49 protein-coding genes and 1 pseudogene (2 of these 50 running past the window's edge) are annotated in these 56147 nt (G+C 73.7%); 30 read left to right on the forward strand and 20 right to left on the reverse strand.

Going from position 1 to position 56147, the window contains the following annotated elements:
- From pheS to AC3EUJ_RS09000, 5 genes are all read left to right on the forward strand, one after another.
- Positions 1-436 carry the final stretch of a phenylalanine--tRNA ligase subunit alpha gene (pheS, locus tag AC3EUJ_RS08980; protein ID WP_431960499.1) on the forward strand. 698 nt of this gene lie to the left of the window's left edge, so only the last 436 of its 1134 coding nucleotides appear in the window; the start codon falls outside the window, past its left edge; the stop codon is at positions 434-436.
- Positions 436-2937, forward strand: coding sequence for a phenylalanine--tRNA ligase subunit beta (pheT, locus tag AC3EUJ_RS08985; RefSeq protein WP_431960500.1), 2502 nt, complete (start codon positions 436-438; stop codon positions 2935-2937). Before pheS ends, pheT begins: the two co-directional genes overlap by 1 nt.
- Positions 2938-3215: 278 nt before the next feature.
- Positions 3216-4331: a PP2C family protein-serine/threonine phosphatase gene (locus AC3EUJ_RS08990; protein ID WP_488180952.1), complete on the forward strand. Its 1116-nt coding sequence runs from the start codon at positions 3216-3218 to the stop codon at positions 4329-4331.
- Between the two features lie 88 nt (positions 4332-4419).
- Positions 4420-4719 carry a hypothetical protein gene (locus tag AC3EUJ_RS08995; RefSeq protein WP_431960503.1) on the forward strand — a complete coding sequence of 100 codons (300 nt, stop codon included), beginning with the start codon at positions 4420-4422 and terminating at the stop codon, positions 4717-4719.
- Between the two features lie 928 nt (positions 4720-5647).
- On the forward strand, positions 5648-8239 hold the full coding sequence (locus AC3EUJ_RS09000) for an AAA family ATPase (protein ID WP_431960504.1): 2592 nt from the start codon (positions 5648-5650) through the stop codon (positions 8237-8239).
- Here the strand turns inward: AC3EUJ_RS09000 and AC3EUJ_RS09005 are convergent.
- Entirely contained in the window at positions 8230-9093 is an 864-nt protein-coding gene (locus AC3EUJ_RS09005; RefSeq protein ID WP_431960505.1) for a 3-hydroxybutyryl-CoA dehydrogenase, read from the reverse strand. The genes AC3EUJ_RS09000 and AC3EUJ_RS09005 overlap by 10 nt on opposite strands.
- A 314-nt stretch (positions 9094-9407) precedes the next feature.
- On the opposite strand from AC3EUJ_RS09005, the gene AC3EUJ_RS09010 reads away from it, so the two are divergent.
- Positions 9408-10718, forward strand: coding sequence for a glycoside hydrolase family 10-like protein (locus AC3EUJ_RS09010; protein WP_431960506.1), 1311 nt, complete (start codon positions 9408-9410; stop codon positions 10716-10718).
- A gap of 70 nt (positions 10719-10788) precedes the next feature.
- On the opposite strand, the pseudogene AC3EUJ_RS09015 reads toward AC3EUJ_RS09010, so the two are convergent.
- The 5 genes and pseudogenes from AC3EUJ_RS09015 to AC3EUJ_RS09035 all read right to left on the reverse strand — a co-directional run.
- Positions 10789-10896, reverse strand: a pseudogene (locus AC3EUJ_RS09015) (DUF1918 domain-containing protein); the annotation flags it as partial.
- Positions 10897-11072: 176 nt separating this feature from the next.
- On the reverse strand, positions 11073-11276 hold the full coding sequence (locus tag AC3EUJ_RS09020; RefSeq protein ID WP_431960507.1) for a DUF1918 domain-containing protein: 204 nt from the start codon (positions 11274-11276) through the stop codon (positions 11073-11075).
- A 94-nt stretch (positions 11277-11370) separates the two neighbouring features.
- Positions 11371-12114 carry a nucleotidyltransferase domain-containing protein gene (locus AC3EUJ_RS09025; RefSeq protein ID WP_431960508.1) on the reverse strand — a complete coding sequence of 248 codons (744 nt, stop codon included), beginning with the start codon at positions 12112-12114 and terminating at the stop codon, positions 11371-11373.
- Positions 12115-12143: 29 nt separating this feature from the next.
- A complete protein-coding gene (locus tag AC3EUJ_RS09030) occupies positions 12144-13604 on the reverse strand; it encodes an aldehyde dehydrogenase family protein (RefSeq protein WP_431960509.1) in 1461 nt (486 codons plus the stop codon).
- A 288-nt stretch (positions 13605-13892) separates the two neighbouring features.
- Complete coding sequence (locus AC3EUJ_RS09035) at positions 13893-14288, reverse strand: DUF5997 family protein (protein WP_431960510.1); 396 nt, start codon at positions 14286-14288, stop codon at positions 13893-13895.
- Between the two features lie 59 nt (positions 14289-14347).
- On the opposite strand from AC3EUJ_RS09035, the gene AC3EUJ_RS09040 reads away from it, so the two are divergent.
- The 8 genes from AC3EUJ_RS09040 to AC3EUJ_RS09075 all read left to right on the forward strand — a co-directional run bounded on the left by AC3EUJ_RS09040 (position 14348) and on the right by AC3EUJ_RS09075 (position 20981).
- Positions 14348-15100 carry a LysR substrate-binding domain-containing protein gene (locus AC3EUJ_RS09040; protein WP_431960511.1) on the forward strand — a complete coding sequence of 251 codons (753 nt, stop codon included), beginning with the start codon at positions 14348-14350 and terminating at the stop codon, positions 15098-15100.
- Between the two features lie 256 nt (positions 15101-15356).
- Complete coding sequence (locus tag AC3EUJ_RS09045; RefSeq protein ID WP_431960512.1) at positions 15357-15734, forward strand: hypothetical protein; 378 nt, start codon at positions 15357-15359, stop codon at positions 15732-15734.
- A gap of 189 nt (positions 15735-15923) precedes the next feature.
- Positions 15924-16952: an N-acetyl-gamma-glutamyl-phosphate reductase gene (argC, locus tag AC3EUJ_RS09050; protein ID WP_431960513.1), complete on the forward strand. Its 1029-nt coding sequence runs from the start codon at positions 15924-15926 to the stop codon at positions 16950-16952.
- A complete protein-coding gene (locus AC3EUJ_RS09055) occupies positions 16949-17137 on the forward strand; it encodes a hypothetical protein (protein WP_431960514.1) in 189 nt (62 codons plus the stop codon). Before argC ends, AC3EUJ_RS09055 begins: the two co-directional genes overlap by 4 nt.
- Positions 17134-18285: a bifunctional glutamate N-acetyltransferase/amino-acid acetyltransferase ArgJ gene (argJ, locus tag AC3EUJ_RS09060; protein ID WP_431960516.1), complete on the forward strand. Its 1152-nt coding sequence runs from the start codon at positions 17134-17136 to the stop codon at positions 18283-18285. Before AC3EUJ_RS09055 ends, argJ begins: the two co-directional genes overlap by 4 nt.
- A complete protein-coding gene (argB, locus tag AC3EUJ_RS09065; RefSeq protein ID WP_431960517.1) occupies positions 18282-19214 on the forward strand; it encodes an acetylglutamate kinase in 933 nt (310 codons plus the stop codon). The genes argJ and argB overlap by 4 nt, the downstream gene beginning before the upstream one ends.
- Positions 19211-20431 (forward strand): acetylornithine transaminase, encoded by a 1221-nt coding sequence (locus tag AC3EUJ_RS09070; protein WP_431960518.1) that lies wholly within the window; start codon positions 19211-19213, stop codon positions 20429-20431. The genes argB and AC3EUJ_RS09070 overlap by 4 nt, the downstream gene beginning before the upstream one ends.
- A 7-nt stretch (positions 20432-20438) precedes the next feature.
- Entirely contained in the window at positions 20439-20981 is a 543-nt protein-coding gene (locus tag AC3EUJ_RS09075; RefSeq protein WP_431960519.1) for an arginine repressor, read from the forward strand.
- A gap of 6 nt (positions 20982-20987) precedes the next feature.
- On the opposite strand, the gene AC3EUJ_RS09080 is transcribed toward AC3EUJ_RS09075, so the two are convergent.
- From AC3EUJ_RS09080 to AC3EUJ_RS09095, 4 genes are read right to left on the reverse strand one after another with little or no spacing between them, the layout of a single operon-like run.
- Positions 20988-21767 (reverse strand): SDR family oxidoreductase, encoded by a 780-nt coding sequence (locus tag AC3EUJ_RS09080; RefSeq protein WP_431960520.1) that lies wholly within the window; start codon positions 21765-21767, stop codon positions 20988-20990.
- 34 nt (positions 21768-21801) lie between these two features.
- Complete coding sequence (locus AC3EUJ_RS09085) at positions 21802-22581, reverse strand: FAD:protein FMN transferase (protein ID WP_431960521.1); 780 nt, start codon at positions 22579-22581, stop codon at positions 21802-21804.
- Between the two features lie 2 nt (positions 22582-22583).
- Positions 22584-23114, reverse strand: a complete 531-nt coding sequence (locus AC3EUJ_RS09090; protein ID WP_431960522.1) for an FMN-binding protein — start codon at positions 23112-23114, stop codon at positions 22584-22586.
- A 7-nt stretch (positions 23115-23121) separates the two neighbouring features.
- Entirely contained in the window at positions 23122-24507 is a 1386-nt protein-coding gene (locus AC3EUJ_RS09095; RefSeq protein ID WP_431960523.1) for a ferredoxin reductase family protein, read from the reverse strand.
- 281 nt (positions 24508-24788) lie between these two features.
- Between AC3EUJ_RS09095 and AC3EUJ_RS09100 the strand changes: the two genes are divergently transcribed.
- Both AC3EUJ_RS09100 and argH read left to right on the forward strand, forming a co-directional pair.
- Complete coding sequence (locus AC3EUJ_RS09100) at positions 24789-25982, forward strand: argininosuccinate synthase (protein WP_431960524.1); 1194 nt, start codon at positions 24789-24791, stop codon at positions 25980-25982.
- Positions 25983-26069: 87 nt separating this feature from the next.
- Positions 26070-27497 (forward strand): argininosuccinate lyase, encoded by a 1428-nt coding sequence (gene argH, locus AC3EUJ_RS09105; RefSeq protein WP_431960525.1) that lies wholly within the window; start codon positions 26070-26072, stop codon positions 27495-27497.
- 424 nt (positions 27498-27921) lie between these two features.
- On the opposite strand, the gene AC3EUJ_RS09110 is transcribed toward argH, so the two are convergent.
- Positions 27922-28641: a hypothetical protein gene (locus tag AC3EUJ_RS09110; RefSeq protein WP_431960526.1), complete on the reverse strand. Its 720-nt coding sequence runs from the start codon at positions 28639-28641 to the stop codon at positions 27922-27924.
- 143 nt (positions 28642-28784) lie between these two features.
- On the opposite strand from AC3EUJ_RS09110, the gene AC3EUJ_RS09115 reads away from it, so the two are divergent.
- Positions 28785-33200 carry a tetratricopeptide repeat protein gene (locus tag AC3EUJ_RS09115; protein ID WP_431960527.1) on the forward strand — a complete coding sequence of 1472 codons (4416 nt, stop codon included), beginning with the start codon at positions 28785-28787 and terminating at the stop codon, positions 33198-33200.
- A 201-nt stretch (positions 33201-33401) separates the two neighbouring features.
- On the opposite strand, the gene AC3EUJ_RS09120 is transcribed toward AC3EUJ_RS09115, so the two are convergent.
- The gene (locus tag AC3EUJ_RS09120) at positions 33402-34058 is read right to left on the reverse strand and encodes a lysophospholipid acyltransferase family protein (RefSeq protein WP_431960637.1); all 657 of its coding nucleotides are present in this window, start codon (positions 34056-34058) and stop codon (positions 33402-33404) included.
- A gap of 301 nt (positions 34059-34359) precedes the next feature.
- Between AC3EUJ_RS09120 and AC3EUJ_RS09125 the strand changes: the two genes are divergently transcribed.
- The 3 genes from AC3EUJ_RS09125 (at position 34360) to AC3EUJ_RS09135 (ending at position 36789) form a co-directional block, all read left to right on the forward strand.
- Entirely contained in the window at positions 34360-35541 is a 1182-nt protein-coding gene (locus AC3EUJ_RS09125; RefSeq protein WP_431960528.1) for a glycerophosphodiester phosphodiesterase, read from the forward strand.
- A 90-nt stretch (positions 35542-35631) separates the two neighbouring features.
- Positions 35632-36156: a sigma-70 family RNA polymerase sigma factor gene (locus tag AC3EUJ_RS09130; RefSeq protein WP_431960529.1), complete on the forward strand. Its 525-nt coding sequence runs from the start codon at positions 35632-35634 to the stop codon at positions 36154-36156.
- Between the two features lie 123 nt (positions 36157-36279).
- Complete coding sequence (locus AC3EUJ_RS09135) at positions 36280-36789, forward strand: GNAT family N-acetyltransferase (protein WP_431960530.1); 510 nt, start codon at positions 36280-36282, stop codon at positions 36787-36789.
- 7 nt (positions 36790-36796) lie between these two features.
- Here AC3EUJ_RS09135 and AC3EUJ_RS09140 read toward each other — a convergent pair whose 3' ends face one another.
- Both AC3EUJ_RS09140 and AC3EUJ_RS09145 read right to left on the reverse strand, forming a co-directional pair.
- Positions 36797-37258: a hypothetical protein gene (locus AC3EUJ_RS09140; RefSeq protein WP_431960531.1), complete on the reverse strand. Its 462-nt coding sequence runs from the start codon at positions 37256-37258 to the stop codon at positions 36797-36799.
- Entirely contained in the window at positions 37251-37619 is a 369-nt protein-coding gene (locus AC3EUJ_RS09145; protein ID WP_431960532.1) for a hypothetical protein, read from the reverse strand. The genes AC3EUJ_RS09140 and AC3EUJ_RS09145 overlap by 8 nt, the downstream gene beginning before the upstream one ends.
- A 452-nt stretch (positions 37620-38071) precedes the next feature.
- Between AC3EUJ_RS09145 and AC3EUJ_RS09150 the strand changes: the two genes are divergently transcribed.
- Genes AC3EUJ_RS09150 through AC3EUJ_RS09160 form a run of 3 tightly spaced genes read left to right on the forward strand, consistent with a single transcriptional unit; the run spans position 38072 to position 40693 of the window.
- Positions 38072-39109, forward strand: coding sequence for a methionine ABC transporter ATP-binding protein (locus AC3EUJ_RS09150; protein WP_431960533.1), 1038 nt, complete (start codon positions 38072-38074; stop codon positions 39107-39109).
- Complete coding sequence (locus tag AC3EUJ_RS09155; protein WP_431960534.1) at positions 39106-39825, forward strand: methionine ABC transporter permease; 720 nt, start codon at positions 39106-39108, stop codon at positions 39823-39825. Before AC3EUJ_RS09150 ends, AC3EUJ_RS09155 begins: the two co-directional genes overlap by 4 nt.
- Before the next feature lie 37 nt (positions 39826-39862).
- Entirely contained in the window at positions 39863-40693 is an 831-nt protein-coding gene (locus AC3EUJ_RS09160; RefSeq protein WP_431960535.1) for a MetQ/NlpA family ABC transporter substrate-binding protein, read from the forward strand.
- Between the two features lie 37 nt (positions 40694-40730).
- Here AC3EUJ_RS09160 and AC3EUJ_RS09165 read toward each other — a convergent pair whose 3' ends face one another.
- Positions 40731-41117: an MmcQ/YjbR family DNA-binding protein gene (locus tag AC3EUJ_RS09165; protein WP_431960536.1), complete on the reverse strand. Its 387-nt coding sequence runs from the start codon at positions 41115-41117 to the stop codon at positions 40731-40733.
- 39 nt (positions 41118-41156) lie between these two features.
- Positions 41157-41924 carry a class I SAM-dependent methyltransferase gene (locus AC3EUJ_RS09170; RefSeq protein WP_431960537.1) on the reverse strand — a complete coding sequence of 256 codons (768 nt, stop codon included), beginning with the start codon at positions 41922-41924 and terminating at the stop codon, positions 41157-41159.
- A 212-nt stretch (positions 41925-42136) separates the two neighbouring features.
- Here AC3EUJ_RS09170 and AC3EUJ_RS09175 point away from each other — a divergent pair, with 212 nt between their 5' ends.
- From AC3EUJ_RS09175 to AC3EUJ_RS09195, 5 genes are all read left to right on the forward strand, one after another.
- Positions 42137-42781, forward strand: a complete 645-nt coding sequence (locus AC3EUJ_RS09175; protein WP_431960538.1) for a GNAT family N-acetyltransferase — start codon at positions 42137-42139, stop codon at positions 42779-42781.
- A gap of 101 nt (positions 42782-42882) precedes the next feature.
- Positions 42883-44103, forward strand: coding sequence for a precorrin-6y C5,15-methyltransferase (decarboxylating) subunit CbiE (gene cbiE / locus AC3EUJ_RS09180; protein ID WP_431960539.1), 1221 nt, complete (start codon positions 42883-42885; stop codon positions 44101-44103).
- Positions 44104-44353: 250 nt separating this feature from the next.
- The gene (gene cobT / locus AC3EUJ_RS09185) at positions 44354-47581 is read left to right on the forward strand and encodes a nicotinate-nucleotide--dimethylbenzimidazole phosphoribosyltransferase (protein ID WP_431960540.1); all 3228 of its coding nucleotides are present in this window, start codon (positions 44354-44356) and stop codon (positions 47579-47581) included.
- A gap of 536 nt (positions 47582-48117) precedes the next feature.
- On the forward strand, positions 48118-49362 hold the full coding sequence (cobA, locus tag AC3EUJ_RS09190; RefSeq protein WP_431960541.1) for a uroporphyrinogen-III C-methyltransferase: 1245 nt from the start codon (positions 48118-48120) through the stop codon (positions 49360-49362).
- A 45-nt stretch (positions 49363-49407) separates the two neighbouring features.
- Complete coding sequence (locus AC3EUJ_RS09195; protein ID WP_431960542.1) at positions 49408-50226, forward strand: TrmH family RNA methyltransferase; 819 nt, start codon at positions 49408-49410, stop codon at positions 50224-50226.
- Between the two features lies 1 nt (position 50227).
- Here AC3EUJ_RS09195 and AC3EUJ_RS09200 read toward each other — a convergent pair whose 3' ends face one another.
- Together AC3EUJ_RS09200 and AC3EUJ_RS09205 are read right to left on the reverse strand one after the other, a co-directional pair.
- The gene (locus AC3EUJ_RS09200; protein WP_431960544.1) at positions 50228-51352 is read right to left on the reverse strand and encodes an acyl-CoA dehydrogenase family protein; all 1125 of its coding nucleotides are present in this window, start codon (positions 51350-51352) and stop codon (positions 50228-50230) included.
- The gene (locus tag AC3EUJ_RS09205; RefSeq protein WP_431960545.1) at positions 51349-52533 is read right to left on the reverse strand and encodes an acyl-CoA dehydrogenase family protein; all 1185 of its coding nucleotides are present in this window, start codon (positions 52531-52533) and stop codon (positions 51349-51351) included. The genes AC3EUJ_RS09200 and AC3EUJ_RS09205 overlap by 4 nt, the downstream gene beginning before the upstream one ends.
- 337 nt (positions 52534-52870) lie before the next feature.
- On the opposite strand from AC3EUJ_RS09205, the gene AC3EUJ_RS09210 reads away from it, so the two are divergent.
- Both AC3EUJ_RS09210 and AC3EUJ_RS09215 read left to right on the forward strand, forming a co-directional pair.
- Complete coding sequence (locus AC3EUJ_RS09210) at positions 52871-53524, forward strand: RNA polymerase sigma factor (protein WP_431960546.1); 654 nt, start codon at positions 52871-52873, stop codon at positions 53522-53524.
- Positions 53521-54579 carry a CU044_5270 family protein gene (locus tag AC3EUJ_RS09215; protein WP_431960547.1) on the forward strand — a complete coding sequence of 353 codons (1059 nt, stop codon included), beginning with the start codon at positions 53521-53523 and terminating at the stop codon, positions 54577-54579. Before AC3EUJ_RS09210 ends, AC3EUJ_RS09215 begins: the two co-directional genes overlap by 4 nt.
- On the opposite strand, the gene AC3EUJ_RS09220 is transcribed toward AC3EUJ_RS09215, so the two are convergent.
- Both AC3EUJ_RS09220 and AC3EUJ_RS09225 read right to left on the reverse strand, forming a co-directional pair.
- Complete coding sequence (locus tag AC3EUJ_RS09220; protein WP_431960548.1) at positions 54504-55394, reverse strand: SDR family NAD(P)-dependent oxidoreductase; 891 nt, start codon at positions 55392-55394, stop codon at positions 54504-54506. The two genes, AC3EUJ_RS09215 and AC3EUJ_RS09220, sit on opposite strands and share 76 nt — an antisense overlap.
- A 99-nt stretch (positions 55395-55493) precedes the next feature.
- Positions 55494-56147: the 3' portion of a serine/threonine-protein kinase gene (locus AC3EUJ_RS09225; RefSeq protein ID WP_431960639.1), read on the reverse strand. Its footprint extends 582 nt past the window's final position; the window shows 654 of its 1236 coding nt (coding positions 583-1236); its start codon lies beyond the right edge, outside the window — the gene reads right to left on this strand; its stop codon occupies positions 55494-55496.

The raw sequence follows: 56147 nt of genomic DNA on the forward strand, positions 1-56147 counted from the left end.
GGTGTTCAACCAGGTCGAGCTGCTCGCCGTGGACGAGGGCCTGACCATGGCGGACCTCAAGGGCACCCTGGACCACATGGTCCAGTCGCTCTTCGGTGAGGACATCACGACCCGGCTGCGCCCCAACTACTTCCCCTTCACCGAGCCGTCCGCCGAGATGGACATGGTCTGCTACGTCTGCCGCGGCGAGTCCGTCGGCAACCCGGACCGTCCCTGCCGCACCTGCGGCAGCGAGGGCTGGATCGAGCTCGGCGGCTGCGGCATGGTCAACCCCCGGGTGCTCACCGCCTGCGGCGTCGACCCGGAGAAGTACAGCGGTTTCGCCTTCGGCTTCGGCATCGAGCGCATGCTGATGTTCCGTCACAACGTCGAGGACATGCGAGACATCGTCGAGGGTGACGTGCGCTTCACCCTTCCGTTCGGGATGGAGATCTGATGCGGGTCCCGCTTTCTTGGCTGCGGGAGTACGTCGACCTGCCCGCCGGCGAGTCCGGCCGCGACGTCCAGGCCAAGCTCATTTCCGCCGGCCTCGAGGTCGAGACCGTCGAGCAGCTCGGCGCCGGGCTCAAGGGCCCGCTGGTGGTGGGCAAGGTGCTCACCATCGAGGAGCTGACCGGGTTCAAGAAGCCGATCCGCTTCTGCACCGTCGACGTCGGCACCGCCAACGGCACCGGCGAGCCGCAGGAGATCGTCTGCGGCGCGACCAACTTCGCCGTCGGCGACAAGGTCGTCGTCATCCTCCCCGGTGGCGTCCTGCCCGGGAACTTCGAGATCTCCGCGCGCAAGACCTACGGCCGCAACTCGCACGGCATGATCTGCTCCGCCCGCGAGCTCGGCATGGGCGACGACCACGACGGCATCATCGTCCTGCCGCCGGAGCACGAGGCCGGCACCGACGCCGTCGAGCTGCTGGAGCTGGTCGACGAGGTGCTCGACATCGCGGTCACCCCGGACCGCGGCTACTGCCTGTCGATGCGGGGCGTCGCCCGCGAGGCCGCCATCGCCTACGGTCTGCCGCTGCGCGACCCGGCGCTGCTCGACGTGCCCGGCCCGAACTCCTACGGCTACGAGGTGAAGGTCGCCGACCCGGTCGGCTGCGACCGCTTCACCGCGCGCACCGTCACCGGACTGGACCCGGAGGCCGGCTCGCCGATCTGGCTGCAGCGCAGGCTGCAGAAGGCCGGCATGCGGCCGATCTCGCTCGCCGTGGACGTCACCAACTACGTGATGCTGGAGCTGGGCCAGCCCCTGCACGCGTACGACCGGCACCGCATCGAGGGCGCCATCGGCGTCCGCCGGGCCCAGCCGGGCGAGAAGCTGACCACGCTCGACGGCCAGGTCCGCGTCCTCGACCCGGAGGACCTGGTGATCACCGACAACCGCGGGCCGATCGGCCTGGCCGGGGTCATGGGCGGCGCCAACACCGAGATCGACGACACCGGCGCCTCGACGACCGACGTCGTCATCGAGGCCGCGCACTTCGACCCGGTCGCCATCGCCCGCACCGCGCGCCGGCACAAGCTGTCCTCCGAGGCGTCCAAGCGCTTCGAGCGCGGCGTGGACCCGCAGGCCGCGGCCGCCGCCGCGCAGCGCACCGTCGACCTGCTGGTGCTGCTCGCGGGCGGCACCGCCGAGGCCGGCGTCACCGAGGTCATCGCGCCCTCCGCGCCGCACACGATCACCATCCCCGCCGACCACCCGGACAAGGTGGCGGGCATGGCGTACGGCCGCGAGACCGTGGTGCGCCGGCTGCAGCAGGTCGGCTGCGACGTCTACGGCGCCGACGAGCTGATCGTCACCGTGCCGTCGTGGCGCCCCGACCTGCGCGACCCCAACGACCTCGCCGAGGAGGTCATCCGGCTGGAGGGCTATGAGAACCTGCCCTCCACCCTGCCGAAACTGCCCTCCGGCCGCGGTCTGACCGAGTCGCAGAAGCTGCGCCGCCGGGTCGGCCGGGCGCTCGCCGGGGCCGGCTACGTCGAGGTGCAGAACTACCCGTTCCTCGGCGAGGCCGTCTTCGACCAGCTCGGCCTCGACGCGGACGACCCGCGCCGCATCACCGTCAAGCTGGCCAACCCGCTGTCCGACGAGGAGCCCGCGCTCCGCACGACCATGCTGCCCGGCCTGCTCGCCGCCCTGCGCCGCAACGTCGGCCGCGGCGCGCACGACCTCGCGCTCTTCGAGACCGGCCTGGTCTTCCGCCCCAGCGGCGAGGAGCCCGCGCCGCCGCGGCTGCCGGTCGACCGGCGCCCGACCGACGCCGAGATCGCCGCGCTCGACGCATCCCTGCCGCGGCAGCCGCGGCGCGTCGCGGTCGTCCTGGCCGGCGGTCGTGAGCAGGCCGGCTGGTGGGGCCAGGGCCGTCCCGCGCAGTGGGCCGACGCGATCGAGGCCGGACGGGTCGTCGCCGGCGAGGCGGGCGTCGAGCTGATCGTCCGCCAGGACCAGCAGGCACCCTTCCACCCCGGGCGCTGCGCCGCGCTCCTCGCGGTCGTCGAGGGCGAGGAGGTGCTGGTCGGCAACGCCGGCGAGCTGCACCCCCGGGTGACCAAGGCGCTGCACCTGCCGGAGCGCACCTCCGCCATGGAGATCGACCTCGACCGCCTGGAGCGGGCCGCCGGCGGCCCGGTCGTCGCGCCCCGAGTGTCCACCTTCCCGGTGGCCACCCAGGACGTCGCCCTGGTCGTGGACGCCTCCGTACCGGCCGCCGAGGTCGAGGGCGCCCTGCGCTCCGGCGCCGGCGAACTGCTCGAATCGCTGCGGCTGTTCGACATCTTCACCGGTGAGCAGATCGGTGCGGGCAAGAAGTCGCTGGCGTACAGCCTGCGCTTCCGCGCCCCGGACCGCACGCTCACCGCGGAGGAGGCCTCCGCGGCCCGTGACGCGGCCGTCGCCGCCGCGGCCGAGCACACCGGAGCGGCCCTGCGCGGCGCCTGACGCCCGCGCGTCGCGTTCCTGTGGGGCGCCCCCGGTCCGCCGGGGGCGCCCCACAGGCGTTTCCCGCCGGTCACGTAGTCCGATCGGGTGAAGTGGCTCCACTGGGTATCCGGTTCGTCGCGCGCAGTCGCCACAATCGATCGCGGACCAGGGCCCACTCGACGCGGGGGCTGTGTCGTCGCCGGCCGCGTCAGCGGCTTCAGGGGGAGCCCCGAGGCATGATCCGACCCAGGGCAGTGAGCCGCCGGGGTACCGGCCGGGCACGGGGGTGGGCGCTTTTGTCGCTGCCGGGGCTGTGGGTGGCCGGGGTGCTGGGGCTGGTGTACGCGGTGCCCGGGGGTGTCCAGTGGGCGCCGGCCGCGGTCGCGGCCCCCGTGATCGCCTGCGTCGGGACGGGACGCCGCCGCTGCGTCCTGGCCGGCGGCGCGCTCGCCGTGGCGGCCGTCGCCGTCCCGGACACCGGAGCGCGGCTCGGCACCGAGGCCGCCGTCCTCGCCGTCCTGGCCGTCTGCTTCCTGCTCGTCCACCGCAGGGCCAGGCTCGCCGCCGAACTCGACCGCACCCGGGAGATCGCCGTCGCCACCCAGCAGGTGCTGCTGCCCCCGCTGCCAATGCGCGTCAACGAGTTCGCGGTGGCCGGCGACTACCTCTCGGCCAGCCGCGGCGCCCGCATCGGCGGCGATCTCTACGAGGTGCTCGCCACGCCCTTCGGGGTTCGCGCGGTCATCGGCGACGTACGCGGCCACGGCCTCGAGGCCATCGGCACCGTCGCCGCGCTGCTCGGCAGCTTCCGCGAGGCCGCGCACGACGAGCCTGAGCTCGGGGGCGTGCTCCGGCGCCTGGACCGGGCGCTCCACCGGCACCTGCGGGGACGTTCGCACGCCGCCGAGGAGTTCGTGACCCTGATGCTGCTCGAACTGGGCGAGGACTGCGAGGTCCAGGTCATCAACTGCGGCCATCCGCAGCCGTACCGGCTCTTCCCCGACCGCCCCGGGCGGCTGCGCGCCCGCCCGCTGGAGACCGGCGAACCGTTCCCGCCGCTCGGCCTGTTCGACCCCGGCCCGGACGCGAAGTCCGTCGCCTGCGGTGAACTCCTCCCCGGCCAGGCGCTGTTCCTGCACACCGACGGCGTGATGGACGCCCGGGACAGCGCCGGGGAGTTCTTCCCCCTGCTGCCGGTCCTGGAGGGCGCCGCCCAGTCGGCCGCCCGGGGCGGCTCGTTGTGCGCGCGGACGCTGGTCGACGCGGTGCGGGCCTCGTTCCTGCGGCACACGCGAGGGCGACTCACCGACGACATGGCGCTGCTCGTGCTCCACAGGGACGCGCCCCGGGTGCCCGCACAGGCGGCCGCCGTCCGCACCGCACCCGGGGTTCCCGGAGTGCCGCGCCCCTGATCCCGCCCAATCCTTGGTAAACCTGGGTCGATCCCCGAGTAAAACACTCATTGCTCGTATACCGGCCAGAACGAGGAGAGGGGCAGACATGGCAACCCCCACCCCCACCGCCACGGGAGCCGATCTGTCCACGCCCACGGGCGAACTGATCGCTGTGGTCGGCCCGCCGGGGCCGCAGCGGTCGGCACTGCAGCTCGCCCTCAACAGCGCGCCCTGGAGCCGGGGTCCCTCCGTCACGACGACCGTCATCAGCCGCGGCGCGTGGAGCGAGCTGCGGCGGGTGGCGGCCGCGGGGATCACGGTCGTCGCGGCGTGCGACAGTTCGCTGGCCGCGGACGCGGGGGCGCACCGTGTGGTGCTGTTGCCTCACCCCGACGGGGTCGCCTGACCCGGGGTGCGTCGTTGTTCCGCCGGGTTGTCGTGTGCGGCTTGTTCGCGCCTGCGGCGGGCATCCCCCACCCACCCTCCCGAGCGCCCGGCGCGGTCAGTGACCGCCTCGCTGCGTGCGTTGTGGGTCGGTGCCGCGCCGGGGTACTCCCCCGACCTTCGGCCGAGGTGCCCCCACCTCGGCGCTCGCGGTCTACCCCGACATCATTGGGCGCCGGGTCCGCCGCTCGTCTCCCCCAGCTACCGCTGGGAGGTGCCCCCATGGGGGCACGCCGCCACACCCTCTCCGGTCGTGTGGGGGCCTGACGGCCGGTGGGGTGGGGATACGCGCAGTCCTCCCCTCCCTCACCATGGGGATCCCCGGCCCGACGGCAGAGGGAGCTGGCACACCCCCACCCGCCAGCGTGCACACGTGGGGGAACGTCCCAGCCGCCAGGCTGGGGGAGAGACCGTGCGCACCGGGCACGTGTGGCGTCGTTGTGGTTGTGCACCCCGGCTACTGCTGGGGGTGCCCCTGCGCATGCGGCAAGCCCGCCTGCCCACACCCCCCACCGGCCGTTGGTCGCCGGCGATACGGAGGGGGCGGGGTCGTAGGGGTGGGTGTTCTGGACGCTGACGCATATGTGTTGTGCAGCACAGACGGCACCGACCTGGACGCCATGCACATAAACATGCGGTCCAGAATGCCCAGCCCCGGAGGCCCCGTTCCCGGCCCACCACGCACCCCGCGCAGACCCGCACCAACCATCCGGGTGGGGGTCCCCCCCGGCCGAAGGCTGGTTGAGGGAGGGCGGGCGGGGAAACCCCCAACAGCAACCCCAACGTACCCGCACACAACCACCGGCCGCACAGACGCACCCCGGTCCACGAACACGTCGACCTGACTGCGCCCATTGACAAGGCAGTTGAGCAAACGTTGTCATGAGCATATGCCGTCCCTGATCGGGCGTCGGGAGATCCTCGACCATGCCCGGACACAGCTGACCGCCGGTCCGGGCGTACTGCTCCACGGAGCGGCCGGGATCGGCAAGTCCGCCCTGCTCGCCGTGCTGACCGACGAGGTCCCGCCGGAAGGGTTCGTGTTGCGCGCCGTGCCCGTGGAGGAGGACGCGAAGCTGCCCTTCGTGGCGCTGATGGACCTCTTCGCCCGCGTGCCGGAGGAGTACGTCGACGCGCTGTCCGCCGGGCCCCGGGCCGCCCTGCGGGCGGCGTTACTGCGGGGGCACGAGCCGGTCGCGACGCAGAGCCGGCTGGCCGTGCGCGACGCGGCCGTCGAACTGCTGCGGGCACTCGCGGCCGCCGGCCCCGTGCTGATCGTCGTCGACGACCTGCAGTGGCTCGACATGCCCAGCGCCGAGGTGCTGTCGCTCGCGCTGCGGCGGCTCCCGCCGGGTGAGGGGGTGCGTTTCCTGGCGGCCGAGCGGGTGGTGGAGGGCGAGGAGCCGCGCGGGCTTCGGTGCTGCCCGCCGGGCACCGCGGCGCTGCTCGTGCCTCCGCTGTCCGACGGCGACGTTGCCGAACTGCTGCTGGACGACACCGGTGCGGAGCTGCCCGAGCCCGCCGTGCGTGCCGTACAGGACACGGCCGCCGGTAATCCGCTCTACGCCCTCGAACTCGGCCGCGCCCTGCTGCGGGACGGCACGCCCTTCGAGGCCGGGGACGTGCTGTCCGTACCGCCGCGGCTGCGCGACCTGCTGCTGGACCGGGTACGGCTGCTGCCTGCCTCCGCCCGGCAGACGCTGCTGCTCGCCAGCGCGGCGGCCCGCCCCACGCTGCCGCTGCTCGGCGCCGCGGGGATCCCGGACCCGGCGGGCGACCTGGCCACCGCGGAGACCCTGGGGGTCGCCGTGGCCGACGCCGAGGGAACGATTCGCTTCCAGCACCCGCTGATCCGCGCCGCGGTGTACGCCGACGCCCCCGAGCACGGGCGGCGCACCGCGCACAAACTGCTGTCCCGGGTGGTCCCCGAGCCCGTGGAGCAGGCCCGGCACCTGGCCCTGGCCCACCCGTACGCCGACGAGACCACCGCGGCCACGCTCGCCGCCGCCGCCGACTCCGCGCGCCGCCGCGGTGCCCCCGCCACCGCCGCGGAACTGGCCGCCCTGGCGGCCCGCCGTACGCCCGAAAACCGCCCGGCCGAGCGTGCCGAACGGCTGCTGGCCGCCGCCGAGTACGCCAGCGACGCCGGGCTGCGGGGCGAGGCCGACCGGGCCGCGGAAACCGTGCTCGCCGAGGCCGTGTCCGCCCGGCAACGGGTGCTGGCCCGGTTGATCATGCTCGGCAACGCCGGCCAGGCGCTGGGCACCGCGGGCCGCCTCATATCGGACGGCCTGGTGGAGGCCGAAGGGCATCCCGAGCTGGAGGCCCGGCTCCACCAGTGGGCAGCCCTGCGGCACCTCATCGGCGGGCGGCCCGCGCAGGCCTCCGCCCACGCCCGCCGCGCCGCCGACATGGCGGTCCAGGCGGGCGCCGTCGACACCCGGGTGGCCGCCCTGGCCCTGCTCGCCCGCTTGCACGCGCTGCACGGCGAGGCGGAGTCAGCCGAGGCCACGCTCGGCGAGGCGTTCCGCCTCCCCGTGCCGTCCGACGGGCCCGGCGCCCGCGAACTCGTCCGCACCCGCGCGATCCTGGCCGCCGACGCCGACCGCGTCACCGACGCGGAACGCGAGATGGCCGGCCTTCTCGGAAGGACGGGCGAGTACGCCTCCGTCGAGGAGACCGCCGCCACGCTGGTGGCGCTCATCCGTATCCAGGTGCGCTCCGGACGCTGCCGCGAGGCCCTGGACAACGTCGCCCGCTGCGCCGTGCTCCCCGTCCGGGCCGGCAGCGACTCACCGCCCGTGCTCTACGCCGCCGCGCTCGCCGAGACCGCCGGGGGACGCGCGGAGCGCGCCATCGAGCTCGCCGACCGCACCATCCGGGCCTGCATGACCGACGGGGACCAGCTCTTCCTGCTGCGGGCCCTGGGCGTCCGCGGCCGGGCACATTTGCTCGCCGGGGGGCGGGAGCACACCGAGGCGGCCGTCGAGACCCTTCGGCAGGTGCGCAGGCTGGGGGAGACGATGGGCATCGCCGACCCGGTGATGCTGCGCTGGTACGGGGACCTCGCCGAGGCGGCCGTGATCCTCGGAGACACCGACTCCGCCGCCGAGATCCTGCGTGCGGCGCGCCGCCGCGCCGGGGCACGGCCTTCCGCCAGCGTGCTGTCCGCCCTGGACCGCGCCGAGGGACTGCGCGACTGTGTGCTGGGCCGCTCCAAGCGGGGCATCACCCGCATCCAGGCCGCCGCGGACCGGCTGCGCGGCCGTTCGCTCCCCATCGACCTGGCCCGCACGCTGATCGTGCTGGGCGCCGCCGAGCGCCGTCCACGGCGGTCGGCGGCGGCCCGGGGCGCCCTGGTCGAGGCCCTGGAGATCAGTTCCGCGGTCGGGGCCGCGCCGGTCGAGGCGCGGGCCAGGGCGGAACTGGCCCGGCTCGACGCGCGGCGGGAGACGGCGGCGCGGACGCCGAACTACACGTAGTCGTAGAAGCCGTGGCCGCTCTTGCGGCCCAGCCGGCCCGCGTCGACCATGCGCTGCAGCAGCGGGGGGGCGGCGTACAGCGGCTCCTTGAACTCCTCGTACATCGAGTCGGCGACCGAGGCCACGGTGTCCAGCCCGATCAGGTCGGAGAGCTTGAGCGGACCCATCGGGTGGGCGCAGCCCATCTCCATGCCGTTGTCGATGTCCTCACGGCTGGCGATGCCGGTCTCGAACATCCGGATCGACGACAGCAGGTACGGGATGAGCAGCGCGTTGACCACGAAGCCCGCGCGGTCCTGGGCCCGGATCGGGTGCTTGCCCAGCACGTCGGTGACGAGCTTCTCGGCGCGCACCAGCGTCTGGCCGTCCGTGGTGAGGGCGGGGATCAGCTCGACGAGCTTCTGCACCGGCGCCGGGTTGAAGAAGTGGATGCCGATCACCTGCTCCGGGCGGGAGGTCGCCACGGCGAGCTTGACCAGCGGGATGGAGGAGGTGTTGGAGGCCAGGATCGCGTCGCGCCGGGTCACCACCTGGTCGAGCACCTGGAAGATCTCGGTCTTGACCTGCTCGTTCTCCACGACGGCCTCGATGACCAGGTCGCGGTCGGCGAAGTCGCCCAGGTCGGTGGTGAAGGTGAGGCGCTCCAGCGTCGCGTCGCGCTCCTCCGCGGTGATCTTGCCGCGCTCCGCCGCCTTGCGGAGCGAGTTCGTCAGCCGGGTGCGGCCAAGCTCCAGGGCCTCGCCGGTGGTCTCCGCCACCCGGACGTCCAGTCCGGCCCGGGCGCACACCTCGGCGATACCCGCGCCCATCTGGCCACAGCCCACCACACCGACAAAACGGATGTCGTCGTTCAACGCCCAGCCTCTCCCTGATCGCGAGATGGAGACCCGGACCGTCGTGAGGTCCGGACCAGCCCGCTCGACATTACACCCGGCCGGCCTACCGGTCCGGGCGCCCGCGAGGGCCGCCCGGCCGGGCGCGGTAGCCCCGCTGACCGGGCCCCGAGCCGCCGCGGGCGCCCGTGCGCCGGAGGCGACGCGGGCGGCGCACGGGGTGGCCGGGACCCGGAGGCACACCGGCCCCGACCGGCTCCCGGCAGGTTGCCGGACGGGCTGATTCAGCCCAGTATCAGCGAAACATGAATATGACGGGGAATCAGGGGACAGTCATGCGCCGACTCTCACGCAGGACCTTCGCCGCGGGCGCCGCCGGGGCCATCGGCACCGTCCTCGCCGCGGGCGAGACAGCGAGGGCGGCGGAAATGATGGCGAGGCCCGCCGGGGGGATGCCCGCGGGGGCGGAGGCGTCGTCCGGCGCGGCGGGCGGTCCCGGCGCGCCGGCGCAGTTCCGCGGCATGTGGCTGGCGACGGTCGCCAACCGCGACTGGCCCTCCGCCCGCGGGATGTCCGCCCGTCAGCAGCGCGATGAACTCCTCGGCTACCTCGACCTCGCCGTCGAGCGGCGTCTCAACGCGGTCGTCATGCAGGTCCGGCCGACCGCCGACGCGCTGTGGCCTTCCCCGTACGAGCCTTGGTCGGAGTACCTGACCGGGGTCCAGGGGCGGGACCCCGGCTGGGACCCGCTCGGCACGGCCGTGGCGGAGGCGCACGCGCGGGGGCTGGAACTGCACGCCTGGTTCAACCCGTTCCGCGTCGCCACCCACGACGACCCGGCACGGCTCTCCCCGGACCACCCGGCCCGCGTCAGCCCCGACTGGACCGTCGCGTACGGCGGGAAGCTCTACTACAACCCCGGGCTTCCCCATGTGCGGCGCTTCGTGCAGGACGCCATGCTCGACGCCGTCCGCCGCTACCCCGTCGACGGAGTGCACTGGGACGACTACTTCTACCCCTATCCGGTCGCGGGCCGGCACTTCGCCGACGACGACGCCTTCGCCCGGTACGGGGAGGGCTTCGACGACCTCGCCTCCTGGCGGCGCGACAACATCGACCTGCTCGTCAGCGAGACCGCCGCCCGCATCAGGGCACTCCGCCCCGGCACCCGCTTCGGCGTCAGCCCCTTCGCCGTCTGGCGCAACCGCGGCACGGACCCGCGCGGCTCCGCGACCCGCGCCGGGGTCCAGACGTACGACGACCTCTACGCCGACACACGCGGCTGGGTGCACAAGGGCTGGATCGACTACATCGTGCCGCAGGTGTACTGGAACATCGGCTTCGCCGTCGCCGACTACGCCACGCTCGTGCCGTGGTGGGCCGACGTGGTCGACGGCACGGGCGTCCAGCTCTACATCGGCGAGGCGCTCTACCGCGCCGGCGCCGCCGGCGAGGCGCAGGCCTGGCAGGACCCGGCGGAACTCTCCCGCCACCTCGAGCTGGACCGGCACCATCCCCAGGTGCTCGGCAACGTGTTCTTCTCGGCCAAGGAGGTCGCCGCCGACCCGATCGGGGCGATGTCCCGGGTGGTCGCCGACCACTATCCGACACGCGTCCGCACCCCCGGCCGGGGGGCGGGCGCGTAGGTTCGCCTGCCGCAGGGCGCGGCCGCGTGATGCGACGGCCGCGGTGCGGCAGGATTCCGTACGGAGCGGCTCAGGGGGTGGGGGGCGTGCCCCGCCCGTGTCCCACCGTGGAGTCCGGTCCGGGGGACGGGATGCACTCGTGGCCGTCGTCGTACCGGACGCGGTATGGCGGCTCGCCACGCTTCTCGTTGGCCCCGGAGGTCGCCGCCGACCCGATCGGGGCGATGTCCCGTGTCGTCGCCGACCACTGTCCGCGTCCGCACCCCCGGCCGGGGGGCGGGCGCGTAGGTACGCGTGCCGCCGCGGCCGGGTGATGCGACGGCCGCGGTGCGGCAGGATTCCGTACGGAGCGGCTCAGGGGGTGGGGGGCTTGCCCCGCCCGTGTTCCACCGTGGAGTCCGGTCCGGGGGACAGGATGCACTCGTGGCCGTCGTCGTACCGGACGCGGTATGGCGGCTCGCCACCCTGCCCCATGACCTCGACGATCTCGGCCACCTTGTCGTGCTGGCCGACGACCCGCCCGTGCTGCCTGACCCGGTCACCCTTGTTCGCGTGCATCGGTAGACCTCCTGAGAACTCGGCGGCCCGCAGCCTTGCCCCTCCAGTCTAGGTTCGGGCGTCCGCTCCGCACCCCCTGGAGCCGGGCCCGGCCTCAGTCCGGCCGTAGGCCGAGCTCCGCCAGCATGCGAGGGTCCGGCGTGCGCCGGTAGCCCGCCCACAGGGGGCCACCGCAGGCGTGCAGCACTGTGTCCACCGCGGCGGCGAACGGCTCGCGCGGGCCGCCTCGAACGAGATCGCGGTAGGCGCCGAGCAGGAGTGCCGCGAGCTCGGGGTCGGCCTCGCGCAGTCGGCGGGGCAGCCACTTGCCGCCGCCGCGCCAGTGGCCGCGCGTACCGAGCAGGAGCTCGGCGGTGCCGTCCAGCAGGGCCGCGGCCACCGCGAGGAGTTCGTCCTCGCTCCTCGCGCCGAGGAGGTCGTCGCGCAGGTCGGTGACGCAGTAGCGCCGGTGGTCGCGCGCCGCGTCCGTGACCGCGGGCGGTCCGGCGGCGAGGATCCGCTCCGCGGTGTCGCGCAGCCTGGCGGCGGTCCCGTCACGGTCGAGCAGGACGACGCCCCGCGCGCACATGAACGCCATCGTGCCGCTGCCGCGGTCGCGGTCCCAGCCCATGAAGGCACGCGCCGACTCCGGGGTGTGCACGAAGAGCTCGACCGGCCAGGAGCCCCAGGTGAGCGACTCCGCGTGGCACCCGGCGGGCGGGTCGAGGACGACGACCACGTCCAGGTCGGAGGTCGCCGTGCCCTCGCCGCGGGCGGTGGACCCGCCCAGGAAACCGGCGAGCGCATTGGGGAAGCGTTCGGTGAGAAGGGCGCGGGCCGCGCCGAGTGGATCTTCCATGCGCGGACCCTACGCCCTGCGCGGCGGATTCAGAACGGGTAGTGCGCCTGCTGAGTGGCCAGGGTGACCCAGCGGGTGTTGGAGAAGGCCTCCAGGCCCCAGCGCCCGCCGAAGCGGCCGTAGCCGGAGGCATTGAAGCCGCCGAAGGGCGCCTGCGGTTCGTCGGCCACCGACTGGTCGTTGACGTGCACGATGCCGGTGCGCAGCCGGCGGGCGACGGCGAGCCCGTGGGTGCCGTTCTCCGTGATCACGCCCGCGGTCAGACCGTGGTCGGTGTCGTTGGCCAGGGCCACGGCCTCGTCGTCGTCGGCGAAAGAGGAAACGGTGACGACGGGGCCGAAGGCCTCGCCGTGATAGATCTCCGCGTCCTTGGGCACGTCCCGCAGCACGGTGGCCGGGTGCACCGCGCCGTCCGGCTCGCCGCCGCCGGCCAGCACCGTGGCGCCCTTGGCGACCGCATCCAGGACCAAGGCGGCGACGCGCCGCGCGGAGGCGGGGCTCACCAGCGGCCCGATCACCGTGTGCGGGTGCGCGGGGTCGCCCGAGGGCAGCGTGCCGACCTTGGCGGCGAACTTGGCCGTGAACTCCTCGGCGAGACTCTCGTGGACGAGGATCCGGTCGCCGGACATGCAGATCTGTCCGGAGTTGAGGAAGACCCCGAAGACGGCGGCGTCGACGGCGTAGTCCACGTCGGCGTCGTCCAGCACGACGATCGCGTTCTTGCCGCCGAGCTCCAGCACGGCCGGCTTCAGGTGGCGCGCGGCGTGGGTGCCGATGATCCGCCCGACCTCCGTCGACCCGGTGAAGTTGACGGCGCGGACCCTCGGATCGGCGACGAGCGCCTCGGCGACCTCGGCGGCGTCCTCGCGGGCGTTGGTCACCACGTTCAGCACGCCGTCCGGCAGCCCGGCCTCGCGCAGCACGTCCGCGACGAACAGACCGCAGGCCACCGGGGCGTCCTCGCTCGGCTTCACCACGACCGTGTTGCCCGCCGCCAGCGGCGCGGCGACCGCGCGGACGCCGAGGATGATCGGGGCGTTCCACGGCGCGAAGGCGCCCACGACGCCGACCGGCTCGCGCACCGCCATGCCGAGGACGCCCTCCTCCTGCGCGCTCAGCACCTCACCGCGCGGCGCGGTGACGGCGGCTGCCACCTCGCGCAGGATGTTGGCCGCGAGTCCGACGTTGAAGTACGCCCAGGGGCGGGTCGCACCGGCCTCGTGAGCCATGATCTGGGCGGCCTGTTCCGTGCGGGCCTCCAGCAGGTCGGCCGCGGTCAGGAAGATCTTGCGCCGCGCGAACGGGCTGAGCGCCGCCCACTCCGGGAACGCTGCCGCTGCCGCGTCCACCGCCCGGGTGACGTCCTCGACGCCGCCGGCGGCGACGGTCGCGTACACCTCCCCGGTGAAGGGGCTGACGTCCTCGGTCGTGCGTCCGGAGACGGCCGGGACGTCCTTGCCGCCGATCAGCAGTTCACGGGTGATGGTCATGGCAGCCCCTGTCCGGCGCGCGAACACCATCGTTCGCATAGTGAACTATCGTTCATGCTCCGGGCACTGAGTCTGCGACGCGCCCCCCGCGCTGTCAACGGACCGGGACGCGCTTTGTGGGCGTGGGGGACCGGCGGATGCGGGGTTTCCCGGCCCGCCGCGCAGGGCCTCGAATCCGCGGCGGCCGGCCCGCGCCGGCTGCGGTCGACCGTCGAGCGGCAGTGCCGTCACGCCCGCGAAGCCCGCGAAGCCGCTCAGGCTTCCCGGGCTTCGGCGTCGAGAGGGACGTCAGGCGTCGGCGTGCCCGGAACGCTCGGCGTCGCGCTGCTTGAGACGGGCGGCCTCCTTGCGGGCCTCGGCCTGGGTGGCGCGCTCCTTATGCAGCCACTCGGGGGCTTCTTGCTTCAGCGCCTCGATCTGCTCCGTCGTGAGCGCCTCGGTGACCCCGCCGCGGGCGAGACCGGAGATGGACACGCCCAGCTTCGCCGCCACGACCGGGCGCGGGTGCGGGCCGTTGCGGCGCAGCTCCCGGAGCCACTCGGGCGGGTCGGCCTGCAGCGCGTTCAGCTCGTCGCGCGACACGACGCCTTCCCGGAACTCGGCGGGGGTGGCCTCGAGGTACACACCCAGCTTCTTCGCCGCCGTGGCGGGTTTCATGGTCTGGGCGGAGTGGTGCGACGTCATGCCCCCAGGATATCGATCGCGGGGACGGCCCCCGACCGGCGCCGGGGTAGCCTGGCCGGATGACCGGCTCGGAAGCTCCCTCCTCGTTCCGCCTCGCCTACGTCCCCGGGGTGACCCCCGCCAAGTGGGTGCGGATCTGGCAGGAGCGGCTGCCGGACGTCCCCCTGGAGCTGGTCATGGTCCCGGCCGCCGAGGCTCCCGGGATGCTGCGCGGCCTGGACGCGGACGCGGGCTTCGTACGGCTGCCGATCGACCGGACGGATCTCAGCGCGATCCCCCTCTACGCGGAGACGACGGTCGTCGTCGTGCCCAAGGACCACCTCGTCGCGGCCGCCGACGAGGTGACGGTGGCGGACCTGGCCGACGACGTGGTGTTCCACCCCCTCGACGACACCCTGGACTGGCAGGAGCTGCCCGGGCGGCCCGCGATCGAGCGCCCGGCCACGACCGCGGACGCGATCGAGCTCGTCGCGGCGGGCGTGGGGGTGCTGGTCGTGCCGCAGTCGCTGGCGCGCCTGCACCACCGCCGGGACCTCACCTACCGCCCCGTCGTCGACGCCCCGCAGTCCCGGGTGGCCCTGTCGTGGCGCGAGGACACCACGACCGACCGGGTCGAGGACTTCATCGGCATCGTGCGCGGCCGCACCGTCAACAGCACCCGCGGCCGTACCCAGCACCAGCCGCAGCCGAAGAAGCAGCGCCCCGAGGAGGGGGCGGCGCGGCGCAAGCCCGCCGCCAGATCATCCGGCCGTGCGTCCGCGAAGACGCCTCGCCCCACCGCGAAGCGCGGAAAGCCCCGCCGGCGTTCGTGACCTGGTGATGGCGTCTCCGTCATGACAGTCCGGCCGCTCTTTTTGCAGGACGGAACGCGCAGCTCAGAGGCGTTGTCGGGGAGTGGAGGCGGCTTCCGGAACTCCCGTCATGGATTTCACCGAGGGCGTCGATCAGGACGCGGTGCTGCGGGCGCGGACCCTGCTGCTCGTATGAGGCCGGCTCACGGCGCGTCAGAAGGGCGCTGGAACCGGCGGGGCCCCAAGCGCACCGGCGCCGCCGTACGGCTGGGACACGATGAGCTGGTCGCCGGACGTCTCCCGCGCGTACGCCGCGGAGCTTCCCCGGCCGGAGGCGGGGGTCGCCGCGCTCACCGAGGCGGCCGCGGCCGAGCCCGGGCGGCACCTTCCGGCGCTGGTCGCCGCTCACCGCAGGCTGACCGTCCGCTCGGCGCCGCACTGGGAGCGCCGTACCCATCGCATCCTGAAACCGCTCCGGCCGCTCTTCGCCGAGGGCGTCACGCCGGCCCGCCGCCTCGCCGCCCTGCCCGGCGCCCAGCGGGGCGAACAGGCTGCGGGGCGGGCACTGACCGGCCGTTCGATGTTCCTGCTCGCCGCCAGGCAGTACGGCGAGGCCTACGGCGACTTCCGCGAGGTCGTCGCACTGCTGGACTGACCTGCGCGGAGTTCGCCCAGTGTTCGCCGGGCGGCGTACGGCCGCCATCGGGCGGAGGTCCGCGCGCCAACCGGGGCGCCGAGACTCGCCGGGCCCCGGGGCGCCCCACCGCGCGCCGGGTGGTGGACCGGAAAGCTTTGCATAAAAGTTCCGGGCGCCGTATAGTCATGCCATCGAAGAGGAGGGTCCATGGCATTCCGGGCAGCGGTGGCGGGAGCGAGCGGGTACGCGGGCGGAGAGATCCTGCGCCTGCTGCTGAACCACCCCGAGATCGAGATCGGCGCGCTCACCGGGAACGCCAACGCCGGGCAGCGCCTCGGCGGCCTGCAGCCGCATCTGCTGCCGCTGGCGGACCGTGTGCTGGAGGCGACGAGCGTGCAGGCGCTGGCCGGGCACGACGTCGTCTTCCTCGCGCTGCCGCACGGGCAGTCGGCGGCCGTCGCCGAGCAGCTCGGCGAGCCGGCGCTCGTCGTCGACTGCGGCGCCGACTTCCGGCTGGCGGACGCCGCGGACTGGGAGCGGTTCTACGGCTCCCCGCACGCGGGCACGTGGCCGTACGGTCTCCCGGAACTGCCGGGTGCCCGCGCCGCGCTGGAGGGGTCCAAGCGCATCGCGGTGCCCGGTTGCTACCCGACCGCCGTCTCGCTCGCGCTCTTCCCCGCGTACGCGGCGGGCCTGGTGGAGCCCGAGGCCGTGGTCGTCGCCGCCTCCGGCACTTCCGGTGCGGGCAAGGCGGCCAAACCGCACCTGCTGGGCAGCGAGGTCATGGGCAACATGACCCCGTACGGCGTCGGCGGCACGCACCGGCACACCCCCGAGATGATCCAGAACCTTTCGGCCGTGGCGGGGGAGCGGGTCACCGTCTCCTTCACCCCGACCCTCGCGCCCATGCCGCGCGGCATCCTGGCCACCTGCAGCGCCAAGGCCAGGCCCGGCACCACCGCGGACGCCGTACGGACGGCGTACGAGAAGGCGCTGGCCGACGAGCCGTTCGCGCACCTGCTGCCGGAGGGCCGGTGGCCCGCCACCGCCGCCGTGTACGGTTCGAACGCCGCGCTGATCCAGGTCGCGTACGACGAGGCCGCCGGCCGGGTCATCGCCGTCAGCGCCATCGACAACCTCACCAAGGGCACCGCCGGCGGCGCCGTGCAGAGCATGAACATCGCGCTGGGCCTTCCGGAGGGACTCGGCCTGAGCACCGTGGGGGTCGCGCCGTGACCCCCCGCCCCGCCGCCCGCGCCCGCCGCGCCGTCGCCGAGCTGCTCACCAGGGCCGCGCCCTGCGACGCGGGCGCCGACCCGCACGGCACGGCCCCGGTGACCGGGCCGCACACCGACATCACGGCGAAGGCCGCGCCCCTGCGGTGCGCCGGCCCAGAAGCGGACAAGGAGACGGCACAGTGAGCGTCACGGCAGCACAGGGATTCACGGCGGCGGGCATCGCCGCCGGGATCAAGGAGAACGGCAACCCGGACCTCGCCCTGGTGGTGAACAACGGCCCGCGGCTCGCCGCGGCCGGCGTCTTCACCTCCAACCGCGTCAAGGCCGCCCCCGTCCTGTGGTCGGAACAGGTCCTCAAGGGCGGCCGGGTCTCCGCCGTCGTCCTCAACTCCGGCGGCGCCAACGCCTGCACGGGACCCCTCGGCTTCCAGGACAGCCACGCCACCGCCGAGGCGGTCGCCGACGCGCTCGGGCAGAGCGCGGGGGAGGTCGCCGTCTGCTCGACCGGGCTGATCGGCGTCCGGCTGCCGATGGACAAGCTGCTGCCGGGCGTCGCCAAGGCCGCGGCCGAGCTCTCCGCCCACGGCGGCGAGAAGGCCGCCATCGCCATCAAGACCACCGACACCGTCCACAAGACCGCCGTGCACGAGGGCGAGGGCTGGACCGTCGGCGGCATGGCCAAGGGCGCGGGCATGCTCGCGCCGGGCCTGGCCACCATGCTGGTCGTCCTCACCACCGACGCCGACCTGGACTCACCCACGCTCGACAAGGCGCTGCGCGCGGCCACCCGCACCACCTTCGACCGGGCCGACTCGGACGGATGCATGTCCACCAACGACACGGTGCTGCTGCTCGCCTCCGGCGCCTCCGGCGTCGCCCCCGCGTACGAGCCCTTCGCGGCCGCCGTCGAACAGGTCTGCGCGGACCTGGCCCGGCAGCTGATCCGCGACGCGGAGGGCGCGTCCAAGGACATCAAGATCGAGGTGATCAACGCGGCGACCGAGGACGACGCCGTCGAGGTGGGCCGCTCCATCGCCCGCAACAACCTCCTCAAGTGCGCGATCCACGGCGAGGACCCGAACTGGGGCCGGGTGCTCTCGGCGATCGGCACCACCTCCGCCGCCTTCGAGCCGGACCGCCTGGGCGTGGCGATCAACGGCGTGTGGGTCTGCAAGTCCGGGTCCGTCGGCGAGGACCGCGCACTGGTCGACATGCGCTACCGCGAGGTCCACATCACCGCCGACCTCGCCGCCGGCAACGAGACCGCGACCATCTGGACCAACGACCTGACCGCCGAGTACGTCCACGAGAACAGCGCCTACAGCTCATGAGCACCCGCAAGCACACCGCCCTGCCGAAGGCGCAGATCCTCATCGAGGCACTGCCGTGGCTGACCCGCCACCACGGCAGGACCGTCGTCATCAAGTTCGGCGGCAACGCCATGGTCGACGAGGAGCTGAAGGCGGCCTTCGCCCAGGACGTCGTCTTCCTGCGGCACGCGGGCCTCAAGCCGGTCGTCGTGCACGGCGGCGGCCCGCAGATCAGCGCGCAGCTCGACAAGCAGGGCCTGGTCAGCGAGTTCAAGGCGGGGCTGCGGGTCACCACCCCGGAGGCCATGGACGTCGTCCGCATGGTGCTCGCCGGGCAGGTGCAGCGCGAGCTGGTCAACCTGCTCAACCAGCACGGCCCACTCGCCGTCGGCCTGACCGGCGAGGACGCCCACACCATCAGCGCGACCCGGCACCGCCCGATGATCGACGGCGAGGCCGTCGACATCGGCCGGGTCGGGCAGATCACCGAGATCGACACCGGCGCCATCCGGGCCCTGCTGGACGACGGACGCATCCCGGTCGTGTCCTCCATCGCCCGCAGCGCCGACGACGGCCACATCTACAACGTCAACGCCGACACCGCCGCCGCGGCGCTCGCGGCCGCGCTCGGCGCCGAGACCCTGATGGTCCTCACCGACGTCGAGGGCCTGTACGAGGACTGGCCGAACAGCGACGAGGTGATCAGCCGGCTCACCGCCGGTGAGCTCGAGAAGCTGCTGCCCGAGCTGTCCAGCGGCATGGTGCCCAAGATGGAGGGGTGCCTGTACGCGGTGCGCAACGGCGTCCACACCGCCCGGGTCATCGACGGGCGGGTCCAGCACTCGATCCTGCTGGAGATCTTCACCGACGAGGGAATCGGCACGATGGTGCTGCCCGACACCGCGGACGCGGCAGGCGGCACATCGCGGAACGGAGGGGGACGGGCATGACCGGGACCGGCAGCGACCAGGGGAACGGGGCGCTCACACGGCGCTGGCGGGGCTCCCTGATGGACAACTACGGCACTCCGCGGCTGCCCCTGGTCCGCGGCGAGGGCGCGCGGTACTGGGACGCCGACGGCAACGAGTACCTGGACTTCCTCGGCGGCATCGCCGTCAACGCCCTCGGCACCGCCCACCCCGCCGTGGTCCGCGCCGTCTCCGAGCAGATCGCGACCCTCGGCCACGTCTCCAACTTCTTCATCGCCGAGCCCACCGTCGCCCTTGCCGAGCGGCTGCTCCAGCTGTCCGGCCGCCCCGGCCGCGTGCTGTTCTGCAACTCCGGCGCCGAGGCCAACGAAGCCGCCTTCAAGATCGGCCGGCTGACGGGCCGTACGCACATGGTGGCCACCGACGGCGGATTCCACGGCCGCACCATGGGCGCGCTCGCGCTCACCGGGCAGCCCAAGAAGCGGGAGCCCTTCCGCCCGCTGCCCGGAGACGTCACCCATGTGCCGTACGGCGACGCCGACGCGTTGCGCGCCGCCGTAACCGAGGAGACCGCGCTCGTCGTGATCGAGCCCATTCAGGGCGAGAACGGCGTCGTCGTTCCCCCCGCCGGATACCTGGCCGCCGCGCGGGAGATCACCCGGGCCACCGGCACCCTGCTCGTCATGGACGAGGTGCAGACCGGCATCGGCCGCACCGGCCACTGGTTCGAGCACCAGGCGCAGGGCGTCGAGCCGGACGTCGTCACCCTCGCCAAGGCGCTCGGCGGCGGACTGCCCATCGGCGCCACCCTCGCCTTCGGTCCCGCGGCCGGCCTGCTGACCCCCGGTCAGCACGGCACCACCTTCGGCGGCAACCCGGTGGCCTGCGCCGCGGCGCTCGCCGTGCTGGACACCATCGCCCAGGAGGGCCTGCTGGAGAACGTCAAGCGCCAGGGCGAGAAACTGCGCCGGGGCGTCGAGGCGCTGCACCACCCTCTGGTCGATCACGTGCGCGGTGCGGGCCTCCTGCTGGGTATCGTGCTCACCGAGCCGCTCTCCGCGCAGGTGCAGAAGGCGGCTCAGGACGCCGGACTCCTGGTGAACGCCGCCGTACCCGACACGGTGCGGCTCGCCCCGCCGCTGATCCTCGGTGACGCCGAGGTGGACGCGTTCCTGGGGGCGCTGCCGGGTGTCCTCGACACCGTACACACCGCAGAGGAACCGCGATCCGGAGAATGACACGACGATGAGTGAGGCGCAGCAGCAGGCCGGCGGGGGAGCCGCCGCCGTACCGCAGACCCGGATGGCACGCCACCGACGGATCGTGGACATCCTGAACCGGCAGCCGGTGCGGTCGCAGAGCCAGCTCGCCAAGCTGCTCTCCGACGACGGGCTGAGCGTCACTCAGGCGACGCTCTCCCGTGACCTCGATGAACTGGGCGCGGTGAAGATCCGCACCAACAACGGCGAACTCATCTACGCCGTGCCCAGCGAGGGCGGTTTCCGCACCCCCATGGCGCCGCTCGGGGAGTCGGTGAAGGAGGAGCGGATGCGCCGCCTCGCCGGCGAGCTGCTGATCTCCGCGGAGGCCTCGGCCAACCTCGTCGTCGTCCGCACTCCGCCGGGCGCGGCGCAGTTCTTCGCGTCCGCGATCGACCAGGCCGAGGTGTACGACATCCTCGGCACGATCGCGGGCGACGACACGGTGATGCTGATCAGCCGGGACCCGTCGGGCGGGCAGGCGGTCGCCGACCACCTGCTGCGCCTGGCCGGGGGCGGCGAGCGCTGAGCCGGATCAGACCACGGGGCTCAGGCCGCCGTCGAAGTTGATGCCGGTGCCGGTCACGTAGCCGGCCCGGTCGGACAGCAGGAAGGCCACCAGGTCCGCGAACTCCTCGGCGCGGCCCACCCGGCCCAGCGGGATCCCGGACTCGCGGCCCATCGTGGCGTAGAGCTCGTCGACGGTGATCCCGCGCTCCTCGGCCTGCCGGTTCCACTGGCCGCTCTCGACCAGGCCGACGAGCACCGCGTTGACCCGGATGTTGTCGGGCCCGAGCTCCTTGGACAGCGCCTTGGTCAGGGCGAGTCCGGCCGCCCGGGAGACCGAGGTCGGGGTGCTTCCGGCGCCCGGGGCCTTGGCCGACACGGCCAGGGTGTTGACGACGCCGCCGCCCCCCGCGGCGCGCAGGTGGGGGAGGGCCAGCCGGGTCAGCCGTACCGCGGCGTGCAGCTTCAGCTGCAGGTCCTCCTCCCACACCGAGTCGTCCTGGCGCTCGAAGAAGCCCGCCGCGCTGCGGCCGGCGTTGTTGACCACGGCGTCGATCCGTCCCCAGCGCCCGTCGGCGGCGGCGACGAAGCGCTCGAGGTCCTCGGGACGGGTGACGTCGGCCGGCACGCCCAGCACGTCGGCGCCGGTGGCGCCCAGTTCCTTCACCACGTGCTCGATGCGCTCGGGGTCACGTCCGCACAGCGCCACCTTGGCGCCCTCGGCGGCCAGCCGCCGGACGAGGGCCGCGCCGAGTCCGTCGGACCCTCCGGTGACCAGCACGACCTTGCCGTTCAGTTGCAGATTCATGTGACGAATTCTTGCCACCTGGAACAGCTGATCGTCAAGCGCTCAACTTCGCGACGAAACGCCCGAATCCCGAGGTGTGCCAGGTCGTGCCGTCGGGGGCGACGGCGAAGGCCTCCACATCGGGGAGTCCTTCCAGCCATTCCCGGGCCCGGCCGCCCATGGCGTACCCGGCCGTCGCCCAGGTGTCCGCCTCGGTGAGGGCGGGGCACACCACGGTGAGCGACGCCAGTCTCCCGGCGGGCGGCTCACCTGTGCGCGGGTCGAGGATGTGGCAGCCGCGCTCGGCGGGACCGGAGGTGGCGACGGCCAGCTCGCCGTCCGCCTCGACGACGGTGGCCAGCCCGCCGGGCCGCAGCGGGTCGGCGATGCCGACCCGCCAGGGGCCGCCGGTCAGCTGGACGTCCCCGCCGCCGTTGAGGCAGACCTTCCCGGCGCCCGCCGCGGCGATCGTCCGGGCGGCCCGCTCCACCGCCCAGCCCTTGACCAGGCCGGTGGGGTCGAGCGCGGTGCCCGGGCCCGCATAGCGCGGGGTGAACCAGCCGTCGGTACGGCGTTCGGCCTCCTCGCACAGCCCCAGGACCTCGCGTACCTCGGCCGAGCACTGCGCGAGGGCGAGCTCGCCTCGGCCCAGCCGGCTGATCTCGCTGTCGGCGCGGAAGGTGGAGAACACCGCGTCGACCCGGTGCAGGCCCGCCACCGCCTCGTCCAGGGCCGCCCGGACGCGCGGGTCGCGGGCGCCGCGCACGTCGAAGGAGAACACCGTCCCCATGCAGTGCTCCACGTGCCGCAGGCGCGGGGGGTTGTTGTCGGACATCGTCAGGCACCGGCCTTGTCCAGGGCGCTCTGCAGCGACTTCCGGTAGCCGTCGCTGGTGAACGAGGCACCGGAGACGGTGTCGATCTGCGCGCTCTGGGCGGTGACCGCGGCCCGGCTGAGCTCCGGGACGGCGGTGGCGGTGAGCTGGTCGCTGGTGGGGGTACCGGCGGGCGCCTGGACGGCGGCGGCCGAGACGATCCGCCCGCCCTCGACCGTGATCCGGACCTGGACGGGGCCGTAGCTGGTCTGCGCGACGTCCCCGGTGACGGTCTTCCGCGCGGGCGCGCCGCCCCGCTTCCCCGTGGCCCGCGCCCCTTCGGAGCCGCCCCCGTCCGCCGGGGCCACCGGCACCGACGGGTCCGGGCCGGCGGGCGAGGGGGCCGCGGAGACCGGCGGCAGCTGTTGCGCCGGGGCCCCGGCCTGCGAGGTGAAGGGGGCCGTCGTCGGCTTCAGGGCGAGCAGCAGCACGACCCCGGAGACGGTCGTCACGCTGCTCAGGAGGATCCGGCGCAGCGGGTGCTTCTTCTTCACTCGGACCTCACATCTCGAAGGACTCGTGGTGGATACGGCGTTCGGGCACTCCCGCCTCGCGCAGCGCGGAGTACGACTCCTCGGCCAGCCCCGGGGGGCCGCACAGATACACGTCGTGCCGGTCGATGTCCGGCAGCATCCGCCGCAGTCCCCGCGCGGTGATCTCCGGACGGGCGCCGTCGGGCCCGTTCACCGCGTAGACCAGGCGTGCGCCGCGTTCGGCGGCGATCTCCTCCAGCTCGGCCCACAGCGCCAGATCCTGCCTGCTGCGGGCCCGGTACAGCAGCGTGAGGTCGCCGGGTGCGGCGGGCAGCGTCTCGAACAGCGCCCGCAGCGGGGTGATCCCGGCGCCACCCGCCAGCAGCAGCACCTTGCCGCCGCGGCGGCGGGAGGCGGTCATGGCGCCGTACGGGCCCTCGGCCCACACCCGCGTGCCCGGCTCCAGCGAGGCCAGCGCGGAGCTGTGGCCGCCCACCGCCTTGACGGTGATCCGCAGCAGGTCGGGCCGCGGCGGTGCCGACAGCGAGTACGGGTTGGCGCTCCAGCGCAGCCCCCCGGCGAGGAAGCGCCAGCGGAAGAACTGGCCGGGCTCGGCGCCCAGGCGGTGCAGCCTGCGTCCCGTGATCAGCACCGAGACCACGCCCGGTGCCTCCTCGACGGTCTCCGCGACCCGCATGCGGTGCCTCATGTTCAGCCGGACCGGCACCAGCACGCGGTACCAGAGCACCAGCCCCGTCACCGAGCCGTACAGCGCGTACCACACGGCGCGCGCGGTGGCGCTGCCCACGAACTCGGCACCGGTGGCCAGCTGGTGCCAGAAGGTCAGGTAGACCGCGGCGTAGGTCAGCAGGTGGACGTAGTACCAGGTCTCGTAGCGCAGCCGGCGGCGCAGCGCGCCCGCCGAGACGAAGCCGACGACCAGCAGCAGCGCGGTGCCGGCCGTCGCCTCGATCATCCGTGGGTAGTCCAGGACCACGGAGACCGACTGCCGCACGAGCGGCTGCCCGGACTGCTCGGAGTAGCCCCACAGGATCAGCGCGACGTGGACGACGACCAGGGACACGGCGTAGCGGCCGCTCATCGCGTGCCAGCGGGCCACCCGGTCGCTGCCCACGCGCCGTTCCAGCGCGGGGACACGGGCCATCTGCAGGACGACCAGGGCGATGGCGTAGCCGCCGAGCAGACCGGTGATCCGGCCCGCCGCGGTGAGCCGGCCGGCCGTGGTCGGCTGGACGTAGGGAGTGTTGTCCCACCACAGCCACACGACCGCGGCGGCGCCCGCCCAGGCCAGGAGGAGCAGCGGGATCGCGGGGGAACGGCGGGGCCGGATCCGGCGCATGGCCTGCCGCCTGCCCGCCCTGCCGTTGTGGATCATCGTGGTCGTGGCCGCCATGCGCATGTGTACGCGTGGCCGCGCGTCCCCGCTCAATGCCCGGTTTCTCGCCACGCGCCGTACGGCGGTGTGGTAATGCCGCGCGCGCCGAGGGCCCGCAGGGCCGGGCGGCCGGGCGGGGCCTCGGCGCGGCTGCCGCGGAGAGCCGCCGACACGCCTGTGACCTGCGGCGACACGGGCGATTGACGAAGCATGCAGAGGAGTGCATACTTATACCCATCAGCGTATGACTCATCATCGCCGCCATACGCACCCGACCTCGCGCACCAAAGGAGAGACCCGTGACCGAGCGCGTCGTACTCGCCTACTCGGGCGGACTGGACACCTCCGTCGCCATCGGATGGATCGCCGAGGAGACCGGCGCCGAGGTCATCGCGGTGGCCGTGGACGTCGGCCAGGGCGGCGAGGACCTGGACGTCATCCGCAAGCGGGCGCTCGCCTGCGGCGCGGTGGAGGCCGAGGTCGCCGACGCCAGGGACGAGTTCGCCGACGAGTACTGCCTCCCGGCGATCAAGGCCAACGCCCTCTACATGGAACGCTATCCGCTGGTCTCCGCGCTCTCCCGGCCGACCATCGTCAAGCACCTGGTGGCCGCCGCCAAGAAGCACGGCGCCTCGATCGTCGCCCACGGCTGCACCGGCAAGGGCAACGACCAGGTCCGCTTCGAGGCCGGCATCTCCTCCCTCGCCCCCGAGCTGACCTGCATCGCGCCGGTCCGCGACTACGCGATGACCCGGGACAAGGCGATCGCTTTCTGCGAGGAGAAGAACCTCCCCATCGCCACCACCAAGAAGTCCCCCTACTCGATCGACCAGAACGTCTTCGGCCGGGCCGTCGAGACCGGCTTCCTCGAGGACATCTGGAACGCCCCGATCGAGGACGTCTACGAGTACACCCAGAACCCGGCCACTCCGCGCGAGGCCGACGAGGTGGTCATCACCTTCAAGCAGGGCGTCCCGGTGGCCGTCGACGGCAAGCCCGTCACCGTGCTGCAGGCCATCCAGCAGCTCAACGAGCGCGCGGGCGCCCAGGGCGTCGGCCGGATCGACATGGTCGAGGACCGCCTGGTCGGCATCAAGTCCCGCGAGGTGTACGAGGCTCCGGGCGCGATCGCCCTGATCACCGCCCACCAGGAACTGGAGAACGTCACCGTCGAGCGCGAACTCGCCCGCTACAAGCGGCAGGTCGAGCAGCGCTGGGGCGAGCTGGTCTACGACGGCCTGTGGTTCTCCCCGCTCAAGCGGGCCCTGGACGGCTTCATCGAGGAGGCCAACCAGCACGTCACCGGCGACATCCGGATGACCCTGCACGGCGGCCGCGCCGTCGTCACCGGCCGCAAGTCCAGCGAGTCCCTGTACGACTTCAACCTGGCGACGTACGACACCGGTGACACGTTCGACCAGTCCCTCTCCAAGGGCTTCATCGAGATCTTCGGCATGTCGTCGAAGATCGCCGCCAAGCGCGACCTGGCCTAGTCAGTAGCCTCGACCATGGCAGCCCGCCTCCCCGCCCACGGCGGGGAGGCGGCCGCACATCCACCCCCGAGGGAAGCGAGCAGAGCAGTGAGCACCAACAGCGGCGACGTCCGGCTCTGGGGCGGCCGTTTCGCCGACGGTCCCGCGGAGGCGCTGGCCAAACTCTCCGCGTCCGTCCACTTCGACTGGCGGCTCGCGCCGTACGACATCGCGGGTTCCCGCGCCCACGCGCGCGTGCTGCACAAGGCCGGCCTGCTCAGCGACGTCGAGCTGACCCGCATGCTCGTGGGCCTGGACCAGCTGGAGTCCGACGTCGCCGACGGCTCGTTCACCGGCACCATCGCCGACGAGGACGTCCACACCGCCCTGGAGCGCGGCCTCCTGGAGCGGCTCGGCCCCGACCTCGGCGGCAAGCTGCGCGCCGGGCGGTCCCGCAACGACCAGGTCGCCACGCTCTTCCGGATGTACCTGCGCGACCACGCCCGGATCGTCGGCGGTCTGATCGCCGAACTGCAGCACGCCCTGGTCCGGCTCGCCGAGACGCACATCGACGTCGCCATGCCCGGCCGCACCCACCTGCAGCACGCCCAGCCGGTGCTCTTCGCCCACCATGTGCTCGCCCACGTCCAGGCGCTGTCCCGGGACGCCGAGCGGCTGCGGCAGTGGGACGCGCGCACCGCCGTCTCGCCGTACGGCTCCGGCGCGCTGGCCGGTTCCTCCCTCGGGCTCGACCCGGAGGCCGTCGCCAAGGACCTCGGCTTCGAGCACGGTTCGGTGGCCAACTCCATCGACGGCACGGCCTCGCGCGACTTCGTCGCCGAGTTCGCCTTCATCACCGCCATGATCGGCGTCGACCTCTCGCGGATCGCGGAGGAGGTCATCATCTGGAACACGAAGGAGTTCTCCTTCGTCACCCTCCACGACGCCTTCTCCACAGGCTCGTCGATCATGCCGCAGAAGAAGAACCCGGACATCGCCGAACTCGCGCGCGGCAAGTCCGGGCGGCTGATCGGCAACCTGACCGGCCTGCTCGCCACGCTGAAGGCGCTGCCCCTGGCGTACAACCGCGACCTGCAGGAGGACAAGGAGCCGGTCTTCGACTCCTGCGACACCCTCGAGGTCCTGCTGCCGGCCTTCACGGGCATGATGGCCACGCTCACCGTCAACCGGGAGCGCATGGAGGAGCTCGCCCCGGCCGGCTTCTCGCTCGCCACGGACATCGCCGAGTGGCTGGTGAAGCAGGGCGTGCCCTTCCGTGTCGCGCACGAGGTCGCGGGGGAGTGCGTCAAGGTCTGCGAGGCCGAAGGCATCGAGCTGGATCAGCTCACCGACGAGCAGTTCGCGAAGATCTCGCCCCACCTCACCGCTGAGGTGCGCACGGTGCTCGACGTCCACGGCGCGCTGGCCGCCCGTGACGGGCACGGCGGGACCGCGCCGTCGGCCGTGGTCGTGCAGCTCGCGGAGGTCAAGCGGAACCTGGCCGTCCAGCTGGCGTGGGCGCGGGCCAAGGGCTGATCCCGGGGACCGCGAGCCCGGCCGGGTCCGTTCACCCGGCCGGGCTTGTTCGTCCTCCCGGATGAGACACCGATGTCTCATCCGGGTGACGCACTTCCCGCGACCCTCGGCGCCGCCGCCGGGGCCGCCGCGGCGCCGTCGCGCGCCGCTGGCCGGTCCGCGTCGCCGTCACGGACGGCCTCGGCGCGGGCCGGGCTGTCGTCCACCGTCACGGCGGAGGTCAGCCTCCCCGGCGTCCCGCCGCGGCGGGCCGGTGCCGCCTCCGGCGTCTCCGAGACCGCGTACGACCTCGGCGCCGCCCTCGCATCGCCCTCCCCGGCTCCGCCGTCACCGGCACATCCGGCGGCCCGGCCTCGGGCGGCCCGCCGCCCCCACCGACGGCCCGCCCGCCGCCTCCGCCGCCGGCGGCTTGCGGACAGCCGGGTCACGCGGCGCCGGGGTCGTCGAGGGTGAAGACCGTCAGCCACTGCGAACCCGCCGGCCGGTAGCCGAGGTCCATCAGCGCCGTGGTCACCGCGCGCATGTGCGCCGCGCCGTACAGGATCCCTGCCGTGAACGGCTCGGTACGGCCGGCCCGGGCGTGGTGCACATGCGTCACCGCGTCGATCAGCAGGCGGTCGCGCCGGTGCAGCACCAGGTCCTCCGTCCCCGCCCAGAACTCCGTCTCCTCCTCGTCGTCACCGGGCAGGTCCTCCAACTGCAGGTACCGGGCGAGGAACCGGCGCGTGCCGAGCAACCGCATGCCCGCGACGTAGGCGGGGACGAGCACGGCCAGCGTCGCCCGCTCCCTGAGCGGCAGCCGCCGCCACCGGTCGTCGAACTCCGCACCGCTCATGTCCGGGCACACCACCGGCACGCCCAGCGTGGCGAAGTCGATGTCCTGGACGACCAGTCCCAGACGCTCGTGCCCCCCGAGGCTGCGGTACGACCGCGTGAGCGCGAGCGCCGCCGTGCCCCCCTGGACGCCCTCGGCGATCACCAGGTCGCACGAGGCGCGCAGACGGGCCGTCACCTCCTCATAGAACGCCGGCTCCGCCAGATGGATCATCGGGTACAGCTCGAAGGTCAGCGCCGAGCCGCGACTGCGGAACCGGATGAGCGCCGACCGTACCCCCGCCAGCTCCGTGACCTCTATGTACTGCACACGTCCCCCCCGCCCCCGGCGGATCCGTCGATCGCGAGGACGCGCTGCGGGGGCCGCGGGGTTGCGCCGAGGCCAACGTGGTCTGCGCGCCGCCGGGTTGCACTCCGTATGCTGCCGGTACCCGCCGCGGGGGAGGGAGCGCCATGAGCACGGACGCACAGTCCGGTCAGGACACCGACGTCCTGGCCGTCCTGAGGGAGTACACCCTCGACTGCCGCTACGAGGAGACCGAGGCCCTCATCGGCGCCGAACTCGCCCGGGCGGAGGGCGACCCGGTGCGGACGGCCCGACTGCACGTCGCACGCGGCCGGTCGCTGCTGCGGCAGTACGAACACGCGTCGGCGCTCGCCGAGTTCGCCACGGCCCTGCGTCACGACCCGCAATGCGGCCAGGCGGCAGGATGGCGCGTGGCGGCCCTCGACCGCATGCGCCGCCACGACGAGGCCCTGGCCGAGGGCACGGCGGCCGCGGCGCGGCTCCCGGAGGCCGTGGACGTCCACACCGCGCTGGGCTGGCTGCACCACGGCGCCTGCCGCTGGGACGAGGCCCTGGCCGCCTTCGAGCGGGCCACCGCCGTCGGACCGCGCCACGCGGAGGGCTGGATCGGCGCCGCGTGGACGCGTGCCGAGCTGGGCGACACCACGGCCGCGCTCCAGGGGCTGGAGGACGCCGAGCGCGGTCTGGCCGACCCCGTCGAGGTGCGCTGCGCGGCGGTGCGGATCGCGGCGAGCCGGGGCGAGGCCGACCTCGCCCACACCAAGCTGGTCTCCGCCCGCTCTCTGGACCGCGACGACATCGCCGTGCTGACGGCGGAGGTCCGGTACGAGAGCTGCCGCGGGGCCCACCAGACCGCCGTGGAGGCCGCCCAGCGCCTCGTGGGCAGGTACGGCCGCCGGCCCGAGGCGCACGTCGAGCACGCCCGCGGCCTCCTGGACCTCCGGCGATGGGACGAGGCGATCGCGGCCTGCGACCGGGCGCTGACGATCGAACCGCGCTGGGTCGAGGCATGGGGGTGCAAGGCCCAGGCACAGCGGCAGCGCGGCGACCTCGCTGAAGCTCTCTCCACGGGACGGCACGCGGCACGGACGTGCCGGTACTCCCCGGGCATCAGGCTGGAACTGGCCGCCGCCGAGTTGGCCGACGGAGCACTCGACCGCGCCCTGGCCCGTACCGAGGAGGCCCTGGGGCTCGACCCCACCCACGAATGGGGGCTGTCAGTCCGCGCCGAGCTGCTGATGTACACCGGCGACACGGCGGGGGCGATCACGACCGCCGAGCGTGGCGCCGCCCTGCGCCCCGCCGAACCGGTGGCTCTCACCACCCTCGCCCGTGCCCTGCACGCGGCCGCCCGGCACGACGAGGCGCTCGCCGTCCTGACGCGCGCCAGGGAACTCGCCCCCGGCGACACCGTCCTCGTGGAGGAGATCCTGGGCCTGCTGCGTTCGACCCATCGCTGGGACGAGGCGGGGCAACTGATCGCCTCCGTGCGTGCGGGCGAGAGCGCGGAGCGACTGGAGGCGTTCCTCCTGGAGGAGGAGGGCTGCGTCTCCTACGGGCGGGAGATGTACGCCCGGGCGCTGGAGGAGTTCGAGGCCTCGCTGCGCGCGGACCCGGGGCGCCGCCTCGCCGCCCGGCTGCGCGTCCAGTCCCTGCAGATGCTCGGGCGCCTGGCCGACGCGGAGGCCGCCGCCCGGCGGGGCGCCGAGGACGCCCCCGACGACCCGGACGCCCACGTGCTCCTGGCGAAGGTTCTGTTCGCCGCGGAGCGCGACGACGAGGCACTCGCGGCGATCGAGCGCGCCCTGCGGCTCGACATCACCTCCACGGAGGCCCACTTGGCCCGGCTCGGCGGCCTCCGCGGGGCGCAACGGTGGAGCGAGGCCGCCGCCGCTCTGGAGGAGGCTGCCCGCCACGGTGTGCCGGCGGATGAAGTGGCCGTTCAACGGGCCTGGGTGCACCTGGGAGGTGAGGACCACGAAGCGGCCCTCGCCGCGGCGGAGGAATGTCTGCGCCTTCGCCCGAGCGCCGTGGGTGCCCTGCACGTGCTCACCCTGGCGCACGCGGGCCTTCAGCAGTGGGCGGCGTCCGAGTCGGCCGCGCGGCGGGCCGCCGCCGTGTTGCCCCGTTCGGCGGCGGGCCCCTGCCTGCTCGCCCGGTGCTTCGGCGAGCAGGACCGGCGCGCCGAGGAGTGCGAGGCGTACGAGGAGGCATTGCGGCGTGAGCCGGACCACCGCGACGCTCTGCTGGGCAGGCTCTCCGTCCTGCAGACGCTCGGGCGCTGGGAGGAGGCCGAGAGCGCCGCCGAGCACGCCGTCGGACTCCGGCCCGACGACCCGGAGGTGCTGATCGCCGCGGGACGGCTGTACTCGGCGATGGAAAGGCCGCACGACGGCCTGCCCTTCGCCCGGCGCGCCGACGAGCTGACCGGAGGCGGCGCCGACGCCGCGGGCCTCCTGGCCTGGCTGCTGCGCCGTGCGCGGCACTGGAACGAGGCGGAGGACGTGCTGCGCGGCTACATCGGCCGTCACCCGGAGGAGCCGGACGCCCACGTCGATCTCGCGTACTGCCTCTGGGACCAGGACAAGGACGAGGAGTGCCTCGCGAGTGTCGACCGCGCCCTGGCCCTGCGACCCGACCGTGTCCGCACGCTGACCTTCAAGGTGGAGGTGCTGTGCGCGCTGCGGCGGTGGAACGAGGCGGAGGCCGTGGCGCGCCAGGCACGCGCCAGTCATCCGGAGATCGCCGCCGCGCACGTCGCGACCGCCCAGGTGCTCGCCGGCACCTACCGCCGGGAGGAGGCGCTGCCCCACCTCCGGCGCGCCCTGCAACTCGACCCGGAGCACGAGTGGGCGTGCCGGCTGCTGATCAACACCCTTGCCGCGCTCGGCCGTTTCGAGGAGGCGGAACAGGCGGCTCAGGCGCTGCTCGGCAGGGTCCCGGACGCGGTGTCCGTGCGGTGCAGGCTGGCCGCGGTGCTGTGCGAGCAGCACCGGTACGACGAGGCCCTGGCCCAGTGCGAACGCGCCCTGGCCGACGACCCGTACAGCGTGGCCGCCCACGACCAGCGGGCCACCGCGCTGCGCGAATGCGGCAGCCTGGACGAGGCCGAGAGCCGCGTCGAGGAGTTCACCCGCGGCCGCCCGCACCTCACGTCGATCCGGTTCGAGCTGGCGGCGGTGCACGCGGAGCGCGGCGACCACACCACGGCCCGGCGGGTCCTGGACGAGCTGCTGGAGTCCGCCTCCGGCCCCCTCGCCCGGGCCGAGGCCCGGGCCGCGACCGGCTGGGTCGCACTGATGGACCAGCGTCCGCTCGACGCGGCGGACGCTTTCGGGGAGATCCTGCGGCAGTGGCCGCACGACCACGACTTCCGGGTCGGCCGTGCCTGGTCGCTGGTGCGCCTGGCCGACCTCGCCCCCGGCCCGCAGGCGGACGAGCGCCTCGCCGAGGCGGCCGCCCACTGCCGTGCCGTCAGCCGTGAGGACCCCCGCAACGCCGCCGCCCACACCTGCCTCGGGCTGATCGCCCACCGGCGCGGGGAACCGGCCGCCGCCGAGCGGCACTTCGCCCGGGCCGTGGAACTGGACCCGTACGGGCGCTCCCACACGGAACTGGGCGCGCTCCACGTGCAGCTCGGCCGGTACCCGGAGGCCGAGGCCGTGCTCCGCCGGGCCGTGGAGCTGGACTGGTACGACGTGCAGGCCCACGTGGAGCTCGGCAGCCTGGCGCTGCACCGGGCCCGCGAGGGCGCGGGCGACGCCACGATGGCGGAGGCGGCCGGCGCGTTCCGCCGGGCCGTCGCGGTGGACCCGGACAGCGGCAGCGCGGCCCTCGGGCTCGCGGTGGCGCTGGCGGAGGGCGCGGGGGACCTGGGCGCCGCCGAGGAGGAGCTGCGGCGCGTACTGGGCCGGAGCGGGGTGCGCGACCAGCCGCAGTGGCAACTGCGGCTGGCGCTCGCACGGCTGCTCGTGCAGGCCGGCGACGCCGAGCAGAGCGCCGACCGCTACCGCGACGCGGCCCAGGAGGCTCGTGCCGCGATCCGGCTGGCCGAGCGGGAGGCCGAACCGCACTTCGTGGCCGGTGTCGCGGAGCAGCGCCTGGGCACGCAGACCGTCGACGTGCGGCTGAAACTGCTCCACCGGCGCCGGGCCCAGCGTTTCCTGACCCGGTGCCGGCGTCTCGACCCGGCGCACCAGGACGCGGATCGGGCGCTGCGGCTGCTGGAGGAGGACGCGCGAGCAGCCCGCGGAAGCCGGCTGAGCAGCGCGGTCCTGGTGCTGGTGGCGACCGCCGTCCTCGCGGCCGCCTGGGTGGACTTCCTGTGGAAGCACCACGTCACCGCCGTGATGCTCACGACCCTGACGCCGGTGCTGGCCGGGCTCATCGCGGTCGGGTTCCTGCTGCCGGTGCTGATCCGGCTCAAACTGCCCGGGGGGATGGAGGCCGACCTGTCGGCGAGCATCGGCCAGATCTCCCGCGGCCCGCGCGGCGAGGTCGTGCTCGCCTCGGCGCGGACACCCGCCGGCAACGGGCCGGTCGGCCGGATGCCGCGGCTGTGAGCCGGGCAGGGGCGCGTGCCGGCCGTGTCGTCGGATGAGCTCCCCCGGCTACCGGGAGGTGCCCCCAGGCGCGGTGCGTCGCAGGGCGGAGAGTCGGCCTCGTGGTGGGCCACTCGGACGATCGGACAACTCCCGCGGGCCGAAGGCCGGGGGAGTGCCGTGCCGGACGTCGCCGGGTGGGCGCTCATGCGACGACACGGCCTATGCCGCCGTCGCGTGGACCGAGGCCTTGGACGCCTTCGCCTTGGTGGCGTAGATGTCCACGTACTCCTGGCCGGACAGCCGCATCACGTGGCTCATCACCTCGTCGGTGACGGCACGCAGCACATAGCGGTCGCGGTCCATGCCCTCGTAGCGGGAGAACTCCAGCGGCTTGCCGAAGCGGACGGTGAAGCGGTGCACCCGCGGGACGCCGGCGCCGCCCGGCTGGATCCGGTCGGTGTCGACCATCGCGAACGGGACGACCGGCGCGCCGGTCATCAGCGCCAGCCGCGACACGCCCGTGCGGCCGCGGTAAAGGCGGCCGTCGGGGGAGCGGGTGCCCTCGGGGTAGATGCCGAAGACCCTTCCCTCGTCCAGGATGCGACGGCCGGTCATCAGGGCGGCGACGCCGCCGTGACCGCCGTCGCGGTCCACGGGGATCATGCCGACGGAGGTGAAGAAGGCCGCCATCAGCCGGCCCTTGATCCCGGGCGTGGTGACGTATTCGTCCTTGCCGATGAAGAAGACCTGACGCTTCACGACCAGGGACAGGAACATCGAGTCGATGAAGGTGACGTGGTTGCCGGCGAGGATCACCGGGCCGTCGCCCGGGATGTTCTCCGCCCCCTCGACCCTGGGTCGGAACAGAACGCGCATCAGTACTCCGAGCAGTGCCTTGAGGATGATGCGGAACAACGGGTCCTCCGGTCGTGGTCGGCGGGAGTCCGGCCGGGACGCCCGCGGGGTTCGCTCACCAGTGTGCGCCTCCCCCGGTGAGGACGATACTTCCGCCACGTCGCGACACGCACACCGGGTTCACACGACCGGTACGCATTGTTGACGTGCGTTTGCGTCACGTTCCGTCGCTCGCCGCTCGGGGGCAACACCGGCCTGCCTACGATGCGCGCGTCGTTTGCGAGGATCCGGACGGACGTTCGGCCGACACGAGGGGGCGCACATGAGGCACGAGCAGCAGGGCGGCCGGGAACAGGGCAGGGGGCCCGGGCGCCGGGCACTGATCGGGGCCGCTGCGCTCGGCGCCGGCGTCACCGTGCTCGGCGGCGCGGGGACCGCCGCGGCCGGCGAGCGGGGCTCCTCGCACGGCTCCGTCCCCGTCCACCCGCTGCCCGTGCCGACCGTGGTCGGCCACCGCGGCGCGAGCGGCTACCGCCCCGAGCACACCCTGGGCTCCTACCAGCTCGCCCTGGACCTCGGTGCCGACGTCATCGAGCAGGACGTCGTCCCCACCAAGGACGGGCACCTCGTCTGCCGTCACGAGCCTGAGATCGGCGGCACCACCGATGTCGCCGGCCACCCCGAGTTCGCCTCCCGCCGGACCACCAAGACCATCGACGGCGTCGCGACCACCGGCTGGTTCACCGAGGACTTCACCCTCGCCGAGCTCAAGACCCTGCGCGCGGTCGAGCGGCTGCCGGCACAGCGGCAGCGCAACACCCTCTACAACGGCCACTGGGAGGTGCCCACCTTCGAGGAGGTGCTGCGCTGGGCCGACGAGCAGGGCCGTAAGCGCGGCAAGGCGGTGTGGCTGCACGTCGAGACCAAGCACCCCACCTACTTCCGCGGCCTCGGCCTCGGCCTGGAGGAGCGGCTCGCCAAGCTGCTGCGCCGCTACGGCCGCGACAAGCGCAACTCCCCTTTGTTCCTGCAGTCCTTCGAGCCCGGCAGCCTCCAGCGGCTCGGCGCGCTCGGCCTGCGCAACCCCAAGGTCTTCCTGCTGGACGCGGCGACCACCCGCCCCTACGACTTCGTCGTCGCCGGGGACCCGCGCACCGTCGCCGACCTGGTCACCCCGGCCGGACTGAAGTGGATCGCCGGTTTCGCGCAGGGCATCGGCCCCACCCTGAACCTGATCATCCCGCGCGACGCGGCCGGCAAGCTCGGCATGCCCACCACGCTGGTGCGCGACGCCCACCAGGCCGGGCTGATCCTGCACCCCTACACGATGCGCAACGAGAACAGCTTCCTGCCCGCCGACTTCCGGGTCGGCACGGACCCCAACGCCTACGGCGACGCCTTCGGCGCCTTCAAGGTGTACTTCGAGCAGGGCATCGACGGCATCTTCTCCGACAACTGCGACACCGCGCTCCTGGCCCGCGCGGACTTCGCCGGCCGGAAGTGACCGTCAACACCAGGTGATCCCCCTCCCGCGCACGGGTGGTTCCCCCGCCAGGGGGCAACCACCCGGCGCGGCACGAGTGTCCCGGCGGGCATGACCCCGCGTGCACGAAGCGAAGAACTGACCGCCATCCGGCCGCTGCTGGCCGCCGAGGCCGCGGCCGAGTCCGTCCCCGCCTGCATCGAGGCGGCCGACCTCGAACAGTCGGTATGGCTGCGGTTGCTGGAACTCCCCGAGCCGCCCGCCGACCCCGCCCGCTGGCTGCGCCGCGCGGTGCGCGCCGAGGTCCGCCTGGCCGTTCGCCGGGCGCGCCGGGAGACGCCGTACGGCCCCGGCCGGCACCCCGCCGCCGAGGCACCGCAGAGCACCGAACAGCTGGTGCTCGCCGCCGAGCAGCGGCGCACCCTCCTGGCCGCCGCGCGCCGGCTGCCCGGGCGCTGTCCTGAGCTGGTATCCGCCCTGATCTCCCGTTCCGACCCCACTTACCGCGAAATCTCAGGCGAGTTGGGAATCTCACAGGGCAGCCTCGGACCGATGCGTTCCCGGTGCCTGAGTTGCCTGCGTACGATCCTCGCAACCGGGGTTGCAGGACCCGTACGACGGGGTAATGCACCGTAAACAGTCGGCGTATGGACGCTTGTGCACGGCCGCGCCGCCTTCCGGAAACGATTCAGGGCAACGTCCCGCGCCGCACCCTCACCCCCCGCGGCCCGGGCGGACTCGAAGGAGAGGCCAGCGCACATGGGTATGAGCGTGACCATCTCTGCGGCTACCGGCGACGACGCCGAGAAGATCCTCAAACTGCAGTACCTCTGCTACCAGGACGAAGCCGCACTGTACGGGGACTACGGCATAGAACCGCTGACCCAGACCCTCGACGCGCTGCGCGCCGAACTCGCGGGCGGGATCGTGGTGGTGGCCCGGCTCGGCGAGGAGGTGGTGGGTTCGGTCCGCGGCTGCGTGGACGAGGACGGCACCGCGCGGATCGCCAAGCTGATCGTCCACCCCCGCATGCAGCGGCACGGACTCGGCGGCCGTCTGCTGCGGGCCATCGAGGAGCGCCTGGCCGCGGAGAGCGAGGCCAAGCGGTACCGGCTCTTCACCGGGCACCGCAGCGAGTTCAGCCTGCGGCTGTACCGCAAGCTGGGCTACGCGCAGGTCGGCAGCGTCGAACCGGTCACCCGGCAACTGAGCCTGGTGCACATGGAGAAGCCGGCCGCCCGGCCGGAGACGTACGCCGCGAGCGCCTGAGCCCGCGTCAGGGGGCCGGGTACTGCTCGGAGGCCTGCTGTGGCCGCGCCTGCCGGCGCAGCCACAGCAGGCCGGTCACCGGTACGACGACGGGCAGGAACAGGTAGCCCATGCCGTAGTCGGACCACACGGTCTGGTCCGGGAACGCTCCGGAGTCGACCAGCGTCAGGGTGCCCACCGCCAGCACGCCGGCCAGTTCGAGCGTGCAGCTGACCAGCGCGACCTTCCGCGCGCCCTCGCCGCCCCGCCACAGGGCCACCGTGATCACCGCGTAGAGGACACCCGCCAGCAGGGAGAGCAGGTAGGCCAGCGGCGCCTGATCGAACTGCGTGCTGATCTGCACGATCGCGCGGGAGAGCGCGGCGACGGTGAAGACCCCGTACAGGGAGAGCAGCAGCCTGCCCGGCCCGCGGCCGATGCCGCGTCCGGCGGTTGCGGGCGCGGTGGTGTCCTTCGCGGTCTCAGGCACTGACGCCTCCCCAGATGTCGTGGAGCCGCACCTCCAGCACGGCCAGGATCACCCCGCCCGCGGCCACGATCGCCGAGCCCCAGCGGGTGCGCTCGGTCAGCGACATGAAGCCCGCCGCCGGGACGGTGCAGGCGGCGCCGACCAGGTACGCCACGAAGATCGTCGTGCCGTCCACCGGCTTCTCGCCGCCGCTGAGCTTGACCACACCTATCACCAGCTGGACGAGCGCCAGCACCGCCACCAGGGCCATGCCGATGAAGTGCCAGTCCTTGGTCGGCTGGTCGCGGAAGGCCGCGAAGCCGCACCAGGCGGCCAGGAGCAGCGCCGTGGCCGAGACCACGATCGTGAGCGCGTCGAGCATGGCGCGACTCTATTACGGGCGGAAACGGCCGGGTCCCCGCCCCCTGGGTGTCCACATTCCGGACTCCGGGACCGGATATTGGTACGCCGCACGGGCGTCTGCTTTACTGGTGCGCATGACCACGACGAACCGCCGCTGCCGCGCGACCGAGGCGATGACGCCCGGTGTTCGTCGTATGTGTCGAATGTGTGCACGCTGAGGGCCCACGCCATCTGAGTCCCGCGCCCCGAAGCGAGACCCGCCCCTCCTGCCGCGGACCGCACACCCCCATGCACATGGAATCGCAGCAGTCCTTCCGCCGTCGCCGGCCGGCGCACGACCGCCGGCCGCCCGGCACCCGCTGCTGACCTTCTTCCACGCTCCGCACAGGGGCGGAGCCATGCCATGTCCGCGGTCCATACGCCCCGTGTGCGGCTCTCGTCCGCCGCGCACCCGACAGTGACGGAAATCCAGTGATCACCACAACGGGCCTGACCAAGGTCTACCGATCCCGCGACCGGGAGACGGTGGCCCTCGACGGCGTCGACCTGCACGTCCGCGAGGGTGAGGTGTACGGCGTCGTCGGACGCAGCGGTGCCGGCAAGAGCACGCTCATCCGCTGCGTCAACCTGCTGGAGCGACCCACGTCGGGCACCGTCGAGGTGGCCGGCCGGGACCTGACCGCACTCGCCGGCCGCTCCGACCGCGCGGGCTCCGCCCTGCGTACCGCCCGCACGGGCATCGGCATGGTCTTCCAGCATTTCAACCTGCTGTCCTCGCGCACCGTCCGGGACAACGTCGAGCTGCCCCTGGAGATCCTCGGCGTCTCCGGCCGCGAGCGTCGCCGCAAGGCCCTGGAACTGCTCGACCTGGTGGGCCTGGCCGACAAGGCCCGCGCCTACCCGGCCCAGCTGTCCGGCGGCCAGAAGCAGCGCGTCGGCATCGCCCGGGCCCTGGCCGGCGACCCCAAGGTGCTGCTCTCCGACGAGGCCACCTCCGCGCTCGACCCCGAGACCACCCGCTCGATCCTGCAGCTGCTGCGCGACCTCAACCGGCAGCTCGGCCTGACCATCCTGCTCATCACCCACGAGATGGATGTGGTCAAGGCCGTCTGCGACTCCGCCGCGCTGATGAAGGGAGGCCGCATCGTGGAATCCGGCAAGGTCACCGACCTGCTCGCCACGCCCGGCTCCGAACTGGCCCACGAACTCTTCCCGGTCGGCGGCGAGCCGTCCGGCGAGGGCCGCACCGTGGTCGACCTCACTTTCCACGGCGAGGCCGCCACCGAACCCGTCATCTCCCAGCTGTCCCGGACCTACAACATCGACATCTCCGTGCTCGGCGCCGCGCTGGAGACCATCGGCGGCCGCCAGGTCGGCCGGATGCGGATCGAGCTGCCCGGCGCCTTCGAGGACAACGTCGTGCCGATCGGCTTCCTCCGCGAGAAGGGCCTCCAGGTCGACGTCGCCCCGGTCGCCGGTGACGAGCCGGCCAAGGAGGGCGCGAAGTGAGCTGGTCGCAGATGCAGCCGCTGCTGTCGCAGGCCTGTTGGGAAACCCTGATCATGGTCGGCTGGTCCACGCTGATCGCGGTGGCCGGGGGGCTGCCGCTGGGCGTCCTGCTGGTGCTGACCGACCGCGGCGGACTGCTGCGCAACGCCGCGGTCAACAAGGCCGTCGGCGTGGTCGTGAACCTCGGCCGCTCGCTGCCCTTCCTCATCCTGATGATCTCCGTGCTGCCCTTCACCCGCTGGGTGATCGGCACCACCATCGGCGCGGAGGCCATGGTCGTCCCCCTCTCCATCGGCGCCATCCCGTTCCTCGCGCGCCTGGTGGAGACCTCCGTGCGCGAGGTCGACAGCGGACTCGTCGAGGCCGTCCAGGCGATGGGCGGCAGCACCTGGACCGTGGTCCGCAAGGCCCTGCTGCCCGAGTCGCTCCCCTCCCTGATCGCCGGGCTCACCACCACTGTGATCGCGCTCATCGGCTACTCCGCCATGGCCGGCACCATCGGCGGCGGCGGCCTCGGCGACCTCGCCATCCGCTACGGCTACCAGCGTTTCGAGACCTCGCTGATGCTCGTCACGATCGGCGTGCTGATCGTCATCGTGACCGTCGTCCAGCTCGCCGGCGACCTCGCCGCCCGCGCCGCCTCGCACCGCGGCCGCGGCTCCACCGCGCCCCGGCTGCGCCTGCTGCGCCCGGCCGCGACCCCTGAAACCTCCTGACACCGCAAGGCAACACCGCTGAAGAAGGGCACTTTTCGTGCGTACCACCGTCAAGATCACGACCGCCGTCCTCGCCGCCGCGGGCCTCACCCTCGGCCTGACCGCCTGCGGCGCGGACTCCGGCTCCACGAAGGACAGCGCGAGCGACCCGCTCGTCGTCGCCGCGAGCCCCGTCCCGCACGCCGAGATCCTCGACTTCGTCAAGGACAAGCTGGCGGCCAAGGCCGGGCTCAGGCTCGAGGTCAAGGAGTTCAGCGACTACGTGACGCCGAACACCGCCACCGAGGACGGCTCCGTCGACGCGAACTACTTCCAGAACCAGCCCTACCTGGACGACTTCAACAAGAAGAAGGGCACCCACATCGTGCCCGTCGTCACGGTCCACCTGGAGCCGCTCGGCCTGTACTCCGACAAGTTGAAGTCCGCCGACGCGATCAAGAACGGTGCCACGATAGCCGTCGCCAACGACGCGGTGAACGAGGCCCGCGGCCTCAAGCTGCTCGCAGCGGGCGGCCTGATCACCCTCAAGGACGGCGTCGGCAACGAGGCCACCCCCGCCGACATCACCGCCAACCCCAGGAACCTGAAGTTCAAGGAGCTGGAGGCCGCCCAGCTGCCGCGTTCCCTGCAGGACGTCGACGCCGCCGTCATCAACGGCAACTACGCCATCTCCGCGGGCCTCAAGCCCGCCGACGACGCCCTGGTGCTGGAGTCCGCCGACAACAACCCCTACGGCAACTTCCTGGCCGTCAAGGAGGGCAACGAGAAGGACCCGCGCGTGCTGAAGCTCAAGAAGCTGCTCACCTCGCCCGAGGTGAAGAAGTTCATCGAGGACAAGTACGCCGGCTCCGTCATCCCCTCCTTCTGACCCACCGGCCCCCCGGCGGGGGCGGGCACCGCGCCGCTCACCGCGCCCCGTCCCCCGCCGCCCCGGGCCAGTCAAGCCGCAACCGCTCCGCGCGCGGCAGCCGCGCCACGACCAGGTCGTACGAGTCCTCGACCAGCTCGCACACCATCGCGTCGGGCAGCGAGCCGTCCAGCGTCACCGTGTTCCAGTGGCGCTTGTTCAGATGCCATCCGGGCGCGATCGCCGCGTGCTCCGCCCGCAGCCGCACCGCCAGGTCGGGATCGCACTTCACGCTCACCTTCAGCGGCTCGTCCCCCAGCGCGCTGATGGCGAAGATCCTCCCGCCGACCTTGAAGACGGTCACCTCGGTGTCCCGCGGGAAGGGGTTCTCCTCCGTCGCGCCGTTGAAGCCGAGACAGAAGCCCCTGAGCCGATCCGCGTCCATCCGCCCATTCAACAGGGCGCCACCGGCAGAGCAGCGGGGTCAGCGCCGCCGCACCCAGTACACGTCCGTCGTGTACGGCATCTCGACGGCGTCCTTGCCGCGCGTCGCAGCGTGCCCGGCCAGCACCGCCTCCACCTCGGCACGCACCCGCTCCTGCTCGGCCGGGTCCATCACCGCGATGTGGCTCGAGGAGGTCATCCGCTCCACCACGTCCGTGACCGTCGTCGAGTGCGGGTTCGGCCAGTGCCGCTCGTGCACCCGCGACCAGCCCGCGCGGTCGGTGAAGGCCTTGCGCCAGCCGTCGTCCAGCGGACTCGGCAGATCGCGCGGCGCCAGCCGGAAGACGATGTCCTGGTAGTCCCGCACCCAGGGGACCGAGGTGTCGTAGGTGTTCCACACCAGCGCCAGCGAACCGCCCGGCCGCAGCAGGCGTTCGACCTCCGCCAGGGCCGCCTCCTCCTGGAACCAGTGCCAGGACTGCGCGGCCACCACCGCGTCCGCGCACCCGTCCGGCAGGCCCGTCGCCTCCGCCGTCCCAGCGGACACCCGCACTCCCGGCAGCAGCTCCGCGAGCCGCTCGCGCATCTCCGTCACCGGCTCGACCGCGATCACCTCCGCGCCCGTCAGCGCCAGCAAGCGGGTGAACTTGCCGGTGCCGGCGCCCAGGTCGACCACCGTGCGGCCGGCCTCGAGGGGCAGCGCGTCCGCCAATTCGGCCAGGGCCGCCATGGGGTACGAGGGCCGAGACCGCTCGTACACACCCGCGGCCCGCTGATATCCGACTCCTGCTGCGTGGTGCACCGTCACGCGGGCAGACGCTAGCAGGACCGTATGACAACAGGGGGAGCGGACCTGCGGAAAAGCCGGGGAACAGCACACCAACTGCTCCCGTCGTACGGATGGTTGGACGTACCCTTGGGCGACGGCCGCGCAGGCCCCCGCGGCGACCCGGTCCTGCGGTGACCCGGTGGATGCTGCATGCTGTGCACTTCACACATGCCCTGGCTACGGAGCGTCGAATGACCAGCTTCCCGGAGATCTCCATCAGTACGGAGCGGCTGGTGCTGCGCACGTACGAGGAGTCCGACATCCCCGCCCTGGCGGAGATGATGAACGACGAGTCCGTGATCGCCTGGACCTCCGTGCCGCACCCGTACACCGAGGCGGACGCCCGCTCCTTCATCACCGAGTTCGCCCCCGCCGAGCGCGCGGAGGGCCGCGGCATCGTGCTCGCCGTCACCGAGTTCCTCACCCAGCGGCTGGTCGGCACCGTCCACCTGCAGCGCACCGACTGGCGCATCCGCAGCAGCGAGGTGGGCTACATGATCGCCCCCTGGGCGCGCGGCGAGGGTTACGCGGCGGAGGCCGTCCAGGGCACCGCCCAATGGCTCTTCGACGACCAGAAGTTCGAGCGCCTGGAACTGCGCACCGCCGCCGGCAACGCCGCCTCGCAGCAGGTCGCGCAGAAGATCGGCTGCATCAGCGAGGGCGTGCTGCGCGGCGCCGGCCTGGTCCGCCACAGGCCGGACGGGGATACCGGCGGCCACTGGGAGGAGATCCGCACCGACCTGATCGTTTGGAGCCTGCTCCCGGAGGACCTGGACGGGCTCGCGGAGCAGTCCGCCGACGGCTCCGACTACACGGCGTACCCCGACTGGCAGTGAGCACCCGCTAGCGCAAGATCCTGTCCGGGGTACTGTGCACACCCCGGGATCACACCACCCCCGGGCACCACACCGCGACGCGCCCAGGAGGCAGGACGACGATGGCCGACCGCGTCACCGTGATCGGGTGGGACGGCTCACCACCGGGCGAGGCAGCGCGCTCCGCGCTCTCGGCCGCCACCCTGGTGGCCGGGACCCGGCACCATCTGGCACTGCCTTTCGTGCCGGAGGACGCCGAGCGGATCGTGCTGGGCAGTATCGACCTCGCCGCCCGCCGCATCGCTCGGCACCGCGGCACCGCGGTCGTCCTCGCCGACGGCGACCCCGGCTTCTTCGGCGTCGTCCGCGCCCTGCGCACCCCCGAGTACGGGCTGGAGGTCGAGGTCGTCCCCGGCGTCTCCTCGGTCGCCCAGGCCTTCGCACGGGCCGGGATGCCCTGGGACGACGCCCGGGTGGTCGTCGCGCACACCCGGACCCTGCGGCGGGCCGTCAACGTCTGCCGCGCCCACCCCAAGGTCGCCGTGCTGACCGCGCCCGGCGCAGGCCCGGCCGAACTCGCCCTGCTGCTGGGCGACGAGCACCGCACCTTCGTGATCTGCGAGGCCCTCGGCACCGAGCACGAGCAGGTCACCGTCCTCACCTCCGACAAGGTCGCCGACCACACTTGGCGGGACCCCAACGTCGTCCTCGTCATCGGTGCCGCCCCGGCCGCCGCCCCCGCGCCCGTGCCCGTTCCGGTCACCCCGCAGTCCGGCTGGCTGGCGGGCGGCGACCCCGCCGCGGCCGACCGCGTACGCGGCTGGGGGCTGCCCGCCGAGCGGTACACGCCGGGGGACGGTCCGGCGCACCTGCGCGCCCTGCAACTGGCCCGGCTCGGGCCGCGGGCGGGCGACCTCCTCTGGGACATCGGCGCCGGCGGCGGCGCCGTCGCCGTGGAGGCGGCGCGCTTCGGCGCGGCCGTCATCGCGGTGGAGGCCGAGGCCGCGGCGTGCGACCGGATCGAGGACACCGCACGGGACTTCGGGGTGCGGGTGCGGGTCGTCCACGGCCAGGCACCGCACGTGCTGGAGGACCTTCCGGAACCGGACATCGTGCGCATCGGAGGCGGCGGACCGGAGGTCGTCGCCGCCTGCGCCGCGCGCCGGCCGGAGCGAATCGCCGCGAGCGCCGCGAACCGGGACGAGGCCGAAGCCGTCAGCCGCGCCCTCGACGAGGGCGGATACACCGTGGAACGCGCGTTGTTGCAGGCTGTGGAGCTGGACGACGAGTGGTCCGAGCGGGAGCGCACGGTGGTCTTCGCGCTCCTCGGACACCGCAGGTGAGCCGGTGGGTTGCGCCCACATTGGCACCGGTTTGAGGTGAACCCCCTGAGCATGCGCGGGCACACGCACGGTAGGCTGACGGACCGCTGTGCCGTCGTCGCGCATTGACGTCGCGTGAGGGCTGATCAGTATTGGTCAGTACCGGTCAATCGCCGTCGTCGTGCCGGTTGCCGCCCACGCTCGTTCTCTGAGTGGGCGGTGTGCTCGGCGCAGCGATGGAAGGAGCGAAACCGATGGGCGAGGGGCACGCATGACTGACACCGGCCAGGTCCCGGGTGAGGGACTGCCGGAGAACGCAGGCGAAGAAGCGGTTCTGCAACCGCACGCCGACCTTCCCGGCAGTGGCGCGCAGCAGCAGTCCGTCCCTTCGTGGGACGTCGATCCGCTCACCGCGCCGGTTCCTCCCGAGTACCAGTACCTCGACCAGCCGTCCGGCGCCCTGCCGGTCGACGAGGACGAGGAGATGCTGCTGATGCCCGGTCTGCAGGGGTCGTGGGCCGACCCGCAGCCGGTGCCGCCGCAGCCGTCCCCGGTCGCCGCGGCCCCCGTCCCGGCGCCCGTCCCCGTGATCCCGCCGACGCCGGTCCCGGCGCAGGGCCCCGCTCCCACCCCCGTGCCGGTCGAGCACACCCCGCACGTCGGAGTGCCCGTGGCGCCCGTGGGCATCGAGCACGACGCCCACGAGAGCGGCGGCCGTGACTCCGTCTCCCTTGACTACTCCGCGGTCCGCGCGGAGGTGCCGGTCGTACCGGGCGTGCCGGTGCCGGAGCAGGTGCCGGCCGAGCAGGCCGCGTCGCCGCAGCCCTTGTCCGAGCAGCCCGAGCAGCGTGCGCAGTTCGTGGCGGAGACCGTGCCCGTGGCGGAGACCCTCCCGCAGCCCGCGGAGGAAGCCGTCCAGGTCCGGGCGGCCGAGCCTGCCCCGCAGCCCCATGTACCCGCGCAGGCACAGGTGCAGGAGGCCGCCCCGGCCGCGCCCGCACCGCCGCGGCGGCCGCTCCACATGGGTCCCCCGATCCCGGACCCGTCCAACGGCGGTGGCATCGTGCGCTCCCTGGCCGACCGCGGTCCGGCCACCCCCGCACCCGCCCCGGCGCCGCAGCCGGTCCCGGCGCCCATGCGCCAGTCCGGGCCGCCCACCACGGGACCGGAGTACCTGGACATCCCCCGCGACGAGGCCCCTGCCGAGCCCCAGGCTCCGGTGCCGGTGCCGGTGCCGGTGCCCGCGTCCGGCGAGACCTGGACGGCCTCGGCCGAGCCGCCGGTGCCCGAGGCCGTCGTGCCGGAGCCGGTCGCCGCCGTGCCCGTGGCACCGCTGGAAACCCCGGACGAGCCGCTGCCGTTCGGCATGGAGCCGGCCGTCGAGCCGCCCGTGGCTCCGGCCGTGGCGGAGGCGTCCGAGCCCGTCGTGACGCCCGAGCCGGTCGCCGCTCCTGAGCCGGAGCCGGTCGCCGCTCCTGAGCCGGAGCCGGTGGCCGCCGCGCCGGAGCCGGTCGCCGAGGCCGTGGCGGAACCCGGTCCCGAGCCCGCGGTCGCGCCGGCGCCCGTCGTCGTGGAACCCGCCACCGCCCCTGCCGCGGCCGTGCAGGAGGAGACCCCGCTCGCCGTCGCTGTCACCGTCGCCGAGCCGCAGGCCGAGGCCGTGCCCGAGGCGGACGTGGTGCCCGAGGCAGCCGAAGTCCCCGAGGCAGCCGAAGCCCCCGAGGTGCCGGCGGCCGGCGAGGAGGAGAGCCCGGAGCCGTTCCTCCCCGCCGCCGAGGGCTATGACCCCGCCGTGCGGGACGCCGTGCACCGCGTCATCCGCGAGCGCCGGGACATCCGCAACGGCTTCCGCAAGGACCCGATCCCGCACGAGGTGCTGATCCGCGTGCTGGAGGCGGCGCACACCGCGCCGAGCGTGGGCCACTCCCAGCCGTGGGACTTCGTCGTCATCCGCTCCGCCAAGACCCGGGAGCGCATGCACGAACTCGCCATGCAGCAGCGCGAGGCCTACGCCAAGTCCCTTCCCAAGGGCCGCGCCAAGCAGTTCCGCGAGCTGAAGATCGAGGCGATCCTCGACACCCCGGTCAACATCGTCGTCACCGCCGACCCCACCCGGGGCGGCCGCCACACCCTGGGCCGCTACACCCAGCCGCAGATGGCCCCTTACTCCTCGGCGCTCGCCGTGGAGAACCTCTGGCTCGCCGCCCGCGCCGAGGGCCTCGGCGTGGGCTGGGTCAGCTTCTTCGACGAGCGTGAGATGGTCCGCGAACTCGGGCTGCCCGAGCACCTCGAGGTCGTCGCCTATCTCTGCGTCGGCTACGTCGACGAGTTCCCCGAGGACCCCGAACTGGTGCAGTCCGGCTGGTCCAAGCGGCGCCCGCTGTCCTGGGTCGTCCACGAGGAGGAGTACGGCAACCGGGCCCTGCCCGGCGAGGAGCCGCACGACCTCCTGGAGGAGACCCTCCGCGGCATCCGCCCGCTCGACGCGAAGGCGCTCGGCGAGGCCTGGGAGCGGCAGAAGCGGATGACCAAGCCGGCCGGCGCGCTGGGCATGCTGGAGATCATCTCCGCGCAGCTCAGTGGGTTGTCCCGGCAGTGCCCACCGCCGATCCCCGAGCCCGCGGCCGTCGCGATCTTCGCCGGGGACCACGGGGTGCACGCCCAGGGCGTCACCGCCTGGCCCCAGGAGGTCACCGGCCAGATGGTCGCCAACTTCCTCGGCGGCGGGGCCGTGTGCAACGCCTTCGCCAACCAGGTGGGCGCCGAGGTGTGCGTGGTGGACGTCGGCGTCGCCTCCGACCTGCCCAGCACGCCCGGTCTGCTGCCCCGCAAGGTCCGACCCGGCACCGCCGACATGACCGCCGGGCCCGCCATGTCGCGCGAGGAGGCACTGCGCGCGATCGAGGTCGGCATCGAGACCGCCCGCGACCTCGTCGCCGCGGGCAACAAGGTGCTGCTCACCGGGGAGATGGGGGTCGCCAACACCACCGTCTCCGCGGCCCTGATCTCCGTCTACACCGGGGTCGACCCGGCGGAGGTCACCGGGCGCGGCACCGGCATCAACGACGAGATGCACGCCCGCAAGATCGACGTCGTGCGGCGCGCCCTCGAACTCCACCGGCCCGACCCGTCCGACCCGATCGAGGTCCTCGCGGCGATCGGCGGCCTCGAGCACGCGGCCATGGTCGGCCTGCTGCTCGGCGCGGCGTCCCTGCGGACCCCGGTCATCCTCGACGGCGTCAGCGCGGGCGCGGCCGCCCTGGTGGCCCGCACCATCGCGCCGGAGGTCCTCGCGGCCTGCATCGCCGGCCATCGCAGCGCGGAGCCCGGCCACCGTGCGGCGCTGACGAAGCTGGGCCTGCGGCCGCTGGTCGACCTCGACCTGCGGCTCGGTGAGGGCACGGGCGCGCTGCTGGCGCTGCCGCTGGTGCAGAGCGCTGCGCGCGCGATGCACGAGGTGGCGACGTTCGACTCCGCCGGGGTCACCGAGAAGTCCTGACGCGGGCGGCCGTGGTGGGCGGGTTGGTTTCCCCGCCCGCCCTCCCGCCCTCCCGCCCCCAGCCTTCGGCCGAGGGGACCCCCGTCCGGCGCGGTAGGTGCGGGCCTGCGCGGGGTGCGTTGGGTGGGCCGGGGTCGGGGCCCGCCGGGGCTGGGCGTTCTGTACCGCATATTCATGTGCATGGCGGGCACTCGCGCTTGGCCGCCCCGGGTGCCGCACAAACACATACACGTCAGCGTCCAGAACGCCCTCCCGCCCCCAGCCTTCGGCCGGGGCTGCCCCGGGGCCCGCGCCCCCTCCGTCGGTTGCGCGACCAACGGCCGGTGCCACGCCAGTGTGCGCGGGCCGTACCGATCGTGCCGGCCGGGGGAGGGCGGGTGGGTGGGGGATGCCCGCCGCGGGCGCACCGCACCGCAGGTGTGATCTTGGGCGCTGCGGCGCGGCCACCCCGCACCGTAGGGTTGGGGCGGGGCAGGGTCGCCCCGCAACCCCACCCCCTGTCGCGCCGCGAGGCACACCCGAGGAGCCGCACCGCCATGACTGCCGCCGAGGACCGCAACGCACCCGCCTACCCCGTCGGACTGCGCCTCACCGGCCGGCGCGTGGTCGTCCTCGGCGGTGGCCAGGTCGCCCAGCGCCGCCTGCCCCCGCTGGTCGCGGCCGGCGCCGACGTCGTCCTGGTCTCCCCGTCCGCGACACCGTCCGTGGACGCGATGGCCGCCGCCGGCGAGATCCGCTGGGAGCGCCGCCGTTACCGGCCCGGCGACCTCGCCGACGCCTGGTACGCGGTCATCGCCACCACCGACCGCGAGGCGAACGCCGCGGCCTCCGCGGAGGCGGAGGAGCGCCGGGTGTGGTGCGTCCGCAGCGACGACGCCGACGCGGCGACCGCGTGGACGCCGGCGACCGGCCGTACGGAGGGCGTGACCGTGGCCGTGCTGACCGGCCGGGACCCGCGGCGTTCCGCGGCCGTGCGGGACGCGATCGTGGAGGGCCTGCGCGACGGCTCGCTCGCGGCGCCCCAGCACCGTGGGAGGACCCCGGGCGTGGCGCTGGTCGGCGGCGGTCCGGGCGACCCGGACCTGATCACCGTGCGCGGGCGCAGGCTGCTCGCGGAGGCGGACGTCGTCATCGCCGACCGCCTCGGCCCGCGCGACCTGCTCGACGAACTGCCGCCGCACGTCGAGGTGATCGACGCCGCGAAGATCCCGTACGGCCGCGCGATGGCCCAGGAGGCGATCAACGCGGCGCTGATCGAGCACGCGAAGGCCGGCAAGGCGGTCGTGCGGCTCAAGGGCGGGGACCCGTACGTGTTCGGGCGCGGCATGGAGGAGGCGGAGGCGCTCGCGCAGGCGGGCATCGCCTGCACCGTCGTGCCGGGCATCTCCAGTTCCATCAGCGTCCCGGCCGCCGCCGGCATCCCGGTCACGCACCGGGGCGTGGCGCACGAGTTCACCGTGGTCAGCGGACATGTGGCCCCGGAGGACCCGCGGTCGCTGGTGGACTGGGCGGCCCTCGCCCGGCTGCGCGGCACGCTGGTGCTGCTGATGGCCGTGGAGCGGATCGGCCCGATCGCGGCGGCGCTGGTGGAGCACGGCCGGGGTGCGGACACCCCCGTCGCCGTGATCCAGGAGGGCACGATGTCGGCCCAGCGCCGGGTCGACGCGACGCTCGCGACGGTGGGGGAGCGGGTGGCGGCGGAAGGCATCCGGCCGCCCGCGGTGATCGTCATCGGCGAGGTCGTCGCCGTGGGCGATCGCGTAACCGGCGGTAACCAGTGACGTCGGTGCCGTTGGCACCGCACTTCGGACAAGGCAGTGCACCCTGTGGCTGAGCTCATCACCATCGACGATCCCGACGACCCGCGTCTGCGCGACTACACGTCCCTGACCGACGTGGAGCTGCGCCGACGCCGCGAACCGGCCGAGGGGCTGTTCATCGCGGAGGGCGAGAAGGTCATCCGGCGCGCCCGGCAGGCCGGTTACCGCATGCGCTCCATGCTGCTGTCCGCCAAGTGGGTCGATGCCATGCGGGACGTCATCGACGAGGTCCCCGCCCCGGTCTACGCGGTCAGCCCCGAGCTCGCCGAGCAGGTGACCGGCTACCACGTGCACCGGGGCGCCCTCGCCTCGATGCAGCGCAGGCAACTGCCCGACGCCGCCGACCTGCTGGGCGACGCGCGCCGGATCGTCGTCATGGAGTCGGTCAACGACCACACCAACATCGGCGCCATCTTCCGCAGCGCCGCCGCCCTCGGCATGGACGCCGTCCTGCTCTCCCCGGACTGCGCCGACCCGCTGTACCGCAGGTCGGTCAAGGTCTCGATGGGCGCCGTCTTCTCCGTCCCGTACGCCCGGCTGGAGAGCTGGCCGCGGGATCTGGAGACGGTACGGGAGGCGGGCTTCAAGCTGCTCGCGCTGACCCCCGACGAGAAGGCCACCGACATCGACGAGGCCGCCCCGCACCGCCTGGAGCGCGCGGCGCTGATGCTGGGCGCCGAGGGCGATGGCCTGTCCACCCGTGCCCTGGTCGCCGCGGACGAGTGGGTGCGCATCCCGATGGCGCACGGGGTGGACTCGCTGAACGTGGGGGCGGCCGCCGCGGTCGCGTTCTACGCGGTGGCGACCGGCCGCCCCCGGGACTGACTCAGCCCGCCGCGGCCGGCAGGTCCACCAGCGCGGCGAGGGCCGCTCGGTGGCGGCCGGGCGTCCCCAGGGCGATCTCGTCGGCCTTGGCGCGCTTGAGCCGCAGGTGGGCCGGGTGCTCCCAGGTCATGCCGATGCCGCCGTGCAGTTGTACGCACTCCTCCGCGGCCCGTACGGCGACCGGCGCGCAGAACGCCTGCGCTACGGCGACCGCGACCGGGGCGCCGGCGCTGTCGCCCGCGAGCGCGTCGGCGGCGTTGCGCGCGGCGGCGCGCGACTGGACGACCTCGAGCCACAGGTCCGCGAGCCGGTGCTTGAGGGCCTGGAAGGAGCCCACGACCCGGCCGAACTGATGACGCTCCTTCAGGTACGCCACCGTCTCGTCCAGGCACCACTGGGCCAGGCCCAGTTGCTCCGAGGCCAGCAGCCCCGCCCCCGTCAGCAGGGCCCGCTCCACGGCCGCCGCGGCCGTCCCTGGTCCGGCGAGCCGGCGGGCCGCCGCCCCGTCGAAGGTGACGTCCGCGATCGGCCGGGTCAGGTCGAGCGGCACCGGCACGGACAGCGCGACCCCGGCCGCGTCGCTGCGCACCTCGTAGAGCCCGGGCCCGTCGGGACCGTTCGCCGGCACGATCAGCAGGTCCGCGGCGGTCGCGTCGGCGACGCTGGTCGAGCGCCCGACGAGGACGCCGTCCGCGTCGGCCCGCACTCCCTGGGAGACCTCCGCGCCCGGTGCCGAGGGCAGCGGCACGGCCAGCGCGGCCGTCCGCTCGCCCGTCGCGAGCCGCGCCACGACGGCGTCGGCCTCCGTGGAGCCTGCCGCCAGCAGCGCCGTGGTGGCCAGTACGGCGCTGCCCAGGAAGGGCGCGGGGGCCACGAAGGCCCCCAGCTCCTCCAGCACGACCGCGGCCTCCCGCGCGGAGGCGCCCTGGCCGCCGAGTTTCTCCGGCACCAGCAGCCCGGCGACCCCCACCTCCCCGGCCAGGGTCCGCCACAGCGCGGCGTCGTACGGCTCCTCGCCCTCGCAGCGCGCCAGGAGGGCCGCCGGGGCGCACCGGTCGGTGAGCAGGCCGCGCACCGCGGCGCGCAGGTCGTTCTCGACGTCGGAGTAGAGCAGGTCGGAGCTCATCGCGGCAGGTCCTTCCAGGGGACGTCCTTGTCCGTACGGGGCTCGGAGGGCAGGCCGAGGACACGCTCGGAGATGATGTTGCGGAGGATCTCGGACGTACCGCCCTCGATCGAGTTGCCCTTGGCCCGCAGATAGCGGTAACCGGCGTCGCGGCCGTAGAAGTCGACGATCTCCGGACGCGTCATCGTCCAGTCGCCGTAACGCAGCCCGTCCTCGCCCAGCAGCTCCACCTCCAGGCCGCTGATGCGCTGGTTGAGGGTGGCGAACGCCAGCTTCATCCCCGAGCCCTCGGGGCCCGGGGCGCCCACCGCGAGCTGCTGGCGCAGCCGTTCGCCGGTCAGTCGGGTGACCTCGGCGTCCACCCACAGCCGCAGCAGCCGGTCGTGCAGGTCCGGCGTGCGCAGCCCGGGCCGCTCACGCCAGGTCGCGGCGACGGTGCCGATCATGCCGCCCTCGCGGGGGAGCGCGGTGCCGCCGATGGCGACCCGCTCGTTCATCAGCGTCGTCTGCGCCACGCGCCAGCCGTCGCCGACCTCGCCCAGGCGGTGCGCGTCGGGGATCCGCACGTCCGTCAGGAAGACCTCGTTGAACTCGGCCTCACCCGTGATCTGCCGCAGCGGCCGCACCTCGACGCCCGGGTCCGTCATGTCGCACACGAAGTACGTGATGCCCTGGTGCTTGGGCACGTCCGGGTCGGTGCGGGCGATCAGGATCGCCCAGCGCGCGTTGTGGGCGTTGGACGTCCACACCTTCTGGCCGGTGACGATCCAGTCGTCGCCGTCGCGCACCGCCCTGGTGCGCAGGCCCGCCAGGTCCGAGCCTGCGCCGGGCTCGCTGAACAGCTGGCACCACACCTCCTCCCCGGTCCACAGCGGGCGCAGGAAGCGGGTCTTCTGCTCCTCGGTGCCGTACCGGAGGACGGTGGGGGCCGCCATCCCGAGGCCGATGCCGATCCGGCGCGGTTCGTTGTCCGGCGCCGCGACGGCGGCCAGTTCGGCGTCCACGACCCCCTGCAGGGCGCGGGGCGCGCCCAGTCCGCCGAGGCCCTCCGGGTAGTGCACCCACGCCAGGCCGGCGTCGAACCGGGCCCGCAGGAAGTCCATGCGGTCCGTCGCCGCCGGATCGTGAGAGGCCAGCAGCGCGCGCACGCGCCCGCGCAGCTCCTCCGGTGTGACCGTCATGCGAATGCGTCCCTCCGCGTGTGGGTAGCCTAAGCAAGCGCTTAGAAACTAACCCACCCGGCGCGCTTTCGTCACCCCCTGGTGCCGCGCGCCCCGAGTGCGGGCTTCGCGCCTGCGGCGGGCGTCCACCAGCGAACGGGCTCCGGACGGTGACGAAGGTCGCAGTCGCCGCGACCGCCCACGTGCCCGGCGGGTGCAGCACGTACCACGCGGTCCGGCAGCGGCCGCCGGCCCGGACGTCGAGGGCGCCCGCCGATGTGTGCTTCCATGACTCTCGCGCCTCCCCGGCGGCTGTGTGACAGCGGACACAGGAACTCGGCCGGGGCGGCGGAGGGTAATGAATGTGACGCAAATAGAGCCATCAGAGCCGTCGCGTGCGCGCATACGTGCAGGAGACCGTTCCGCGTTCGCCGACCTGTACGAAGAGAACGCGCGAGCGGTCTACAGTCACGCACTGCGGTTGACCGGGAGCTGGTCGGAGGCCGAGGACGTCATGTCCGAGACGTTCCTCGCCGCCTGGCGCGTGCGGGAGACCGTGGAGCCGGAGGGCGGCACACTCACCCCGTGGCTGCTGGGCATCGCCACGTACAAGGCGCACAACGCCAACCGTGGACTGCGGCGGAAGCTCGCCTTCCTCGCGCGCAGCCCGGAGCCCCGCCCCGTCGAGGACTTCGCGGACGAGACGGCCGGCCGGATCGACGACGCACGCCGCCTGGCCGCCGTGCACGACACGCTGCGCCGGCTGCGCCGCCAGGACCGGGAAGTGATCGCCCTGTGCGTGGCGGCCGGGCTGGACTACCAGCAAGCCGCCGAGGCTCTGAACATCCCGGTCGGCACCGTGCGCTCGCGGCTCTCGCGTGCCCGGAACCGACTGGCCGAGCTGAGTGCCGCACCAGCGCCCGGCGCGAAGGTGGAACCGGACGGCGCTTGCGGAGGGATAGAGAGCGAGGCCGCGTTCGCGGCGCTCTTTCTGCAGGAGGAAACCCCATGAACGCCGAATATCCGCACGGCACCGGCGCCGCCCGGAGTGACGCGGAAGAACTGCTGGCGACCTCGCCCGCTTGGGACCTCTCGCCGACTCGCCATCTCCACCACAAGGAAGTTCTGATGCAACAGATCGACCGGGACACCATCTCCGACGCACGGACGTCGACGGCACGACCCCGCCGCCGACTGCTCCGACCGGCGATGGTCCTGCCCGTGGCAGCCGCACTGACCGGCGTGCTGGTCGTCACCGCGTCCGGCGGTGACCACACCTCCGCCGCGCGTCGGCCCTCCGCCGCCGGGCCGGTGAAGGACAACGGCGCGTCCGTCACCCTCGACCGGATCGCCGCCGCCGCCATGTCACGGGACGTGAAGCCGGTGAAGGACGACCAGTTCGTGTACGTCGAGTTCCTGGGCCGCCAGAACACGGGCACCGTGGGCGGCCCGGTCCGGCTCGGTGCGCTGGGCAAGCACGAAGTGTGGACCGCCCAGGGCTCGGGCCCCACGACCAGGACGGGCTGGATCCGCGACACGGGCAAGGACGCTGTCATGCCCGGTGAGCTGGTCCCCATCGTGACCACCTCGCCCGTGCCCGCCGGCCTGGACCACCCCACCTACAAGTGGCTCGCCACGCTGCCCACGGACCCGGAGGCCCTGCGCGCCCTGCTCTACGACCAGACCGAGCCGTGGGGCGACCTGTCGCAGGACGAGACCGTCTTCAGGAACGTCGGCGAGCTGCTGCGCTCGACGATCATGCCGCCCGCCACCGCCTCCGCGCTGTACAAGGTCGTCGAGAAGATCCCCGGCGTCACCGTGGTGCCCGACGCCGTCGACGCGGCAGGCCGTCACGGCATCGGCATCACGCGTAAGGACCCCGCGTCCGCCACCCGCGACGAGTGGATCTTCGACAAGAAGACCTTCGCCTATCTCGGCTCGCGGTCCTACATGACCACGGACAAGGGAACCGGCGGAACCGCCGACACGCTCTACGGCGTCGACGCCGTCACGGCGAGCGGTGTCGTCGACAGCCCCGGTGAGGCCTCCGCCGACACCGAGGGCTGACCCCGGCAGCGCCGGTGGACTCCCCGCTCTCCGGAGCGGGGAGTCCGTGCCGTGCGCCGACCGGGAGCCGGCGACCCGGCCCTCCGGCGACACGGCCACATGACACCCTGGCCGCCTGTGACGCCGGCGCCGGTGCGGTTCATCGCGGTCTTCGCGGCGATCGCGGCGCGGACTTCCGGGGGGAGCGCCCGCGCCGACGGCGCGTCGATCGGGCCGGGCGCGACGGCGCTGACGCGGATGCCGAGCCGCGCGTACTCCACGGCCGCCGAGCGCGTGAGGCCGACGACGCCGTGCTTGGACCCGGCGTACGCCGCCCGCCCGGCGTGCGCCATGACCCCCGCGGTGGAGGCCATGTTGACGATGGCGCCGCCACTGTGGGCCACGAAGTGGGCCAGCTCGGCCTGCATGCACGCGAAGGCACCGGTCAGGTTGACGTCGATCACGCGCAGCCATTCCGCCGGCGCGATCTCGTGCGCGTCGACCGGTCGCGGGGTGACGCCGGCGTTGTTGAACGCGATGTCGAGGCGGCCGTAGGTGGCGACGGTGAACTCCACGAGCCGCCGGGTGTCCTCAAGGGACACGACGTCGACCTCGTACGGTGCGGCTTCACCTCCCGCGCGGTTGATCTCGTCGGCGACGCGCTGGGCGGCCGCCCCGTCGACATTGGCCACGACGATCCTGGCCTCCTCGCGGGCGAGCCGCCTGGCTCCCGCCTCGCCGAGCCCCGACCCCGCGCCGGTGACGACGGGGTCACCTCTGCGGCGACGGCGGTCGTGCACGGGGCATGCCGCGGCGAAGGCGCGTGGGGAGTTCATTCGGGTTCACGCGGGTCCAGGCGGCCGGGCGCCGGGACGCGGACGGTCAGGACAGGAGCCGGCGGTGGCCCCGCGGCAGTGACGCGCGATGACGGCAGGCTACGGCGCGTGCGGCGCCGTCATGTCCGCGCCGGCCCCGGGGAGCAGGCCGAGGCCGCGGCTGGGGCCCTGGCAGCCCTGGGCGGCGGCGATGCCGAGCGCGACGAGGAGGGTCACGGTGACGAAGACGATGAGCCGCTGCCGCAGCAGCCTGCGGTCGGCACCCACGGGGCGGCGGCCGGCGGGCGTGCGCGGGGCGGGGGTGCGGCCGGACGGGGTCCGGGCCGGGGTACGCGGCGTGGCGGGCGTACGGGGGGAGGCCGGGGTGCGCGGCGCCACGGGTGTGCCCGGCGCCGTCCGACGCTCGGTCTGCTGCTCCGCGTACACCTGTGCCCGCGGGCCCGTGGGCCGCTCGGGCCGCGGGCCGGACGCCTTGGGCACGATGTCGCGCCGACCCGGCGCCGCGCCGAGGCCGCGCGCCTCGCGGGCGGCGATCTCGGCCAGCCGCTCGGAGAGTTGGACCGTGCTGGGCCGCTGCTCCGGGTCCTTGGCGAGGCACGCGTACACCAGCGGGGCCAGCGAGTCCGGCACCCCGGCGAGGTCCGGCTCCTCGTGGACGACCCGGTAGAGCATGACCTCCGAACTGCCCTGCCCGAAGGGCGAGTCGCCCATCGCGGCGTACGCCAGCGTCGCGCCGAAGGCGAAGACGTCGGT

This window comes from Actinacidiphila sp. bgisy160 (assembly GCF_057707815.1).

Bases quoted from the DNA above. Each gene is read 5' to 3' on its own strand.
- pheT (WP_431960500.1), top strand. From the start codon at position 436: ATGCGGGTCCCGCTTTCTTGGCTGCGGGAGTACGTCGACCTGCCCGCC.
- AC3EUJ_RS08995 (WP_431960503.1), top strand. From the start codon at position 4,420: ATGGCAACCCCCACCCCCACCGCCACGGGAGCCGATCTGTCCACGCCC.
- AC3EUJ_RS09000 (WP_431960504.1), top strand. From the start codon at position 5,648: ATGCCGTCCCTGATCGGGCGTCGGGAGATCCTCGACCATGCCCGGACA.
- AC3EUJ_RS09010 (WP_431960506.1), top strand. From the start codon at position 9,408: ATGCGCCGACTCTCACGCAGGACCTTCGCCGCGGGCGCCGCCGGGGCC.
- AC3EUJ_RS09020 (WP_431960507.1), bottom strand. From the start codon at position 11,276: ATGCACGCGAACAAGGGTGACCGGGTCAGGCAGCACGGGCGGGTCGTC.
- AC3EUJ_RS09025 (WP_431960508.1), bottom strand. From the start codon at position 12,114: ATGGAAGATCCACTCGGCGCGGCCCGCGCCCTTCTCACCGAACGCTTC.
- AC3EUJ_RS09030 (WP_431960509.1), bottom strand. From the start codon at position 13,604: ATGACCATCACCCGTGAACTGCTGATCGGCGGCAAGGACGTCCCGGCC.
- AC3EUJ_RS09035 (WP_431960510.1), bottom strand. From the start codon at position 14,288: ATGACGTCGCACCACTCCGCCCAGACCATGAAACCCGCCACGGCGGCG.
- AC3EUJ_RS09040 (WP_431960511.1), top strand. From the start codon at position 14,348: ATGACCGGCTCGGAAGCTCCCTCCTCGTTCCGCCTCGCCTACGTCCCC.
- AC3EUJ_RS09045 (WP_431960512.1), top strand. From the start codon at position 15,357: ATGAGCTGGTCGCCGGACGTCTCCCGCGCGTACGCCGCGGAGCTTCCC.
- argC (WP_431960513.1), top strand. From the start codon at position 15,924: ATGGCATTCCGGGCAGCGGTGGCGGGAGCGAGCGGGTACGCGGGCGGA.
- argB (WP_431960517.1), top strand. From the start codon at position 18,282: ATGAGCACCCGCAAGCACACCGCCCTGCCGAAGGCGCAGATCCTCATC.
- AC3EUJ_RS09070 (WP_431960518.1), top strand. From the start codon at position 19,211: ATGACCGGGACCGGCAGCGACCAGGGGAACGGGGCGCTCACACGGCGC.
- AC3EUJ_RS09075 (WP_431960519.1), top strand. From the start codon at position 20,439: ATGAGTGAGGCGCAGCAGCAGGCCGGCGGGGGAGCCGCCGCCGTACCG.
- AC3EUJ_RS09080 (WP_431960520.1), bottom strand. From the start codon at position 21,767: ATGAATCTGCAACTGAACGGCAAGGTCGTGCTGGTCACCGGAGGGTCC.
- AC3EUJ_RS09085 (WP_431960521.1), bottom strand. From the start codon at position 22,581: ATGTCCGACAACAACCCCCCGCGCCTGCGGCACGTGGAGCACTGCATG.
- AC3EUJ_RS09095 (WP_431960523.1), bottom strand. From the start codon at position 24,507: ATGGCGGCCACGACCACGATGATCCACAACGGCAGGGCGGGCAGGCGG.
- AC3EUJ_RS09115 (WP_431960527.1), top strand. From the start codon at position 28,785: ATGAGCACGGACGCACAGTCCGGTCAGGACACCGACGTCCTGGCCGTC.
- AC3EUJ_RS09120 (WP_431960637.1), bottom strand. From the start codon at position 34,058: ATGCGCGTTCTGTTCCGACCCAGGGTCGAGGGGGCGGAGAACATCCCG.
- AC3EUJ_RS09125 (WP_431960528.1), top strand. From the start codon at position 34,360: ATGAGGCACGAGCAGCAGGGCGGCCGGGAACAGGGCAGGGGGCCCGGG.
- AC3EUJ_RS09130 (WP_431960529.1), top strand. From the start codon at position 35,632: ATGACCCCGCGTGCACGAAGCGAAGAACTGACCGCCATCCGGCCGCTG.
- AC3EUJ_RS09135 (WP_431960530.1), top strand. From the start codon at position 36,280: ATGGGTATGAGCGTGACCATCTCTGCGGCTACCGGCGACGACGCCGAG.
- AC3EUJ_RS09145 (WP_431960532.1), bottom strand. From the start codon at position 37,619: ATGCTCGACGCGCTCACGATCGTGGTCTCGGCCACGGCGCTGCTCCTG.
- AC3EUJ_RS09165 (WP_431960536.1), bottom strand. From the start codon at position 41,117: ATGGACGCGGATCGGCTCAGGGGCTTCTGTCTCGGCTTCAACGGCGCG.
- AC3EUJ_RS09175 (WP_431960538.1), top strand. From the start codon at position 42,137: ATGACCAGCTTCCCGGAGATCTCCATCAGTACGGAGCGGCTGGTGCTG.
- cbiE (WP_431960539.1), top strand. From the start codon at position 42,883: ATGGCCGACCGCGTCACCGTGATCGGGTGGGACGGCTCACCACCGGGC.
- cobT (WP_431960540.1), top strand. From the start codon at position 44,354: ATGACTGACACCGGCCAGGTCCCGGGTGAGGGACTGCCGGAGAACGCA.
- cobA (WP_431960541.1), top strand. From the start codon at position 48,118: ATGACTGCCGCCGAGGACCGCAACGCACCCGCCTACCCCGTCGGACTG.
- AC3EUJ_RS09200 (WP_431960544.1), bottom strand. From the start codon at position 51,352: ATGAGCTCCGACCTGCTCTACTCCGACGTCGAGAACGACCTGCGCGCC.
- AC3EUJ_RS09205 (WP_431960545.1), bottom strand. From the start codon at position 52,533: ATGACGGTCACACCGGAGGAGCTGCGCGGGCGCGTGCGCGCGCTGCTG.
- AC3EUJ_RS09210 (WP_431960546.1), top strand. From the start codon at position 52,871: ATGAATGTGACGCAAATAGAGCCATCAGAGCCGTCGCGTGCGCGCATA.
- AC3EUJ_RS09215 (WP_431960547.1), top strand. From the start codon at position 53,521: ATGAACGCCGAATATCCGCACGGCACCGGCGCCGCCCGGAGTGACGCG.
- AC3EUJ_RS09220 (WP_431960548.1), bottom strand. From the start codon at position 55,394: ATGAACTCCCCACGCGCCTTCGCCGCGGCATGCCCCGTGCACGACCGC.